This is a genomic window from Alcanivorax sp. P2S70, from assembly GCF_000475295.1.
GTDB classification, from domain to species: Bacteria; Pseudomonadota; Gammaproteobacteria; order Pseudomonadales; family Alcanivoracaceae; genus Alcanivorax; species Alcanivorax profundi.
Window position 1 is genome coordinate 1 of sequence record NZ_AXBZ01000014.1, and the last position, 56136, is coordinate 56136.

The following is a 56136-nucleotide window of genomic DNA, read 5'->3' on the forward strand; positions in this document are numbered from 1 at the left end:
TGCCGGATTTCCAGGCTCAGCTGCTGGATAGCACCGTGGCCGGGCACTGGCTCACACGTGGAAGTCGCAGTCTGATGGAGGCGAGCGCCACCCTCAAGGCATCGGCGTTGCGCGAGTGGCTGGGTTTTCCCTGGTTAGCCCCGGTCAGTGGAAAGGTGCCGGTGGAGCTGGCAATACAGGTTCCCTGGCAGGGTAGTGCCTTTTCGTTGAAGGCGTCCTCCAGCATGAAAGGGGTGAGGGTGGATGCACCTGCGCCGCTTGGTAAACAGACGGAACAACGTGTCCCTTTCACTGTATCGATAGAGCCTCGGGGCCAGGCCCAGCAATTGACGCTGGGTTATGGCGATGAAATCCGTGGCCGTTTCCGGTTGGGAGGCGAACTTGCAGGTGACGTCTTGTTGGGCGGGGGGCATCTGCAGGTGCCAGCCATGGGGATAAACGTTCGTGGCGCCCTGCATAAAGCCTCAGTCAGTCCCTGGCTGGATTTCATTGGTGATCAAATGGCCCCTGCGTTCAAGTCACAGGAGCAGGGGGCGGGTTCGTCAACCGCGGGGTTACTGAACAGCATCAAGGTGCAAATCGGTGAGCTGGACCTGTTCGGCGTTGCGGTCCCCGGTGCAGCTCTTTCAGTGTTGCCCAGGGATTCGGGCTGGGATCTCGCCCTGAGTAGTGAGGCAGTGGCAGGCTCAATGCATATTCCTGATGGTTTCTCAATAAGGGGGGAGCGGCCCATGTCGTTGTCTGTCTCCCGCGTCAATCTGACACTGCCTGAAAGTGCAGGCCTGGAAGAAGGTGCTCCATTCTCTCCCTATCAGTTGCCAACACTGGATGCGAGATTAAATAACCTGACGATCAACGGTGAAGATTTTGGTCAGTGGCGCGGTAATGTCCGACCAATTTCCCAAGGCGTAAGAATTTCGGACCTGGATGGTCAGTGGCGCTTTACCCGCGTTGAGGGTTCCCTCGACTGGACGGCGCAGGGTGACAGTGACGGAGCGGCGCAATACACCCGATTCAATGGTGTTCTCAGCTCCGACAAGCTGGGACGATCCCTGAGAGCCTGGGGTCTGCCGGAGATGATCGAGTCTGAGGATGCCCGGGCCAAAGGGGTGCTGGGCTGGAATGACTGGCCGTTGAACCCTGATTATTTGGCAATGGATGGTCAAACGCGCATTGATATTGGTGAGTGCCGTATTCCGCAGACGGACGCCAAAACATCGTTTCTCCGGGTGCTGGGGATTTTGAACATTGGCACGATTCAACGCCGTTTGCGGCTGGATTTTTCTGATTTGTACAAGAAGGGTTTGAGCTGCGACAGCATCAGTGGGGATTTCCGCATTGAGGGGCCGTCTGTCTCCACAACCAATCTGGCGATCAAGTCACCGTCCGCGATCATTGAAGTTCAGGGTAACGTGGATCTTGAAAAGGAAACCCTTAATCATCAAATGGAAGTGACGCTGCCGCTGTCCAGTAACCTTTATGCGGGGTGTCTTGCGGGGCCTGCGGCCTGTGCCGGCATTTTTGTGGTCGAACGTATTTGGGGGGACGAACTGGATCGAACGGCTACCATGGAATATGCCGTGACCGGCACCTGGTCTGAGCCCAAAGTGGAAGAAACCGAAGGAATGTTCGAATGACGCAGCTAATTTCTGTTGCGGCCATCCAGATGACCAGCGGCCAGCAACTGTCCGGTAATCTTGAGGCGGCTTCCGCGCTGCTGGAGCAGGCCGCGAACGGCGGTGCGCAGCTGGCGGTGCTGCCTGAAAATTTTGCTGTCTACGGCGGCGATTATCGTGCCACTGCCGGGCAGTTTGAGCAGTTGAAGGGCTGGCTCTGTGAGCAGGCCAAGCGTTTCAATATGGCCATTATTGGTGGCAGTGTTCCGGCGATGCGGCGCCCTGACGGCAGTGTCGTGGCGGCACCGAGAGTGCGCACACGGGCACTGGCAGTCTCTGCCGAGGGGCAGTGTCTGGCCGCTTATGACAAGCTGCATCTGTTTGATGCTCAGGTTAATGATGCGCAGGGTCGTTACTGCGAATCCGATGTCTTTGAGCCCGGCACCGAGGTGGTTACCGTGCCGCTTGCCGGACTGACCGTGGGATTGGCGATCTGCTACGACCTGCGTTTCCCTTCCCTGGCACAGCGGCTGGCCCATGCCGGGGCGGACTTGATTGTCTATCCTTCCGCATTTACTGCTGTGACCGGGGCTGCGCACTGGTCGCTGTTGTTGCGGGCGACGGCGGTACAGACTGGGTGCTATGTGCTGGGCGCAAACCAGTGCGGCGAACACGGGCCCCGGCGTGGCAGCTACGGCCACTCCATGCTGGTCAACCCCTGGGGCGAGGTGGTCGCGAGCCTGGAGAATGTGCCCGCTGCCCTTGTGGCAGGTCTTGACCTTGCTACCATGAATGAACTTCGCCAGCGTATGCCGGTGCAAACGCATCAACGATTTCACATAGAAGGTCCTTATGAACGATAGCCTGTCCATTGCCGAGTCCATCCTGCTGGCCCCTGCCGATTTGCAGACCGGTCAGCTGGAAGCCCTGCTGAACGGCAAGCTGACGGGGCAGGCGGATTATGCGGATATCTATTTCCAGCACAGTCGCCACGAGGCCTGGGTATTGGAAGACGGTATTGTTCGTGATGCCAGTTTTAATACTGAGCGGGGCGCAGGGGTACGTATCGTTCAGGGCGACAAGACCGGCTTTGCCTACAGTGATGACATCACCCTGCAGGCGTTGCAGCAGGCCAGTGGTGCCGCCCGGGCGATTACCCGTCAGGGGCAAGACCGCAGCGTGCAGCTCAGCCGCCGAGGGGCCCCTTTACGCTATGCGGCACTGGATCCGTTGCTGGCCTGGCCGGCAGAAGAAAAAGTGGCGCTACTACAGCGTCTGGACGCGTTAGCACGATCCCTGGACCCGGCGATTGTCGAGGTCACCGCCAGTCTGAGCGCGGTGCAGGATGTGATCATGGTGGTGGCCAGTGATGGCACCCTGGCGGCCGATGTCCGTCCCTTGATCCGCTGTAATGTCAGTGTGATTGCCGAGCGCAACGGACGTCGTGAGCGAGGCAGCGCAGGGGGAGGCGGGCGTGTCAGTTACGACTGGCTGCTACAGGAAAACCGCTTTGAGACCTGGGCCAGGGAAGCGGTCCGCGGGGCTTTGTTGAATCTTGAAGCCCAGCCGGGGCCGGCGGGCACCATGCCTGTGGTGCTGGGCCCTGGCTGGCCCGGGGTCTTGCTGCATGAAGCGGTTGGGCACGGGTTGGAGGGGGACTTTAACCGCAAGGGTACCTCCATGTTTGCCAAAAAAATGGGGCAGCAGGTGGCATCACCGCTGTGTACCGTGGTGGATGACGGCACCATGCTGGATCGTCGTGGCTCCCTGACGGTGGACGATGAAGGAACCCCCTCCGCCTGCAATACCCTGATTGAAAACGGCAAACTGGTCGGTTACATGCAAGACAAGACCAATGCACGGCTGATGGGGGTGTCACCAACCGGGAATGGGCGCCGGGAATCCTATGCCCACTTGCCCATGCCACGCATGACCAACACCTACATGCTGCCGGGAGAAACTCACCCGGAAGAAATCGTAGCGAGCCTGGATCGGGGCATCTATGCCGTCAATTTCGGCGGTGGGCAAGTGGATATTACCTCTGGTCGTTTCGTGTTTTCGACTACCGAGGCGTACCTGGTAGAAAAAGGCAAGATTGTGTGTCCGGTCAAGGGAGCCACCTTGATCGGCAGTGGTGCGGAAGTCATGGGGCGCATTTCCATGGTCGGTAACGACCTGGCCCTGGATTCCGGCATTGGGGTATGTGGCAAGGATGGCCAGTCTGTCCCGGTGGGTGTAGGTCAGCCTACGCTGCGGGTGGACGCCCTGACGGTGGGAGGAACCGCCTGATGTCTCAGGTGATTGATATTCTGTCGCGTATGCGCCTGTTTACCGGCCTCAGCGAAGAGGAATTACGGCTTCTGGAAAAACTGGTATTCGTCAACCGCGTACCGGTTGGCGAAACGGTCTGCCGGGAGGGTGACCGCAGTGATTTTGTCTGCTTTGTGGTACGGGGTTGCCTGGATATCGTTAAGCAGAATGTGGAAGGTGGCGAAGTAGTGATCGCCCATCTGCGCCCCGGTGATTCCATGGGTGAAATGGCGCTGGTGGATCATGAGCCTCGTTCGGCCACGGTCAGGGCTGCCGAAGACGCCACGCTGATTGTGCTCACCCGAAAGGGCCTGGATCAACTCCGGCGCCGCAGCCCCAACGCCGTTAGCTTGGTGATGGAGAACATTGCCAAGCTACTCTGTGTCCACCTGCGCCGGACGTCCTCCCAGTTGGCCCAGTTCAAATTACCGGTTGGTTGAACCGGTCTTTACAGGAACCCTTATGCGAAACCTTGGCGTAGTCGTACTGGCCCTGGGGCTGGCGGCTTGCGACCCCGGGCCTATGCCTGCCGATGTGAAGCTGCCCGATGGGGCGGTGTATGACGGTGAAATTCAAGATAATCTTTTCCACGGATACGGCGAACTGCGCTGGCCTGATGGCCGCCGTTACGAGGGGGAGTTCCGCGCTGGCTTGATGACCGGTCAAGGTCGACTTGAGTTACAGGATGGCTGTGTCATGGAGGGCGCTTTTGTCGAAGGGGTGCTGCATGGTGAGGGAAGCCTGATTTGCGGTGATGAGCATTTTCAGGGCACCTTCCGGGAAGGAGAGCTTGTTGCCGGGGTGATGACCTTTGGGGAAGAGGACTCCTATCAGGGCGAGTTTCAGGACTTCCTGCCCCATGGTGACGGGCTGTGGGTAACCGAGGAAGGGGAGCAATACGAGGGGCGCTACTCTGAGGGTGAGATTACCGAGGGTACCTTTCGTAACGAGGAAGGTTATCAGTATAGCGGCCCATTTCTTGACTTTGATTTTCACGGGCAAGGTGAGTTGACCCGCCCGGATGGCGTCATCATTCGTGCCGGGTTTGAGTACGGACAAGCCGAAGGTCCGGGTGTCAGGGTGATTCCGGGTGAGGCTGGTGCCCAGCCGACGCTGGAGAATGGGTACTTCGTGCGGGGCAAATATTACCTTAGTGAGAAGGCATATCGGCAACGCCGGCAGCAACAGGCAGCAGGTATGGAGGCTCGTCTGTATACCGAATCCAGTCGCTTGCAGTCAGCCTTGTCTTCATTGGCGCCACAGCGTCCCGGTGTCCGGGATGTTTACTTCCTGGCGGTGGGGGGGGACGGTACGGAAGGAGTCTTCCAGCGAGAAGTCGGTTGGGTCTCTTCCCGGCTCAGTTCTGTGCTCGACCTGAAGCGCCGGCAGATTCTGCTGGTAAATGGAGGCAGCGATGAATTGCCTTTGGCGACACGGACCAGTGTGCGGGAAAGTCTTAACGCCCTGGATGCGTTGATGGATCCAGCGGAAGACTTGCTGTTAATCCATTTTGTCAGTCACGGGGCCGTAAATGGTGATCTGGTTCTTGATACCCATAACCTTCGGCTTAACAACCTGGCAGTCGATGACGCAAAGAACTGGTTGAACAGTTTGGCGGTTAAACACCAGTGGGTGGTTGTTTCAGCCTGTTATTCCGGGCACTGGGTGGACGCGTTGGCGGCGCCTGAGAGAGTCGTGTTCTCGTCTGCAGCAACAGACCGTACGTCTTTTGGGTGCGGTGATGATTCTGAGCGCACCTGGTTTAGCAAGGCGCTGTATGGAGAGGGAATGAGTGCCGGCGTGAATGATCCGGATGCCTGGTTCTCGGCGGCGCAGGCGAAAGTATCGCGGATGGAAGAAGAGCAGGGGTTTGACGAGCATGAGCGCTCATTACCCCAGAAGGCGGTTGGTCACAGCTTCCTGGGCTGGTGGCAAAGTCTCGAAACGCCAGCATTGCACAAGCCCTGACGGTGCGCCCGGCAGGTGCTGGAGGGCACTTCTGCACGGGCGGCTGTAGGGCTCGGTTCAAAACAGGGGCACGGTTTTGTCCAGCTGATTCAGGTAATTCATCAGCTTGCGGCGTTCGCGTTTGAACTTCTCTTTTTCTCCCGGGCTGGCATTGGCCGGGTCGGCGAGGCGAGCCTTGAGCGCATTGCGGGTCAGGTTGCGCATTTGCTGGCGATCCCCATGGGGAAAGAAGTCCAGAATTTGCTGCACGGTGGCATCTGCTTCACGGGGTTGTTCGCAGCCAACGATCTGCTCTACCCAATTGGTGAGCCGTTGCTGGCGGAACGGATCCTGAAGCGCCTCCAGTGCTTGTACAATCTGTTCGCTGTTGGATTCCCGGACCAGACGACCGATGTACAGCGAATGTCGGCGGCGGGCTTCGTTGCTGGTGATGCGGCGGGCTTCTTCAAGACCTTTTTTGAGGCCGTCGCTCAGGGGCAGGCGATCCAGTTCGGTCTGCTTGAGCGCCATCAGCGACTGCCCGAGCTCCTGCAGGGCCAGGTCATCCCGTTTCTGCTCGGATTTGCTGGTGTACGGGTCGTCGTTATACTCGGTCATCTGACTTCACTTGAATTAATGGGTAAGGGAAGCGCTATTTTATGTCTGATTCCTCCGCAACGACAGCGGCACTCGACATGGCACAACTTCAGCAGGCGCAGGATACCGCTGCCTGGGTGCTGGAAGAGGGAAAACGGCTGGGGCTGGACGGGGTTGAGGTGAATGTCAGCCTCAGTCAGGGCTTTTCGGTCAACGTGCGGCAGGGCGAGGTGGAAACGGTCGAGTTTCACCGCGACAGAGGCGTTTCTGTCACCGTGTTCCAGGGGTTGTGCAAGGGACATGCGAGCAGCTCGGACGACAATCGCGACAGCCTGCGTGACACCCTGAAAGCGGCCTCTGCCATTGCGCGCTACACCGAAGCTGACAAGCATGCGGGGCTGGCGCCGGCGGACCAACTGGCCCGTGATATTCCTGAACTGGACCTGTATCACCCATGGGAGATGGACACTGGCAGAGCGATCGACGAAGCCATGGCGTGCGAAAAGGTGGCCCGTGACGATAGCCGTATCGTCAATTCGGAAGGTGCCTCCATTAACAGCGGTGCCAGCCTGCGCGTGTTCGCAACCTCGGAAGGTTTCCTGCACGGCTATCGCGGCACCCACCACAGCCGCGTATGCAGCGTGGTCGCGGAAGACGATGACGGAATGCAACGGGATTACTGGTACGACGGTGGGCGTATTGGCGAGAAGCTGGCGGATGCTGAAACCGTAGGACAGATGTCCCGGGAGCGGGCACTGTCACGCCTGGGGGCGGTGATTCCGGAAACCGGTGAATTGCCTGTCATTTTTGCCCCGGAAGTGGCATCGGGCTTGCTTGGCCATCTGGTGTCCGGAATCAGTGGTGGCGCCATTTATCGTCGCAGCTCTTTTTTGCAAGACAGCCTTGGCAAGGCGGTGCTGCCTGCGGGCTTTACCCTCAGTGAACACCCGCACCTGCCTGCAGGCAATGCGTCGTCGCCCTTCGATGGTGACGGTTTGCCTACCGGCGAGCAGGCCTTTGTGGAAGACGGCATCCTGACCTCCTTTGCCTTGAGTCTGTATGCCAGTCGACGTCTTGGCATGTCTCCGACCGGCAATGGCGGTGGTGTTCGCAACTTGCGCGTCACCGATACTGGAGAGTCTCTGGAAGCGTTGATGGCCCGAGTGCCCAAAGGGATCTTGATCACCGAGGTCATGGGGCAAGGGGTGAATATGGTGACGGGGGATTACTCTCGCGGTGCCAGTGGCTTCCTGTTCGAGAATGGGCGGATTACTTCACCGGTACAGGAATTCACCATTGCCGGTCATCTGGCGGAGATGCTACGTGGCATCCAGGGTAGCGGCACCGATGTGGATTATCGCGGCAACATCGCCTGTGGTTCTCTGCTGCTGTCGCCCATGAAAATTGCAGGACGATAATAACTTTCCATTGGAGGGAAAAAGCATGTCAGAAATGAATCCTTATCAACAACCGACCAGCGATGTGGCGGTACCGCCACAGGCTGCAGAGCTGGTTATCGGTACGGCCCAAAAAGTGTCTATGGGCGATGCCATGAGCTGGTTTGGCCAGGGTAAGGCGATGCTGGCGGGCAACTGGGGGGTAATGATTGGCGCATTGGTGGTGCTCATGCTGCTGAATGTGGCTGTGCAGTTCGTCCCCTTTATCGGTGGGTTGGCGGCCATGTTTTTGATGACGCTGCTGTATGCCGGGCTGGTTAAAATGTTCTACCGGCTGGATAACGAAGGCAGTGTGGAGTTTGCTGACCTTTTTGCCGGATTCTCAGAAAAAACCGGTCCATTGGTGATCCTGGCGTTGTTGCAGTTGGCGGTCTACGTGGGCATTTTCATCGTAGCGATGGTGCTGCTGTTTTTGAGCATCGGTTTTGATGTGAGCATGCTTAATGCCATGGAGGCAGGAAGAGTACCGGATGTGGGTATTGGCGGGGGCGCCATCGCATTGGCAGGTCTGATCATGTTCTTGTTTCTGATGGCGTCTGGCTGTCTTTTCTACTTCAGTATCCCGCTGGTCTTCCTTGGCAATATGGGCCCGGGTGAAGCGCTGGGGCTTAGTTTTAAAGCCTGCCTGACGAATCTGCTCCCGCTGATTCTCTATGGCATTGTGGCGACGGTGTTGGTGATGGTGGCAACGATTCCGCTTTTTCTTGGGTTGCTGCTTGCTGGCCCGTTGTTGGCGGGTGCGTATTACGCATCATTCAAACAGGTATTTACGGAATAATTCGTGCCACGCCAACACAAAAGCCGAAAGGAGCCCCTTTCGGCTTTTGTGTTTGAGCGGCTAGCTGCGCTTGACAGGAAGGCAATACCTAAAATAGTTCTCGTGATTTAGAAGAACGGAAACGCCTTCCAGAGTGGATGAAAGACTCGGGAGGCTCCGTTCACACCAACAAATTGGCATACAGCACGGTAGCCAGGCCCAGGAAGGCCATGAAGCCAACAATATCGGTGATAGTGGTGAGGACTACAGATCCGGCCAGGGCCGGGTCGATACCCATTTTTTTCATGATCATGGGCAGCAGTGCACCGGCACAGGCGGCCATGATCAGGTTGATCACCATGGCCACGCTGATCACGATGCCGATGCTTACGTCACTGAACCACAACCCGGCGGTAATGCCAATCACGGTAGCCCACAACAACCCATTGATGGCGCCAACAGATAGCTCCTTGAATAGCAGATAGCGGGTGTTGTTGGACTGAATCTGTCCCAGTGCCATGGCGCGAATCACCAGCGTCAGCGTCTGGCTGCCGGCGATGCCGCCCATACTGGCGACGATCGGCATCAGGATAGCGAGGGCCACCACCTTTTCCAGCGTCGCCTCGAACAGGCCGATCACGGCAGAGGCAGCCAACGCGGTCAGCAGGTTGATACCCAGCCACAGCGCTCTGCGGCGGGCGGTTTGCCAAACCGAGCCGAACGTATCCTCGTCATCGTCCAGACCCGCCATACTCATTAAGGAGTGGTCGGCTTCTTCCATGATTACGTCTACTACGTCATCAATGGTGATACGGCCTACCAGCATGCCTTCGTCGTCGATGACAGGGGCTGTCACCAAGTCGTGGCGCTCAAAGATCTTGGCGACGTCATGGGCAGGCAGGGTGGCCGGGATCGACTGAATATCGGTGATCATGGCTTCGCGCACAGTAGTGCCCGGATCGCTGATCAGCACCTTGGTGAGAGGCAACAGCCCAATGAACTGGTTTTTCCGGTTGACTACGGCCAGGTTATCAGTGGTGCGAGGGATATCGCCTCGCAAACGTAGATAGCGCTGAACCACTTCAAAAGTGATCTCCGGTCTCACGGTGATCACATCGGTGTTCATCAGGCCCCCGGCGGTATCCACCGGGTAGCTCATCACGTGCTCCAGCCGCTCGCGGTTTTGTTCGTCGAGGCTGGCCATCACCTGACTGGTGACATGATCAGGTAGTTCTTGCAGTAAATCAGCGAGGTCGTCGGTATCCAGTTCTTCAACCAGCGACACCAGCTCATCGGTGCTGAGGTTGCGCAATAGCTCAACCCGGACCTCTTCGCCCAGATACTGCAGGACTTCGGTTTCCTGTTCCTTGCTGAGCAGCTGCCAGAGAATTTCCCGCTCTCGTGGAGGGGAAGACTCAATCAAGTGGGCGGCTTCAGCGCCGGGCAGGTTGTTGATCAGCTGCCGGACCTGCGTATAGGTCCCGCTGGCCAGTGCGCGGTTGATGGCTTTGAGATGTTGCTGGCTGCGGCTGCTGTCGGCGGGCATGGAAATCAGTTAACAGTTAACAGTGAAGAGTTAACAGCGAAAACAAAGCGTGCTGCTGCTTGGCTGGGATGACCACACAGTAACAGTCCTTCAGAGTCTGTGGTACTTGATTTTTCAACTGTTCACTATTCACGGTTAACTGTTTTTCACTCTCCTTCGTCGAACATCCTTGCAAACAGGTCTTCCAGTTCTGCCATGGCTGCGTCTTCGTCATCGCCTTCGACTTGGAAGGTGACCTGGCTGCCTTTGGCGGCGCCGAGCATAAGAAGCCCCATAATGCTTTTTGCATCAATGCGGTTGCCCTTGTGAAGGACGTGGATAGCACTGTCATAGCGTGAGGCCACGCTGACCACCTTGGCAGCAGCGCGGGCGTGCAGGCCAAGTTTGTTGATCACATCCAGGGACTGTTCGATCATTCAGCTGGATCCCAGTTCGCGGTGCCGAACCTGCAAGGTGATACCTTGCTCGCGTAGACGAGCAGCCAGCTGCTCGGTTATGTAGACGGAACGGTGCTGGCCACCTGTACAACCGATCGCGACTGTGACGTAACTCCGATCGCTGTGGGCAAAGGCGGTCAGCCATCTCTGTACAAAAGTGGCGATGTCATCCAGCAGGTCGTGGCTGATATCGTGCTTTTGCAAAAAATCGATTACCCCCTGGTCGCGTCCGGTAAGAGGGCGCAGATCCGGATGCCAATGTGGATTGGGAAGAATGCGCACGTCGAAGACAAAATCAGCATCTGTGGGAAGACCATTCTTGAAACCGAAGGATTCGATTTGCAGCGAGAGGGCGTTGCGCCGCTGAGCGACACGTTCACGGATCAGGTTCCTGAGGCTGTGCACTTCGTGATTACTGCTGTCGATAACCAGATCAGCCCGTTGGCGAATATTGGCCAGAAGGTCTTTCTCGTGAGCGATGGCATCTTCCAGTGAGCGTTGGTCAGTCGCCAGAGGATGGCGCCGCCGGGTGGCACTGAATCGCTTCAGCAGGGTGTTGTCATCAGCATCAAGGTAGATGATTTCGCTGGTGATTTGTTGCTGTTTCAGCGCGTCAAGAATGTTGTCGAAGGCCAGCAATTGGCCTGGAAGGTTGCGTGCGTCTATGCCAACAGCGACATGACCGATGGCAGTTTCGCCCTCGCTAAGTTGTTGGGCCAGGGTCGGTAGCATGCCGACAGGAAGATTGTCGACACAGTAATAACCCTGATCCTCCAGCGCCTGGATGGCTGTGGATTTGCCAGACCCGGATCGTCCGCTAATGATGGTCAGTTTCATGATCGGGATGCACGCAGAGAATTTGTATTATGGCCTGGTTTTCGAGAGTTCACTCGTTACGAAGCCAACCGCAATTCAGCTTCGGATTCCACGGCAGTCAGGAACAGCTTGTGATCGTCTGAACTGACCCGCAATTCGTTCCGGTAGCTGTCGTCATTGAAAAGGCTGGCAAGGTGGCTCAGCGTTTTCAGGTGTTGCTCAGGGTTTTCCTGGGGAACGAGCAACACAAACACCAAGTCAACGGGGCGTCCGTCAACGGCATCAAAATCGATGGGGGTGTCCAGCTTCAGTAATAGTCCGATGGCTTGTTCGCAATTGCCAAGCCGGCAGTGGGGGATGGCGATGCCTTCCCCGATGCCGGTGGAGCCCAGCTTTTCCCGGGCTACCAGCGCATCGAAGACCTCCTGCTCCTTGAGGCCGTCACAGCCGGCCGCAGCCAGCTGTGCCACCTGATCCAGCAGCTGTTTCTTGCTGCTGGCCTGCACCCCGTTGTGGGTGCGTGCTTCGGTTAGAAGTTCGCGAACTCGCATAATGGTCGTTTCGGGTTAGTGGCCGTGTTTGTGATTAACGGCCTTTTCCTTGTGTTTGAGAATCTGGCGATCGAGCTTGTCGGTCAACTTGTCGATGGCCGCATACATATCATCGGCTTCAGCGGTGGCGAACAGATCTGCCCCGGAGATGTGGATAGTAGATTCTGCCTTGTGGGTCTTGGGCTCCGGGGAAAGAATCACCTGAACACTGGTGATCTGGTCGAAATGGCGCTCCAGGCGGGAGAACTTGTCGCCTACGTAGGTGCGCAAAGCATCGGTAACTTCCAGGTGATGACCGCTGATATTTATTTGCATGGCTGGCTCCTTTACCTGCTTGTGGGCCGTCCCAGGCACCTACACCAAACGCTTGCGGGCGCTGGAAGACGGTATTCTCATCGCCTCACGATACTTGGCGACGGTCCGGCGCGCCACGTTGATTCCCTGCTCGTTCAGCAAGCTGGCTAGCTTGTTGTCGCTGAGTGGCTTGCGAGGGTTCTCTGCGGCGACCAGCTTCTTAATAATGGCACGAATAGCGGTGGAGGAACACTCACCACCACCATCTGTTCCCACGTGACTCGAAAAGAAATATTTCAGCTCAAAGACGCCGCGGGGTGTGGTCATGTATTTCTGATTGGTGACCCGACTGATGGTTGATTCATGCATCTCGACGGCATCGGCGATATCGGCCAGTACCAGTGGCTTCATGGCCTCTTCACCATAATCGAAGAAATCCTGCTGGACCTCGACAATCCGCGTGGCGACTTTCAACAGGGTGTCATGGCGGCTTTGCAGGCTCTTGATGAACCATTTGGCTTCCTGAACGCAGTTTTTCAGGTATTGGCCATCTTCACCGCTGGTTTTACGGGCAATGGCGGCATATTGCTGCTGTAGATTGACCTTGGGCAGGATGTCGTCATTCAGGCTGACCTGCCAGCGCCCGTGGTGCTGGCGGACGATGACATCCGGCACCGCATAATCGACTTGGCTCTCTCCAATTTGCTCGCCTGGCGCCGGGTCAAGGGTGCGGATCAGCGAGAGGGCATCAAGCAGTTCCTGTTCGGAGAGCTGTAGAACCTTGCGAAGCGCGGCATAGTCGTGCTTTTCCAATAGTTCAAGGTGGTCCAGAAGCGCCAGCGCAAAAGGCAGGAAAGGCGTGTCGGATTCCAGCTGGCGCAGTTGTACACCGAGGCAGTCTGCCAGGTTAATGCTGGCGACGCCGACCGGATCGAATTGCTGCAGGCGATGCTGAACGGCCAGTACCTCGTCGGCTTCGATGTGGGCATCCTCTGGCAGCCCTTCCTGGACATTCATCATGGTGACGATGTCGTCGATGCTCACGGTCATGTAGCCGCGATCGTCCAGAGATTCAATGATGGTGATGGCGATGAGTCGGTCCACATCGCTCATGGGGGTCAGGTTGAGCTGCCAGTGCAGGTGGTCATGCAGATTGCCGGACACGGTGTGCCGTTGCTGCCAGTCATCGGCGTCATCAGGGATTGACGCGGTGGCACTGCTCTGGCCGGAGTAGACGTCATCCCACTCAGTGTCGACACCGGGTTCGCCGTCGACAAATTCTTCCAGGGCGTCATCACGCTCTGCGTCCATCTCCTGACGATCTTCGTCATGCTCAGGCAGGGCGTCGTCGCCAAAGTCGTCGGCCAGTTCCAGCAGCGGGTTGCTTTCAACCGCTTGCTGGATCTCCTGCCGGAGATCCAGCGTGGACAGCTGCAGCAGGCGAATCGCCTGCTGCAACTGAGGTGTCATGGTCAGCTGTTGGCCGATTTGTAGTTGTAGTGTGGGCTTCATACTGCTCGGATTGGTGTGATCCCCAAAAACCCGAGAATAACAGCTTCAAACTTGTTCTAGCAATAATTGTGCCAGTGGTTCTTGTGTGGTAGGAGTCTGAAGCGTTAACAGTGAACGGTGAACCGTTGATGTTGCGCGGGCGGGTTTGCTGATTTTTTCGGGCTTTGATGGCCGCGGCCGGGGTCCTGGTTCGGCTTCTGGCGTTCGGAAACCCCGGGACTATTCCGCGCCGTTGTTCACTGTTAACTGCTCACTCGCCCTGGCTGTTACAGCCTAAAGTCTGCCCCCAGATACACATCCCGCACCTGCTGGTTCGAGAGGATGGTGTCGGCGTCACCGGATGCGATGATGTGGCCAGCGCTGACAATGTAGGCGGTGTCGCAAATGTCGAGGGTCTCACGCACGTTGTGGTCGGTGATGAGTACGCCAATACCACGTTCTTTCAGGTGCCGGATGATGCCCTTGATGTCGTTCACGGAGATCGGGTCGACGCCGGCGAAGGGTTCGTCCAGGAGGATGAAGTCCGGGTCGGTGGCCAGACCGCGGGCGATTTCGGCACGGCGACGTTCACCGCCTGACAGGCTCATGCCCAGCGAATCGCGAATATGCGTAATGTGGAATTCCTTGAGCAGGTTTTCCATCCGTTCGTGGCGCTCCTGTTTGCTTAGCTCTTTGCGGGTTTCAAGAATGGCCATGATGTTTTCCGCGACCGTCAAGCGACGGAAGATGCTCGCTTCCTGGGGCAGGTAGCCGATACCGCGTTTGGCGCGGCCGTGCATGGGGAGGTGGGTGATGTCTCCGTCATTGATCTCGATGCGCCCTGCGTCGGCTTCTACGAGGCCGACAATCATGTAAAAGCAGGTGGTCTTGCCTGCTCCGTTGGGGCCCAGCAAACCAACGATCTGTCCGGCTTCCACGTCCAGGGATACGTCCTCGATGACCCGGCGGCCCTTGTAGCTTTTGGCCAGGTGATGAGCGCGCAAATGTGTCATTGAGATTCAGTCTCCGTTGCGGGGGCATCGGCCTCGTCATTCTGGTCCGGCTGGTTTCCCGGTACTTGGTTTTCTGCGGGTATCACCAGTCGTACGCGCTGGTCGCCTTTACTGCTGGCATCCACACGTTTTGAATCAAGGCTGTATTCGACCTTGGCGCCTTCGAAGGTGTTGCCCTGGTGTTCAATAAAGGCGTTGCCAGTCAACACCAGGCGGCGACCCTTTATGTCGTAGACCAGATTGTTGGCATGGGCGGACAGGGTTTTGCCTTCTGAGAGACGCACAGGGTTACCGCTGGCCTCGACCCGCACCAGCTCACCATTGCGGGTAAACAGGCGCATCTCTTCTGCCAGCATCTTGCGTTGTCCTTGCAATAGTTCTACGTCGCCGCGGTACAGTCCTGTGCCGGCGTCCTGTTCAAAGCGCCCGCTATCGGCGGTGACAGAAATGGGCTCTTCTGCCGGAGCTGCCAGAACCAGTGAGGCAGCGTGTAAAAACAGGCTGCCCATAACCAGGCTACGAAGCCGGGGCATCGAATTCACTCTTTACTCCTTGCTCAAGGGACAGGATGCCCTTGTCCAGGTCCGCTTCCAGGGCTCCGGCCCGGGTCTGGCCGTTCTCGAAGCGCAGGTCCACATCGCCTGGCGAGGTGGCTATATTCTGTTCGCTGTTGAAGCGGAGTTGCTGTGTGTCCAGTTCGATCTTCTGCTGCGGATTGCGAGCCTGTACATCGCCATCAAAAATGATGAGGTTGCCATTATTTTGCACTGTGCCGCTGGCGCTGGTGATCGTCCAGCTGCCTTTCTCGTTGCTCATTTTCAGTGCCGGGCTGTTCATCTCGGTAAGCGGGTTGTGATCGTACTGCACCAGATCGTCAGCTGTCAGGTGATACTGCAGCGTGCCATCCTTTTCGCTAAAAGCCCTGGCGGTTACGCCTGTGGCCAGAATGGCTGGCGCAGTCTCCACAGCCAGGTCTTGCCCGGGAAGCGAGTCGTCCCATTCATGCAGCGTCATCAGCATCACCAGTCCAAGCAGAAGGATGCCGGTGGCGCTAAGTAGCCCCTGACGTTTCATTGGCTATCTCGCTGCTGCAGGATGGCATCACAGATTTCGCGTACAGCGCCTTCGCCGCCGCGGCGCTGGGTGTGATGTTGTGCGGCCTGAAGCGCGCAAGGGTGGGCGTTGGCAGGGGCAAAACCGAGTCGGGCCCATTCCAGAGCGCTGACATCCGGTTCGTCGTCTCCGGCGTAACCGGTTTCAGAGGAGTCAATGCCCAGCTCTTTTGCCAGGGCTTGCAGCGCAACGCCCTTGTCTTCCCTTCCCTGGATAACATGCTCAATACCCAGGTCGGCGGCCCGTTTTGCTACCATTGGGCTGTTGCGGCCGGTGATGATGGCCAGGGTGACGCCGCTGGCGGCCAGTTTCTTGAGGCCATGTCCATCCAGCGTATTGAAGACTTTCAGTGCTTCACCTTCTGGCGTGAAATAGATCCGGCCGTCGGTCATGACGCCATCGACGTCAAAGGCCATAAGACGCAGGTTTTGTGCGTCAATGGAAGAAATCTGCATTACACCACCCCTGCTCGAAGCAGATCCTGCATGTTAAAGGCCCCCAGGGGTCTGCGCTGATCATCGCAGACAACCAGGCCGTTGATCTTGCGGCTTTCCATGATCTGCAGTGCTTCAGCGGCGAGATGGCCGGGTTCAATTGTGATCGGGTCGGTAATCATCACCTCGGCAATCGTGGCGCTACGAATGTCGATGTCCCTGTCCAGCATTCGGCGCAGGTCGCCGTCGGTAAAAATGCCGGCGAGGCGCCCGTCCGGATCAGTGATGGCCGTCATGCCAAGCCCCTTGCGAGTCATTTCCAGCAAGGCTTCAGTCAGTGCGGTAGTGGAGTCAACTTCAGGGAGGTCTTCACCGGAATGCATGATGTCGTCCACTTTGAGTAATAGTCTGCGGCCCAGGCTCCCACCGGGATGACTGAGTGCAAAATCCTCTGCGGTGAAGCCGCGCGCCTCAAGCAAGGCAATGGCCAGGGCATCTCCCATGGCCAGTGCGGCGGTAGTCGAGGAGGTGGGCGCCAGATTATGCGGGCAGGCCTCTTCGGCTACTGCGACAGTAAGATGTACATCAGACAGTTGCGCCAGAGCCGACTGGGGTCTGCCCGTCATGCCAATTAATTGTGTGCCCTTGCGTTTGATGACAGGCAGGATGGCCAGAACCTCGGCAGTTTCGCCAGAATTGGACAAGGCCAGAACCACATCGTCCTGGGTGATCATGCCCAGATCGCCGTGGGAGGCTTCACCGGGGTGAACAAAGAAAGCCGGGGTGCCAGTGCTGGCCAGGGTGGCCGCCAGTTTGCTGCCCACGTGGCCACTTTTCCCCATGCCCGTCACGATGACCCTGCCGCGGGCTTCAAGCATCAGGTCGCAGGCGCGAACAAAGTTGTTGTCGAGGCTGTCCCTCAGGGCATCGACGGCGCGGGCTTCGATATTCAGTACCCGCTGGCCGACAGCAATGTGGTCGTGGCTCATGCAATCTCCTTGGTTGCGGCGATTATACATGCTGCAACGAGTTGATCGGAAATCTGTTTCTTTTGGAACTGCTGGGTGAGTTTCGACTCCAAACAAGCATGGAGGGTTCTGGACAGCGCGGCCGGAACACCGTAAAACCGCCCGACTGTCACAGGGAGTTTACTATGCAATTGCGTCACTATTACCGAACAGGTCTGGCACTGGTCTTGATGATGTTGGCGGTGCTGGGGCGTGCCGAAGCGGATCCTCGCCAAGTAGTAGAGGAGGCTGTCGAGCGCATGACGTCCCGCATTGAGGCTGAGCGTGCCCAGCTGGAGGCCAATCCGGACAAGGCTCGGCAGCTGGTTCGCGAAGAGCTGGCGGATCTGGTGGATTTCAAGCGTATCACCCGGATGGTGATGGGGGATTACTTTGGGCCTTCCTCCAAGGAGCAGAAATACCGGTTCCTGGACGTGTTCAAGAACAGCCTGATCAATACCTATGCCTCAGGCATTACGTTGTATGACGGCCAGCAGATTACAACCCTGCCCATGGAAGAGGGTGATCGTCGTGGCGATTACGCAAGGGTACGTATGGAAATCCGGACCAACTCGGGCAAGACCGTACCGATCTACTACACTTTGTTTCTGCGCGATGGCCAATGGAGGGTGATCAATGTGTACGTGAATGGCCTGGATTTGGCGGATACCTTCAAGAGCCAGTTCACCCAGGGCATGCAGCAGTACAATGATATCGACAAGGTGATCGATAACTGGTCGGCGGATGCCAATATCGACACCGGCCTGAAAGACAAGCCCAAGAGCTGACTCCGGCCGTGCCGTGGCAAGCTCGCCGCGGCTCGCGTATTATTGCGCCTTTGACAGGAGCGGGTTTCATCCCGCTCCTGTGCCGTTTGGGGCCATTGCGCCCGGGAAAAGGAGCAATCATGAATCCGGAAGAGGTAAAAGCGCTGGTGGAAGCCGGTTTCGACGGTGCCGATGTGGCCGTGGAAGGTGGCGGTGACCGTTTCCAGATTCGCGTGGTGTCCGATGCCTTCGAGGGTCTGATGCCGGTGAAGAAGCAGCAGCTGGTGTACGCCACCATTAATGCGCAAATCCAGAGTAATACCATCCACGCGGTGCAGATCATCACCTTTACCCCTGCCGAGTGGGAAAAAGCCCAGAAGATGGGGCTGGCCTGAGTCAGCCCATGGGCCCTTCAAGACACGTCTAGAGACCGTTCATGGATAAATTGATCATCACTGGCGGCCGCCGCCTTGACGGCGAGATCCGGATTTCCGGCGCCAAGAATGCCGCCCTGCCGATTCTGGCTGCCACCCTGCTGGCCGATGAGCCGGTCACCGTGGGCAACCTGCCTCACTTGCAGGATGTCACCACCCTGATCGAGTTGCTCGGTCGTATGGGGGTCGAAGTGGTGATCGATGACCGCATGCACGTGGAGGTGAATGCCAGCACCATCAAGGAACTGGTGGCACCCTATGAGCTGGTGAAAACCATGCGGGCCTCGATTCTGGTGCTGGGGCCGATGGTGGCGCATTTCGGCAAGGCCACGGTGTCCCTGCCCGGGGGCTGTGCCATTGGCTCCCGTCCGGTGGATATTCACCTCAGCGGTCTGGAGGCCATGGGGGCCGAGATCGAGGTGACCAATGGCTATGTTCACGCCAGCGTGGACGGTCGCCTGCAGGGTGCGAGAATTGTCATGGATACCGTGACAGTGACGGGCACCGAAAACCTGATGATGGCCGCCGCGCTGGCGGAAGGCACCACCTATCTGGAAAACGCGGCTCGCGAACCGGAAGTGGTGGATCTGGCCAATTTCATCAACGCCATGGGTGGCAAAATCTCCGGTGCCGGTACCGATACCATTACCATTGAAGGGGTAGAGCGCCTCGGCGGTTGCCACCACCAGGTGGTGGCGGACCGAATCGAAACCGGGACCTACCTGATTGCAGCGGCCATCACGGGCGGACGTATCAAGACCAAGGATACGGTGCCCGGAATTCTGGACGCGGTGCTACAAAAGCTGAAAGAGGCGGGCGCCACCATTACCACTGGTGACGACTGGATCGAGCTGGATATGGAAGGGCGCCGCCCCAAGGCGGTGTCCCTGCGCACCGCACCGTACCCGGCGATGCCCACTGACATGCAGGCCCAGTTCATGGCCCTGAACCTGATTGCCGAGGGAACCGGTACCATTGTCGAGACGGTGTTTGAAAACCGCTTCATGCACGTGCAGGAAATGAACCGCATGGGCGCCGACATCGAAGTACAAGGCAATACCGCCATCTGCCGGGGTGTCGAGCAGCTCACGGGCGCACCGGTGATGGCCACTGACCTGCGAGCATCGGCATCGCTGGTGATTGCGGCGCTGGCGGCAGAAGGGGAAACCATCGTAGATCGCATCTACCACATTGATCGTGGCTACGAGTGTATTGAAGAGAAACTGCAATCGCTGGGCGCGGTGATTCGCCGTGTGCCCCGATAACGGAAGCCTCATGACCAAACCGTTGACCATTGCCCTTTCCAAGGGCCGCATTCTCAAGGAAACCCTGCCGCTGTTGAAGGCGGCAGGCATTGAGCTGCTGGAAGATCCCTCTGCGTCACGCAAACTGATCTTCGACACCACCCGTGATGACGTGAAGATCATCATTATCCGCGCCACCGACGTACCGCCCTATGTGCAGCACGGTGCCGCCGATATCGGCGTGGCTGGTAAAGATGTCCTGATGGAGCATGGCGCGGACGGTGTGTTCGAGCCGCTGGATCTGAATATCGCGCGTTGCAAGTTGATGGTCGCCGCCCTCAACGATGCCCCGGAAGTGGGGAGCCGCCTGCGTGTCGCCACCAAGTTCGTCAATGTGGCCAAGGCGTATTTTGCCGAGCAGGGCAAGCAGGCCGAAGTGATCAAACTGTACGGCGCCATGGAACTGGCGCCATTGGTGGGGCTGGCTGACCGTATCGTGGATATCGTTGATACGGGGAATACCCTGCGAGCCAACGGTCTGGAACCTACCGAGCTGATTGCGCATATCTCTACCCGGGTGATCGTCAACCGCGCGAGCATGAAGACCCGGCATGCGGATATCCAGGCGATCCTGGACAAGCTGGAAGCGGCAGTCGCCTCGCGCAAAGAGTAGTCGCGCAAAGACGAAAAGCGTTTATTACCGCAGAGGCCACAGGGCAAAACCCTTTTTGCATCGAGTGGGCGAAAGGTTCTGCTGATCCAGCTGATAGAAAATTCCCGGTTTTTCCCTCAGTGAATTCTGTGTCCTCTGTGGTAAAACTGGACTTTGATTTTGACTCTTACGGTACCCAAACATGGAAACCACCTGGCTCAACACTCAAGACGCTGACTTCGATGCCCAGCTGACGGCCCTGACCGCCTGGTCCGAGGAGCGCGATGCGGAAGTGGCCGAGCGGGTTCAGGGCATCCTGCGGGATGTGGCCAAACGCGGTGATGCTGCGTTGGTGGAGTACACCGCCCGGTTTGATCGTCGCGAGGTCAGTGCCGCCGCAGATCTGGTGGTGGGTGAGGACCAGCTGCAGGCCGCCCTGGCGCGGATTCCGACAGAACAGCGTGAGGCGCTGGAAGCGGCAGCGGCACGGGTGCGCAGCTATCACGAAAAGCAGAAACAGGATTCCTGGTCTTACCGTGAGGCCGATGGCACCTTGCTTGGCCAGCAGGTGACGCCGCTGGACCGTGCAGGGATCTATGTGCCCGGTGGCAAGGCGGCCTATCCCAGCTCGGTGTTGATGAACGCCTTGCCCGCCAAGGTGGCGGGCGTGAATGAGATTATCATGGTATCTCCGGCACCGGGGGGCGAGCTCAACGATATGGTGCTGGCGGCGGCGGCCATCGCCGGGGTAGACCGGTTTATTTCGGTGGGGGGCGCCCAGGCGGTGGCGGCACTGGCCTACGGCACGGACACCGTGCCGGCGGTGGACAAGATTGTCGGCCCCGGCAATATCTACGTGGCGGAAGCCAAGCGCCAGGTGTTCGGCAAGGTAGGCATCGACATGATCGCCGGCCCGTCGGAAATTCTGGTGGTGTGTGACGGCAAAACCGATCCGGACTGGATTGCCATGGACCTGTTTTCCCAGGCGGAACACGATGAGGAGGCTCAGGCGATCCTTTTGTGCCCGGACGCGGATTACCTCAAGCAGGTCGCTGACGCTATGGAAACACTGGCCCAGACGCTGGAGCGTGAGGCCATCATCCGGACCTCCATGAAAAACCGGGGGGCGCTGATTCAGGTGAAAGATCTGGATGAGGCCATCGACATTGCCAATGTGATTGCCTCCGAACACCTGGAGCTATCCATCGATGACGCGGAAGCGTGGGCGAAAAAAATCCGCCACGCGGGAGCCATTTTCCTGGGGCGTCATACCCCTGAGGCCCTGGGTGACTACTGCGCCGGGCCCAATCACGTGTTGCCGACCAGTGCGACGGCACGCTTTTCTTCACCGCTGGGGGTGTACGATTTCCAGAAGCGCAGCTCCCTGATCGGCTGCTCCCCGGAGGGGGCCAGCGCCCTGGCCGGCATCGCCTCGCCCCTGGCGCGCGGCGAAAGCCTCACTGCCCATGCCCGCAGCGCAGAATTCAGAATCAACAAGGCGTCAGACGTCTGACGTCCAACGTCGGACGGAAAAACTATGAGCAAATACTGGAGTGACTTTGTTCATCAGCTGGAGCCCTACGTGCCGGGTGAGCAGCCGACGATGAGCAAGCTGGTCAAACTGAATACCAATGAGCACCCGCTGGGCCCGTCACCCCGGGTGATCGAGGCCATTCGGGAGCAGGCGGATGCGCGTCTGCGGTTGTATCCGGATCCGGATAGCGGGCAGCTGAAGGAAGCCATCGCCGGGTACTACGCGGATAAGGGTTACGGCATTACCCGTGATCAGGTTTTTGTCGGCAATGGTTCCGATGAGGTATTGGCGCACCTGTTTCTGGGGTTCTTCAAGCAGGACAAGCCGCTGCTGTTCCCGGACATCACCTACAGCTTCTACAAGGTGTATTGCGGGTTATACCAGATCGAGTATGACGCGGTGCCCTTGAACGAGGCGCTGGCCATTTCGGTGGACGACTATCTCAAGCCCAATGGCGGGATTATCTTCCCGAATCCCAATGCGCCGACCGGACAGTTGTTGCCTCTGCGCGATATTGAACGCCTGTTGCAAGCCAATACGGAATCACTGGTGGTGGTGGACGAAGCCTACATCGATTTCGGGGGTGACACGGCCATTGCGCTGGTCAACCGCTACCCGAATTTGCTGGTGACCCAGACGTTGTCCAAATCCCGTTCTCTGGCCGGTCTGCGTATCGGTCTGGCGGTGGGCGATGCGGCCCTGATCGACGGGCTGAACCGGATCAAGGACAGTTTCAATTCCTACCCCATGGACCGGCTGGCCATTGCCGCTGGCAAGGCGGCATTTGACGACCGGGAGTGGTTCGAAAAAGGCTGCGATCTGGTGATCCAGCAACGGGAGTGGCTGGATGAGGCGTTGAGCCAGCGCGGTTTTGAGGGGCTGCCCTCTGCGGCCAATTTCCTGTTCACCCGTCACCCGAAACACAGTGGCGAAAGCCTGGCCAGGGGGCTGCGGGAGCAGGGCGTAATCGTGCGTCATTTTGGCAAGCCCGAACGCATCGCCGACTACCTGCGCATTACCGTCGGCACCCCGGAGCAAAATCAGGCCTTGATTGAAGCGCTGGATACGCTGCTGTAGGACGGTAAGCCTGAAGGCCTGAGAGCCCCCTTGCGGGCAAAGAGACGCATCAGGTCACGCCTTGCTCCGCAAGGCGTTATCCAGAGGTTAATCGGTCTCGGCAGGGGGGCGTGTTCCGATCACCACCTCGACAGCCAGGGGCTGGCGATTGCGGACCACATTCAACGTGACCTCGGCATTGGGCTTCATCCCGGCGATGCGATTCATGGCCTCATAGCCATCCTTCATGGGCTGGTCGTTAATGCCGACCAGGACGTCCCCGGGCTGCAGTCCCCCTTTGTGGGCGGGGCTGTCCACGACGACCTCTGCAATCAGCCCTCCGCGCACTTCCTCCAGACCAAAGGTGTCGGCCAGCGAGGGGGTGATGTCCTGTACCGTGACGCCCAGATAGCCGCGAATAACCCGGCCGTGTTCGATCAGGTCGCTCATCACTTCCTTGGCGATTGAGGCGGGAGTGGCAAAGCCAATCCCCTGCCAGGAGCCGTCAGCGGAGAGGATGGCGGTGTTGATGCCAATCAGATGGCCGTTGGTATCAATCAGCGCGCCCCCGGAATTCCCCCGGTTAATGGCTGCATCGGTCTGGATAAAATTCTCGAAGGTCGCAATGCCCAGATGGCTGCGACCGGTGGCACTGACAATACCCATGGACACCGTCTGTCCGACACCCAGCGGGTTGCCGATGGCGAGTACCACGTCGCCTACCTGAACCGGGCCGTTACCGTTGAGCTCCACCTCTGGCAGGTTTTCCAGGGCGATGTGCAAGAGTGCCAGGTCAGTTTCCGGGTCCGCCCCGACGACTCGTGCCGGTGCGTCACGACCATCGCGCAGTGCTACCAGGATTTCGTCCGCATCGCGGATCACGTGATGGCTGGTGAGAACATAGCCGGCATCGTCCACAATGACCCCGGAACCCAGGCTGCTCAGCGCGCGTTCCCGGCGGGGTTGCTCCATGAACCGATTGAAGAGAGGTGATTCGGCATCGTCGTCGCTGGTCACGACCTGACTGGTGAAGATGTTAACCACCGCGGGAGCGGCATGGGTGACGGCGCCGGCATAGCTGGCAACACCGGTGTCGTGGCGTGCGGGCTGGGCGCTCGGGCCCCATTCATACCACCACAGCACAGCCAGACCGACGGCAAGCCCGGCAAAGATAGGTCCGGCAAAAAAACGAAAGACTCTGACCACCGACAGTGCCCCCATGGTGTGCGTATTCCGGCGCGATTCGGCTTGGCTGCGGCCCCGTTTGGCGGGTGACAAGACAAGTGCAGGCCCGGATAGGTAAACTGCGCGCATAGTAGGGCCTGTGGAGTGGAAATTCTACCGCCGTTCGGGGGATAGAGGGGGCTCCAGGGTCAGGAATGTTGATCTTTTCCGGTAGGTGTCATGCTCAAGCGCGATTACATGTTGTCCATGCTCGACCAGGAACTGGCCGCGGACCGCTTTCAGGATTACTGCCCCAACGGGCTTCAGGTGGAAGGGCGCGAGCAGATACGGCGAGTGGTCAGTGGCGTGACGGCCTGCCAGGCCCTGATTGATGCCGCTATTGTCGAGGATGCGGATGCGATCCTGGTCCATCATGGCTATTTCTGGAAAGGGGAAGATCAGCGAGTCCGCGGCATGAAAAAACAGCGCTTGCAGACCTTGCTGCGCCACGATATCAACCTGTTTGCCTATCACTTGCCGCTGGATGCCCATCCCACCCTTGGCAACAATGCGCAACTGGCCCGCCGGTTGGGGCTGATCACCGAGGGCGGACTGGACGATTCGCCGCTTCCGGTCGGTAACATCGGTCGCCTGGATAGCCCCATGTCTGCCGAAGAGTTCAGTGCCCATGCCGAAGCGGTGTTGGGGCGTACCCCTCTGCATGTGGGGGATCCCGGCGACGAGATTGAGACCATTGGCTGGTGCACGGGCGGTGCCCAGGGATTTATTGAAAAGGCGCAACTCAAGGGCGTGGATGCCTACCTGAGTGGCGAGATTTCCGAGCCTACCACCCATTTCGCCCGCGAGACCGGCATTCACTATTTTGCCTGTGGTCATCATGCCACAGAGCGTTATGGGGTCATGGCGCTGGGGCAATGGCTCAGCGACAATTACGGCATTGAGCACACCTTTATCGACATCGATAACCCGGCCTGAACCGGGAGCAGTACGAGGGTTTCCTTTCCAACATGAAGATCACCGTTATCTACAACCCGGCGGCCGGGGGTGGCCGGGAGGCACTGCTTTGCCGTTTTGTGGCCGAGCTGGAGCAACTGGGAGCAAGGGTGCGCTTGTATCACACCACCGGGCCCAATGACGCGACGCGCTACCTGAATGAGCTCGAGGATCAGGGCGATTGTGTCGTGGCAGTGGGCGGTGACGGCACCACCAATGAAGTGCTCAATGGCCTGGCGCCCGGGGTTGCGCTCGGCGTGTTCGCCACCGGGACCGCCAACGTGCTGGCCAGGGAGCTTGGCCTGCCGAAAAAGCCGGAAGCCGCAGCGCGGGTGGTGGTCTGTGGAAAAAGTGTGTCAGTGACACCGGCTCGTCTGAATGGCCGCCGTTTTATCATGATGTGTGGCATTGGTTATGACGCCTGGGTAGTAGACGGGGTCAATCTCGGTATCAAGGAGCGTTTTGGCAAGCTGGCATATGTGTTGGCCATGCTTGGACAGATTCGTCGTTATGGTGAACGGCAATACCGGGTCACTGTGGACGGTCGTCCGCTGGATTGTTTCTCGGCGATCGTGACCAATGGTCGCCATTATGGCGGCAGCTTTGTGCTCAGTCGGGAAGCGAACATTCTGCGTCCACAGGTACAGGTGCTGCTGTTCCAGAAACCGGGAGTACGGTTCTTGCTGCGTTGCCTGAGCGCCCTGTTACTGGGCCGAATGGAGCGGGTGGACGGGGTCGCCTCGCTACGGGCAGAAAAAGTCCATATCCAGTGTGAGCAGGCTGCAGAGCCGGTGCAGGCGGATGGGGATCCCGCGGGGCATCTTCCCGCCGAGATTGTTGTCGATGACGCGCCTGTGCCGATGCGGGTGCCGGAGACATTTCTTCCGTAGGTTGGCGCGGATTGCCGGCCCCAAAGCAGGGTTGCCCGCAATCCGTTTTCGCGTCGGAACTACTTGTCCTTGCGGGGGCTGTCTTCGTTGTTGTCGTCCATGCCCTCGGCATAATCTCGAGGGGGTTCAACAATGGCGTCAGGGGTAGGGTTGTCTACATCAACAGGCTCGAAGGGGCCTTCCGGTTTGCGTCGCAGCCCGAAGTCCTCGGCCAGCGTTCCCTGGGCGCTGGGGGCGTAGTCCAGTGGGGGGTTGATCGGGTCGGAATTGTCACGGTTCGGGGCAGAATCCAGGGATTTGGCCGCTGCGCGTTTGCGCCCTCCCTCGGAACACAGTGCCTGGGCGCCTTTGGAAAGATGCTCATGGACAGTGCGGTAGGCCTGGGTCATATCGTTGACCAGTTCTGCGGTATGCAGGAAGTGGTCATCCACTTGCGAGCGGTAGTGCTCCAGTGCCTGACGGGCCTCGTCACGGTCACGAATCAGTTGCCCGGCCTGACGGCGGGCCGGTAACAGCCAGAACAGCAAGCCTGCTCCAACAATGACGCCGGCAGCAAAGCTCAATACCCCGGTTGTCAGCATATCCATGGCATACTCCTGTACACTGTCGTCAGTCTTTGACGACAACTGCGGACTATTGCAGCACAGTGCCGCGAGGTCGCCAAGGGGACAACTCGTAACAATTCATCGATGGAGGTGGCACATGGCTGAACGGCTACAGCTGGCAGGGCCGAGTGGGCAACTGGAAGCTGTTTTCGAACAGGGCAGCGATGCGCCACCTTTTGTTGCCATTGTCTGCCATCCTCATCCCTTGTTTGGTGGCACCATGGACAACAAGGTGGTGACCACATTGACGCGGCTGGTCCGGGACAAGGGGGGCGCGGTAGTGCGCTTCAACTTTCGCGGGGTGGGCGACAGTCAGGGTGCTTACAGCGATGGCATCGGTGAAACCGAAGACTTGCTGGCGATTCACAGCTGGTTACGCGAACAGTTCCCTCAGGCCCCCCTGTGGCTGGCGGGCTTTTCGTTTGGCAGTTTTGTCGCCTGTCGGGGGGCTGAAATCCTCAATGCCAATGGCATGCCCGTCAGTACCTTGCTGCTAGTGGCGCCGCCAGTTCACCATTATCCGTTCAGCGATATCGAGACCACCGGTTGTCCCGTGACGGTAGTACAGGGTGACGACGATGAGGTGGTGCCGGCGGAGCAAGTGTTCCGCTGGGCCGAGCAAACACCGTTGACCCCGGATCTGATTCGTTTCCCTGATTGCGGCCACTTCTTCCACCGTCGGTTGGTGGAACTGAAGGAAGCTGCGGCCAGTCACCTGCCAGTATCCGGTTAACGACACGCCGGCTGCCGCTTGTCAGCGCCGGGCCCCGGCGCTACATTGGCCCGCTCCACCTGCTGCCACAATGACTATGACTCCTCTTGAGCAATATCAGGCCGACCTTCAGCGCCAGGATTTCTTCCAGGATGCCGCCCAGTTGCGGGCCGTGGAAGCGCTGGATGATCTGTATCATCGCTTGCTGGCAGAGCCCTCCGGAGGAGGCTTGTTTGGGCGCTTTCGCAAGCCTCGTCCACAGATGGGGCTGTATATGTGGGGGGGCGTTGGGCGCGGCAAAACCTACCTGATGGATGTGTTCTTCGAGTCGTTACCCTTTGATCAGAAGCGCCGCATGCACTTTCACCGGTTCATGCAGAAGGTGCACCGTGAAATGCGGGAACGGCAGGGCGAGAAGAATCCGTTGATCAGCATTGCCCGGAAGTTCGCCAGCCAGGCTCGGGTGCTGTGTTTTGATGAGTTCTTTGTCACCGACATCACGGATGCGATGATTCTGGCCGGTTTAATGGAAGAACTGTTCGCCAATGGCGTCACTCTGGTCGCGACCTCCAATATTGAGCCCGATGGCCTTTATCGTGACGGCCTTCAGCGAGCGCGTTTCTTGCCTGCCATTGCCCTGCTCAAACAGCATACCCTGGTGATGAATGTGGATGGCGGTACCGATTACCGGTTAAGGCTGCTGGAGCAGGCGGAGCTGTATCACTGTCCGTTGGGTGAAACGGCTGAGGCCTATCTGCACGAGCGTTTTCATACCCTGGAGCCCGATCACTCGCGTCACCGTGATGCAGGCAATGTGTTGATTGAGGGGCGCAAGATTCCGACGGTGGTCTGTGCCGATGATGTGGTCTGGTTTGAGTTCAAGGCGCTGTGCGATGGGCCTCGAAGCCAGACTGACTACATCGAAATCGCCCGGGAATTTCACACTGTTCTGGTAGCCAATGTGGAACAGATGGGAGCGGGCAAGGATGACATGGCACGTCGCTTCATCAACATGGTCGACGAGTTCTACGACCGGGCAGTCAAACTGGTGATGACGGCAGAAACCCCCATTGAGGATATTTATGCCGGAGGGCGGTTGGATTTCGAGTTCGAACGTACCCGTTCCCGTCTTCAGGAAATGCAGTCGTCGGAATATCTCGGGCGTGAACACCGGGCTTGAAGCTTGGGACTTCCTCACGATCTTTTCACCACTATTGGCCGTATGTCTCAGGGCGAAAAGGCATTGATCTATTCGGTCATTGCCCAATGGCAGGGTCAGTGAACATCATGGGGGTATTCTGTGCCCCGGCCATTTCCGGTTTCGGGGCGGCTTCCCCAACACGAGACCGGAGAGATTCATGATCCCCCGTACGCTGTTCAATTCCGACCACGAAACCTTCCGCGATACCGTTCGCAAGTTCCTCGAAGCTGAAGCCGTTCCCAACAATGAAGAGTGGGAAAAGCAAGGCGTTGTGCCCCGTGAAATCTGGCTCAAAGCGGGTGAGCAGGGCTTCCTGTGCCCGATGGTAAAAGAGCAGTACGGTGGTATCGAAGCGGACTTCCTGTACAGCGTGGTCATCAACGAAGAGATTTCCCGTCTCGGCCTGACCGGTATCGGCTGGGGGCTTCACACCGAGATCGTGGCGCCTTATATCCAGAACAACGGTAGCGAATTCCTGAAAGAAAAGTACCTGCCGAAGATGGTTACCGGTGAGTGCATTGGCGCCATCGCCATGACCGAGCCGGGTGCGGGCTCCGACCTGCAGGGCGTGAAGACCACCGCGGTGAAGCAGGGCGATCACTACGTCCTGAACGGCTCCAAGACCTTTATCACCAACGGACAGAACGCGGACATCGTGATCGTGGTGGCCAAGACTGATCCCAGCAAGGGCGCGAAAGGTATCAGCCTGTTCGTGGTTGATTGCGATTCAGAAGGCTTCGAGAAGGGCACCAACCTGAAGAAAGTGGGCATGAAGGCCCAGGATACTTCCGAGCTGTTCTTCCAGGACGTGAAAGTGCCTGCCGAAAACCTGCTCGGTGAAGAAGGCATGGGCTTCATCTACCTGATGAAAGAACTGCCACAGGAGCGTCTGGGTATCTCCATTGGTGGCCTGGCCATGGCGGAATCAGCTCTGGAGCAGACCATCCAGTATGTGAAAGAGCGTAAGGCGTTTGGAAAATCCATTGCGGACTTCCAGAACACCCAGTTCAAAATTGCCGAGATGCACACGAAACTGGAAGTGGCTCGTTCCTATGTGGATCGCTGTCTTGAACTCCACCTCAAGAAAGAGCTGGATATTCCTACTGCTGCTGCCGGCAAATACTACATTACGGATCTTCAGTGCGAAGTGATTGATGAGTGTCTGCAGCTGCACGGTGGTTACGGTTACATGTGGGAATACCCGATTGCCCGCATGTTCGCTGACTCCCGCGTCCAGCGCATCTATGGCGGTACCAACGAGATCATGAAGACCATTATCGCCAAGGCAGTATTGGCGGACTGATTCCAGTGTCCTCCTGCACAAGTAAAAGGCTGCTTCGGCAGCCTTTTTTGTGTTGCCGGTCCGGGTTTTCAATGGCTTCTTGAGGGGGGACGGCTCCCTGACCATAACGGCGGATCTTTTACAAAAAAGCCCTGTTTAAGACAAAAAGATGGGCATACGCTCGAGGTTGCTGTATCCGCTCAGTATTGTGTATAAGAAATGAGCGTTCCAGGAATGACCTTGCGTTCAGGAAGTTACTTTCAGGAAGAGGGAGAGCAACAATGAAAAAAACGGGCGTTCTCATCGTCGGATCCACCATCGGGCTGCTGTCAGGTCAGCTAATGGCCAGCGGTTTTGCCGTGTCCTATCAATCTGTTTCAGCCATGGGTACCGCTTACGCAGGTGCGGGAGTGCTGAGCGAAAATGCTTCCAATCAATGGTATAACCCGGCGACGCTAGCCGGACTTCGTGCTACCGAAATTTCTATCCCGCTGCATCAGGTGTGGGTCGATACTGCCTTCAAATCCGACTCCGACGGTATGTCTCTGTTTGGTCCCCAGGTAGGACAGGGGAGTGGCGACTTTGACGATGTGGAGCCCTTCGTGGGCAGTGCGTTTCTGGCGGTGCCAATTAGCGAGACGATGACTTTTGGTTTGAGTATTGTTTCCCCGTTCGGTACCAAAATTGAGTATGAGAGTGGTTGGGGTAATGCCTATCTCACGCCTCCGCCGCCTGCCGGGCTGGGTACGGTCACCGCTGGCGACTTTTATGCCACGGAATCGGATCTGCAGACGGTAAATATCAATCCTTCCCTGGGGATCCAGCTGACAGACAATCTGGATGTTGGCATCGGTATCAATTACCAGACGCTTGATGCGGATATTCGCAATGCGGCGACCCGTCTCGAGGGTGATGATGATGCCATCGGCTGGAATCTTGGCCTGACCTACAGTCCTGATGATAACAACCATTTTGGTGTGGCTTACCGCTCCGAGATGAGCTACGAAGTCGAGGGTGATATCTCCTTTAGCGATGCGGGAGCACTTTTGTCCGCCTTGGGGGGGAACCCTGTTGCTCCCGGGAGTTATTCAGGCTCGGCCGATATTGATCTTCCTGCCTCTTTGCAGCTCTCATATGCTGGTGACTTGTCAGATCGGACACAGTTGTTGTTGGGCGTTGAATGGACGGAGTGGAGTTCTCTGGATGCGTTGGTGGTGGAAAGCCCTGATTTGGCATTCAACCCTACTGAAGAGTTCGACTGGGAAAACACGGCTCGCTATTCCCTGGGCCTGAATCACGCACTTGCCAGTGGCACCGTGTTGCGATTCGGGGTGGCAAAGGAAGATTCTACACAGGGCAAAGATAATCGTTCTGCGATCTCGCCAGACTCTGACCGGATCTGGGTGACCCTGGGGGCTGGGTTCAATCCGACCGATAATATGACTATCGACGTTGGCTATGCCCATATCTTTGTTGATGATGCGGATATCAGTCGTTCTGACAAGGGGGCCCAACTCAAGGGTACCTATGAGCTGGATGCTGATGTGATTGGTGCCCAGATGAGCTACCGGTTCTAATCTCAGGCGGTGTTTCCGTGATATAAAAGGCGAATCCGGTAACGGGTTCGCCTTTTTTGATCGCGCAAGGAGAAGAACATGATGAGGGTACGCAGTCTGGCGGGAGTCTTGGTGGCGCTGCTATCGATGAATGCGGTGGCTGAAATTCCCAACAGCTATCGTACTGAGCGTTGGGAAGGCGGTTTTCGTCTTTTGGGTTTGCAAGGCCAGACGCTCAATGGCGATCGAGGTTCGGAAGTTCGTATTGATGATGATATCGGCTTTGGCTTTGATTTTGCCTATAACCTGGATGAACACGTGCAATTCGGGTTTGCTCTTGAATGGGTGGATACGGACTTTCGCACCAGTAATGAGATTGATCCTGCAGGCCGGTTTGAGGGTAGTGGTGAGCTGGAGATGACTACCATGGCCTTGAATGGAACCTATCATTTCTTCCGCAAGGCGCTTACGCCCTATGTGCAAGGGGCCATTGGTGCGACGTACCTGGATACCAATGTGCCTACCGGGCCGTCGGTGCCGGTGTGCTGGTGGGATCCATGGTGGGGCTACTACTGCGGCTATGACACTCCGACGCTTTCGGACACGGTCTTCAGCTACGAAGTGGGAGCAGGTATTCGTCTTGATGTGAGTGATCGATTCTTCATGCGTGGCGGCTACAGTCAGCAGTGGCTTGATGTCGACAGGGGGGTCGATACCCTGGATCAGGGGCTGTGGCGCTTTGGAATTGGCTGGTTTTTCCAGTAGGCACAGTAGGGCGGCGTAAGCCGCCTTTTTTGTGACTTTGAGGAATGCGGTGAGGAGGTTAGTTAGTCCCAGAGCTGCGCGGCCACAGCCTTTGCCATGGCTCGATAACCGCGCGGACCAGGATGGTAGCCGTCTTCTGCCAATAGTGACGGGGGTTCCAGCTCAGGGTAATGGATATGCTGCAGGTATCCTGGGGGTTGCCCGGCTAGCTGTTTCTGTTTTTCGTCCAGCTGACGGGCGCGCCAGCCCAGTAGTTGCCGAAGTGGGCTTGGCAAGGCAGTGAAGCGGTGCATGGGCGGCACGGCAAGAAGGTATTGTCTGGCGGCCGGGCTGTGTCGCTTGAGGGCATGGCTTAGCGTCAGGAGCTGATGATAATACGCTTGGCGGCGGGTCAGGCCGGTGGTGTCGTTGACGCCCAGACTGATAAAAATGTGATCCACCGGCGCGATACTAAGGTCGTTGGCGATCTCCATGAGCGCTCCAGCGCGCGCGCCGTTGACTCCCGCGGTATGCCATTGCACCGACACGCCCCTGCTCTGATAGAGCTGACGCGCCAGTTGGCTCGCCAATCCCTGACGCTGGTGCTCCACGCCGACCCCGGCAGCAGTCGATTCGCCTATCACCAAAAGCCGTTGTGAGGGGGGCCCGTGCCCCCACTGACCATGGCGGGCCCCGTCGGCCTCAGGCAGGCGCAGGGTGGTGCGGCGAGTGTGCAGGGCCTGTGCCATCAGTACAGGGCTTAGCAGGCCGGTGCACAGCCAGAAGGGCAGATGCATCGGGTTAGCCCGCGAACACTTTCTTGGCCAGCGGCAGGCTTTTGGCTCCGCCGACGGCGACGGTTGTGAGCAGGCCGCCAATCATGGCGCCAACCACCCCGCAGGTCATGATGTCCTGGCCGGTCAGGTAGAGGCCGGGGATGCGGGTTTTCGGTTTTAGCCAGTCCTGCTCAAACCGCTGGGGTGTGTGGTCAAGACCGTAGATTTCGCCGCTGGGATAGCGGCAGAAATAATCCGTTGATAACGGCGTCGAGAGCTCGTAGTAGTCTACCTTGCCTCGCAGATGCGGCATTTTTTCGTAGAGTTTCTCCAGCAAGCGCTGGGCGTATTCTTCCTTGAGCGCCTCGTAGTCGTCGCCACGTTTGCCCCATGGCTTGTCGGCCCACTGCTGGTACCACTCGAAGGGCCCGGGGGCGACGATTTCGATGGTGGCGCGCCCGGGGTAACGTTCTGTGAAGCTGGGATCCTTGGCAGAGGGGAACGAAATATAGGTCAGTGGAATATCGTGGTTATCCGGGTCGGCCAGAAACTGCGCAACCTGTTGCTTGTGATCGGTGCCGGGGTAAATCCAGAAATTGGTCTTCGGTAGCTGCAGGTTCTCTGCGGTGTCCTGCAGGCCAATATACAGGCATACACTGGCCATTGAGCGCTGCACCTGGCCCAGCTTCATTTGATAGAAATCCTTGTGGGGGGCGCTCTCTGGCAGCAGGGGGCCAAAGGTATTGAATACCCCGGCGTTACTGATGATAGCGGGGGCATGGATCTCTGTGCCGTCAGCCATGCGCACCCCGACGGCTTTACTCTTTTCGATCAGGATTTCTTGTACATCGGCGTAGGTAAAGACTTCGCCGCCGCTTTGCTGGATCACCGGAATGATGGTTTTGGCCATTTCCGATGCGCCGCCGACAGGATAGTAACCACCATGCAGATAATGGCGGGCAATCAGGGCATGAATGATAAAGCTGGAATCGTTGGGAACCAGGCCGTTGTCTCCCCATTGACCGGTGAGCGCGGCAATCAGCTCTTCGTTGCGGGTCAGGGTCAGCAGCACGTCGCGGGTCGGCCGGTTCAGGAAGTCCGGTGCCTTGCGGCGGGCAAGGAAGCGGAAGGGACTGGCCAGAAGGTCGGGCATGACTTTGGCGAGGGTGACGCCGGGCATGGCAGCAGAGACCTGTGACAGATAGCCAAGATAAGTGTCGATGGCGCGTTCTTCATCCGGGAACTGTTTCTTTAGCTCGTCGGCAAAGGCTTTCGGGCCTGCAACCAGATCAATCTGGCGCTCCCCGATAAACAGTCGATCGTAGACCGGGTCCATCGGTGCCCATTGCAGCTGGTTGTCGGTGACCAGATCAAACAGGCGACGGCCCATGGTCTTTGTGCTGCCCATATCGCCAATGTAATGCACCCCCACATCCCATTCGTAGCCATTGCGGTCGTAACTGTGGGTGAATCCCCCTGCGGTGTAGTGCTGCTCCAGGACCAGCACTTTTTTGCCAAGCTTGCTGAGGCAGGCGGCGGCGGTCAGGCCACCAATGCCGGAACCGATGACGATGGCGTCATAGCCGCTCTCCAGTCGGTTGGCGCGATAGCGTCGTCCGACGCGTAGGGTGCTGGGTTGTGGGCTGCTCATGGGGAATCCTCGTTATTATCGGTAGCGCGGTTGGTGTCGGCGATGGCCCCTTCCAGCAACAGGCTGGTGATGCCTTCGGCAAGATGGGGTTCGGCATCGGCGTTCGGCAGATGGCCGTCAATAGTCAGCTGGGACAGACCATGGACCAGTGACCAGGCGGTGGCGGTCATTAGTGCCAGCGGCATGGGTTTCAGATAGCCGCTGTGGCGCGCCCGTTCTACGGTGTCCTCCAAAACCTGGAAGGCTGCCTTGCCGGCGTCGTCCAGTCGTGGGTGGACTCCGCGGGGCAGCACCTGCCCGCCGAACATTAGCCGGTACAGGTTGGGCTCGTCCTGGGCAAAGCGAACATAGGCGAGGCCAATGCCAATCAGTGCTTGCCGTGGCGGGGTGTGCTTCACCTGCAGCAGGCGTTGGCGTAATGCTTCGAAGCCACTGATCGCCAGTTCCGCCAACAGGCTTTCCCGGTCGGCAAAATGGCGATATAGCGCCGGAGCGCTGACGCCAATCTGCTTGGCCAGGGCCCGCAGGCTGATGGCGCTGTCACCGTGCTCGCGTACCACGGCAAGCGCCTGGTCATGGACCTGCTGCTGGAGATCGCCGTGGTGGTAAGCGGTGCGTGCCATAGATGTCCATCGCTATAAGTTAACGGTGTTAACATTGGCATGAGCGACATGCTGGCGTCAAGAGTCCGGGTTCAGCTGTTGCGAGCTGGTGGCAGCGATGGCGCAAGATCAAGCCTCGCCGCTGCTGGCTGGCAGGGGTGCCGGAACCGTGGAGGTGATGGTTATACCGCGAATCGACAATGGCGGCCGGGCGATCACTGATCACTCCCGAGGGAGGAGGGTCAGAGGGAGACGGGTCTTTGGGATCAGGGTGTTTTTGAATTTCAAAGGCTCCCTCTCCCAGCCTCTCTCCCGCAAGTGGGAGGGAGGCTATTTTGGAGGGGGTTTAAGGGGGCAGCATGACGCCCGACGGGTTCCGTTATCACGGTGCGGGGTAGGGGAAACGGTTATGAATCGCTTCCAGGGCTTTCTCCAGTTCCTTGTCCCAAGGCAGGTCTACACTGTTGAGGTTCTCTTCCAGCTGCGCAAGATCGGTGGCGCCAATAATGTTGCTGGTGACAAACGGCCGGGTGGTAACGAACTGCAGCGCCAGCTGGGTCAGGCTGACGCCGCGCTCTTGTGCCAGGGTGTAATAGGCTTCCGTTGCCGCGGTCGCTTGCGGGTTGGTGTAGCGGGAGAAATGCTTGAACAGGGTCAGTCGCGCCTTTTCCGGCCACTGGTCGTTGCGGTATTTGCCGGTCAGCATGCCAAACGCCAGCGGCGAATAGGCCAGCAGGCCCACGTCTTCACGATGGCTCACTTCGGCAAGGCCGACTTCATAGCTGCGATTAAGCAGGGAATAAGGATTCTGGATGCTGACCGGGCGCGGCAGGCCGATTTTTTCCGCTTCGTGGATAAAGGTCATCAGTCCCCAGGGGGTCTCGTTGGACAGGCCCCAGTGACGAATCTTGCCTGCATCTATCAACGCCTTGAGGCCGGCAACCGTTTCACTAATGGCAATGCCCTCTTCGCCATCACGGTGCTTGTAGCCCAGCCGGCCAAAAAAGTTGGTAGTGCGTTCCGGCCAGTGCAATTGGTAGAGATCAATGACGTCGGTTTGCAGGCGCTTGAGGCTGCCCTCCACGGCTTCCTGCAGGCTGGCAGCGGTAAAGCGCGGGCCGCCACGGATATGTTTGACATAGTCGCCGGGCCCCGCGGCCTTGGTTGCAAGGATGACCTTGTTGCGCTGGCCAGTTTTGGCAAACCACTCGCCGATGATGGTTTCGGTGCGAAAAGACGTTTCCGGGCTGGCTGGGACGGCATACATTTCGGCGGTATCAAAAAAGTTGATCCCGTGGTCCAGCGCCATATCCATCTGGGCGTGGCCTTCTTCGGCCGTGTTCTGGCTGCCCCAGGTCATGGTGCCCAGGCAGAGGCTGCTAACGTTCAGATCGGTGCGACCCAGACGGCGGTATTCCATGGTTGGCTCCTGTTTTACTGCGGCGACAATATAAGGGATGATGGCGCCCAATCTGACCACGGGGTCCGACTGCCCACAAGGGCGAATCCGGACCTGCTGGTTGCTGAGTGCGTCAATGCCAACAAATCCCTCTCAATGGCTTGTGTTCTGTGGGGGGCTTGGGTAGAATTCGCGCTCTCTTGCCCGGCGGAACTGACGCCGGCGGGTGTTTGCTACCCGTAACATATTGATTTTAGGGCAGAATTCCATGAAGACCTACAGCGCAAAACCGGAAAGCGTAAAGCGCGACTGGTATGTGGTAGACGCCTCCGGCAAAACGCTGGGTCGGTTGGCGACCGAACTCGCAAACCGTCTGCGCGGTAAACACAAGCCGGAGTACACTCCACACGTCGATACCGGTGATTACATCGTCGTAATCAATGCCGATAAAGTGGCCGTTACCGGTAACAAGGCGAACGACAAAATGTATTACCGTCACACCGGTTACCCGGGTGGCCTGAAAGAAGCCAACTTTGCGACTCTGCAGGCCGAAAAGCCTGAGATGATCATTGAGAAGGCGGTTAAAGGTATGCTGCCGCGTAACCCGCTGGGTCGCGCCATGTACCGCAAACTGAAAGTCTATGCTGGCACTGAGCACCCTCATACTGCTCAACAGCCGCAGCAGCTGGAAATCTAAGGGGTTTTAGACGATGGCAACTGTAGAAACCAACTACGGCACCGGTCGCCGCAAGACCTCTTCCGCGCGCGTTTTCCTGCGCCCGGGTAGCGGCAACATCACCATCAATGGCCGTCCCCTGGATGTCTACTTTGGTCGTAAGACCAATCAGATGGTTGTTCGCCAGGCTCTCGAGCTGGTGGAAGCTACTGACAAGTTTGACGTGCTGGTTACCGTTAGCGGTGGTGGCAACAACGGTCAGGCTGGCGCCATCCGTCACGGCATTACCCGTGCGCTGATGGAATATGACGGTGAGCTGCGTGGTCAGCTGCGTCGTGCCGGTTACGTGACGCGTGATGCCCGTGAAGTGGAGCGTAAAAAGGTTGGTCTGCGTAAGGCGCGTCGTCGTCCGCAGTTCTCCAAGCGTTAATACTTCCGGTCAGCCGGTTCACAAAAAAGCCCAGCAACGCTGGGCTTTTTTGTGTCTAAATCAGTCATTTAGGTCTTTCCGGTCAGGAATAACCGGTTGTCAGGTGTGGGCTTTTTCTTTACCATTTCCGCCGCCTTACTCCGCCCGTAGCACGAGGATGGACCTCGGGTCGCGGACAAACCCCGAGCGTGGGATCTAAGGGGAGAATAACTCAATGAGCAACGACGGCGTAAATAGCAGCCGCCGCACGTTTTTGATCGGCCTGACCTCGGCAATTGGTGCTGCGGGTGCGGTCGGTGTGGCTGTTCCATTCGTAAAATCCTGGCAACCCAGTGCCAAAGCCAAGAATGCCGGTGCGCCGGTAAAGATTGACATCAGCAAACTGGAATCCGGGCAGCGTGTAGTCGAGGAATGGCGAGGGCAGCCCATTTGGGTGGTTCGTCGTACCCAGGACATGCTGGATACCCTGCCTCAGCTGGATGAAAAGCTGCGCGACCCTGCGTCCGAAGCGGATCAGCAGCCGGAATACGCCAAGAATGAGTGGCGCTCCATCAAAAAAGAGTATCTTGTGCTGGTAGGTACCTGTACTCACCTGGGGTGCTCCCCTCTGTTTGAAGAGCAGCCCACCGTAGAACTGGAGCACGGCGGTTTCTTCTGTCCTTGTCATGGTTCCAAGTTCGATCTGGCAGGGCGTGTGTACAAGAGTGTGCCTGCACCGACCAACCTGGTCGTGCCGCCGCATTCGTACCTGAGTGAAGGCGTCGTCATCGTCGGCTCTGAAGAAGGGGAGACCAAGGCATGATGGGAATGGTGAATCGCGTTGTCGATTGGGTAGATGCCCGTCTGCCCGTGGTTGACGCCTACAAGCGTCACATGTCCGAATATTATGCGCCGAAGAACTTCAACTTCTGGTACTACTTCGGTGTGCTTTCTCTGGTGGTGCTGATCAACCAGCTCCTCACCGGTATCTGGCTGACCATGTTCTTCTCTCCCAACGAAGGCTTCGCCTCCGTTGAATACATCATGCGTGATGTGGAGTGGGGCTGGCTGATCCGCTACATGCATGCGGTTGGTGCATCGGCATTCTTTGCTGTGGTCTATATCCACATGTTCCGTGGTCTGATGTATGGCTCCTACAAGCCGCCGCGGGAACTGGTGTGGATCTTCGGTATGCTGATCTATCTGGCACTCATGGCAGAAGGTTTCCTGGGTTATGTGTTGCCCTGGGGTAACATGTCCTACTGGGGTGCACAGGTAATCATCTCCCTGGCGGGTGCGATTCCATTTGATCTGCTGCCCTTTATCTCTGCGGCAGAGGCCAAGGAAATCGGCGAAGGACTGACTACCTGGGTTCGTGGCGACTACTTGTTGTCTACTGCGACCGTGAACAAGTTCTTTGCGTTGCACGTTGTGGCGATTCCGATCGTGCTGTTGGCACTGGTGGTATTGCACATCCTGGCGCTGCACGAAGTGGGTTCCAACAACCCTGACGGCGTTGAAATCAAGCAGAACAAAGATGAAAACGGTGTTCCGGTTGACGGTATCCCGTTCCATCCTTACTACACCGTGAAAGATCTGCCGGGTGTGATCGTCTTCCTGATGATCTTCTCTGTGGTGATCTTCTTCTTCCCCGACGGTGGTGGTTACCTGTTGGAGAAGCCGAACTTCGAGCCGGCCAACCCGCTGAAAACCCCTGACCACATTGCCCCGGTTTGGTATTACGGTCCGTACTACGCCATGCTGCGTGCCACAACCATCGACATCATCATGTCTTCCAAGGCATGGGGTCTGGTGGCCATGGGTGGTGCAATCGTGATCCTGTTCGTGATCCCGTGGCTGGATCGCCACCCGGTCAAGTCCATTCGTTATCGTGGTATCTGGAGCAAGATCTTCATGACGATCTTCGTTGTGGACTTCCTGGTCCTGGGCTTCCTGGGTACCCAGCCTGCGACCCCGACCAAGACCATGATTGCGCAGTTCGGCACAGTTTATTACTTCAGCTACTTCCTGCTGATCATGCCGTTCGTGCATAAATTCGAGAAATCCAAGCCGGTTCCGGAACGGGTAACGGGGGGACACTGATGAAGAAACTAGCGGTAATTCTTTTCAGCTGCCTGCCGTTGGTCGCGTTCGCGGCTGGCGGTGGCAAAAGTGAGCACGAAGTGCCGGCACCGGTAAACCTGCAGGACAAAGTCAGCCTGCAGAATGGTGCCAAGTTGTTCGTGAACTATTGCATGGGTTGTCATGGCCTTCAGTATCAGCGCTACAGCCGTCTGGCTGAGGACCTGGAAATCTCTGAAGAGCTGGTTATGGAGAATCTGAATTTCACCAGCGACAAGTTTGGTGATCAGATGCACACTGCCATGCCGGCGGGTGAGGCGAAGAAATGGTTTGGTACGGCTCCGCCGGACCTGACCATGGTGACTCGCTTCCGCTCTTCGGACTGGGTGTATTCCTACCTGATCAACTTCTATGAAGATGAGTCCCGTCCGTTCGGTTACAACAACCGTATCTTCGAAAACGTCGGCATGCCGCACGTAATGGCCGGGCTGGAGCAGGAGCTGGGTGAAGATGAGTTCAAGGAAGCCATGGGTGATATCACCAACTTCCTGACTTACACTGCCGAGCCGATTCGTCCCTTGCGTGAGCGTCTGGGTGTGTATGTGCTGGTATTCCTGGGGATTCTGTTTATCCCGGCTTACCTGCTCAAGAAGGAATACTGGAAAGACGTCCACTAAGCTTGCGGCTGGCCCGGTTTAACGCTGACGCCAGCACTCGCAGCTTCTGTGGTACAATGTCCAGCGATGAACAGGGTACCCGCGAAAGCGGTTACCCTGTTTCTGTTATAGATGATTAGTGGAGATGACTCGACAATGGGTGTGGTGACCAAGCGTTCTTCAATGACTTTCTTCTCTTCCCCGGAAGATCATTACAGCCACCGCGTACGTATTGTGCTGGCGGAAAAAGGGGTCACGGTGGACATTGTTGATGTGGACAGCAACAACAAGCCGGAAGATCTGGCGTCACTGAATCCGTACAACGAAGTGCCCACGTTGGTAGACCGTGAGCTGACCCTGTATCAGTCCACTGTCATCATGGAGTATCTGGACGAGCGTTTCCCGCACCCCCCGCTGCTGCCGGTCTACCCGGTAGCCCGTGCCCAGAGCCGCCTGCTGATTCACCGTATCGAGCGTGACTGGTGTGGGCATGTGGATGCTATCCTGGCCGGTGAAGAGAAAGAGGCCAGCCTGAACAAGCGCCGCAAAGAGCTGCGTGAGGCCATCCTGGCTTGCGCGCCGATCTTCAGCGAGTTGCCGTATTTCATGAGCGAAGAGTTCACTCTGGTGGACTGTGTGGTGGGCCCGATCCTGTGGCGGTTGCCGGCGCTGGGTATTGAGCTTCCTGCCAAGCAGGCCAAGCCGTTGCTGGATTACGCCGAGCGCCTGTTTGATCGTGATGCCTTCCAGGCCAGCCTGACCGACGCTGAACGCGAACTGCGCAATCCGCTCTGATGAGTGACATGACCTCCAATCGCCCGTATCTGATACGGGCGATTCACGAGTGGATCTGTGACAACGGTCTGACGACGCATCTGGCCGTTAATGCTGTTTTCCCCGGCGTGGAAGTGCCGCAGGACTTTGTTCAGGACGGTCAGATTGTTCTGAATATCGCTCCTCGTGCCGTGACACATTTCGTGGCAGACAACGACGAAATCGCTTTCTCGGCCCGCTTTGGCGGCGTGCCCATGTCAATTCGGGTGCCGATTAATGCCGTAGTTGCGGTGTTTGCCCGCGAGAACGGGCAGGGGATGGCATTTGATCCCGTTGACCCTCCAGAGCCACCCAGCACCCCGCCCGAGCCGGCCAAGAAGAAAGATGAGGCAAAGGCAAACAAGGTCAATCACCTCAAGGTGGTCAAATAAAAAAACCGGCGATAGCCGGTTTTTTTTATTGCTCGCTGGGCTGAGCGCGTTGTCTGGACCCTGGCGTCTTAGTCGATATACTCGATGATCTTGACGATTTTTTGTACGCCGTAGACTTTTTGCACCTGCGATACCACTGCCTCGGCTTCGTCGCGGGTCAGTAGTCCCATTAGATAAACCACGCCGTTTTCTGTCACCACCTTGGTGCGCCAACCTGGTGCGTCGCCATTCACGAAAAGGCGGCTTTTGACCTTGCTGGTGAGCCAGGTGTCATTGGTGCGTGCGAGGAAGGAATTGTTGCCGATTACCTGGAGCTCGTTGTGCACATGGCGAACATGGCGTACCTGGTCGGCGATATTGCCGGCCTGGGCTTTCAGGTCTTCGCTGGCGACCTGTCCTGCCAGCAGTACATTACCGTTGAAGCTGACCACAACAATGCGTGATTGATCCAGTTCCTCACTGGCTCGCGCCAGATTAACGGAAACCTTGCGTTCGATGTTGCCGTCTTCTACGAAGGCGCCAAAGGTGCGTGAGCCGTGATCCTGATCGGTAGGTTGATCGGACATGCCTTTGGACATGCTGGTACAGCCGGACAGTGCTATCAGCAGGAAAGCGCTGGTCAGCAGGGCGGGAATCAGATGGCGCATGAAGCTTACTGACCTCCGAACAATTGCTGGTCGATATGATCGCAAAGGGCATGGATGACAAGCAGATGCACTTCCTGAATGCGCGCGGTGGAGTTGGCGGGCACGCGAATCTCGATGTCGTCAGGGCTGTAGAGATTCACCATTTCACCGCCTTCTTTGCCGGTCATGGCCACCACTCGCATATCGCGATCGTGGGCCGCCTGAATTGCCTGCATCACATTGGCGGAATTTCCGCTGGTTGAGATGGCCAGCAGAATATCGCCGCCATTGCCCAGGGCACGCACCTGCTTGGAGAAAATCTCGTTGTAGCTGTAATCGTTGGCGATGGAGGTCAGCGTTGATGAGTCAGTGGTCAGGGCCACCGCAGGCAGTGCGGGCCGTTCCATTTCAAAGCGGTTTAGCAGCTCGGAGGAAAAATGCTGGGCATCACCGGCGGAACCGCCATTGCCACAAGTCAGAATCTTGCCGCCATTCAGCAGGCATTCCACCATGGCCTGCCCGGCAGCCTCAATAACCGCTGGCAGGACTTCGCCGGCCTTGGCTTTGGTTTCGATGCTTTCGGCAAACAATTGCCGGATACGGTCCACGCTCATAACCAACCTCGTAACAGTCTTGTCCGCTACAGCTTATTCGCTGTAGAAGGCATTTTGTATCCATTGATAACAGACAGAATCGTTATTGTCCGGTTCCATACCCAGAACATCAAAGCGGCAGGCGCGATGATGATGTGCGGGGTGGCTGCCCAGAAAGTGTCTGGCGGCCAGTATCAAGCGTTTCTGCTTGTGATGATCCACCGAGGCAAGGGCGCCGCCATGGGTGTGATGCTTGCGCCAGCGCACTTCCACGAATACCAGGTCGTCATTGTCCTGCATTATCAGGTCGATCTCACCCTGGCGGCAGCGATAATTACGTTGCACCAGCAACAGTCCTTGCTGTTGCAGCCACTGTGCTGCTGCATTTTCGGCCTGTTGGCCGCGACTGGCATTACCGCGAAGTCGTAGCACTGCCGGGTCTGCTGCTGAGGGTGGCCGGGGCGCTGACCTGGGGTAAGGCCCGGGCTTCGCCACGAGAAAAGATCGCCCAGTTCAGCTCTCTGACAATGCGCTGTTGTTGCATGCGCAAGCGCCCGGTGACGCCAGGCATCTCGCTGGAGGGCAGAGCATTCAGGAGGTAGAGGCGACCCTGTAGGCGATAGGCGTCGATACCCATGGCAAAAAGGCGTTCGTAGCGTCCATGGCCTTCTGGCCATTGCTCATCTGTGAGTTGATGCAAAGCGCTGTTTTCATCGCCGAGAAGCCAGGGGATTTCAACAAAACGAATACCGTTGAGGTCTTGGTCGCGACGGGGATTCGACATGCCGCTGTAAATCAGCGAGGTGGCATACACCGGCAGATCTTTCGCATAATGAAAATTGAGAGCTGGCTTGACCTGGCGGCCCTGATCCGGATTGGCAATCAGGAACAGGAAGTCCAGATCCTGGCGTCGGCGCGGGCGCTCATCCACTTTCAGATTGGTGAAACGGCTGACGGCCTTGCCTCGCTGTTCACTCTGTGCCACGAGTAACAGCTCTTCGACCGTGTCACCAATGGCGGGGCCTTCCTGATATTCAGACCAGGCGGTAACTGTGCCCCCCAGTGCCTGCCATTCATTGGCAAATGCCTGGGCAACACGCTGGCCCCAATCTCCCTTGGGGTAAAGGATTCCGGCCTGGGTATCACCTTGCTGGAAGCCTTGCAGGGCAATCTGCCGTGCTTCATCCTCCGGCGCCAACCCGAATTGGAAAAAGTTATCCGGGAGCGGCTGTTCTTCGTCCACGTAGTTCAGTGCCAGTGTGGTGACGGGCAATGTGCCCTGGCTTGCGATGGTGGCGGCTTTTTCCTTGGCTAAAGGACCGAGAATAAAATCGGCACCTTCGGCGATGGCTTGCTGATAGACAGCAAGAATGTCGTCGCCGGATGAATCGTAAAAGCGCAGGGTGGGTGTCAGGTTATCCTGCTTGTGCTGGTAATAGGCGGTCATGATGCCCTGTTTCAGCGTGGCTCCCACGGTTTCCAGTGGTCCGCTTGCGGGTAGCAGAATGGCAACCTGGCTGGGGCGTTGGCTGGCGGCTTTTTCAAGAGCTTCGAGCATGACTGGCACGTCGTTCACTGCCGGATGGGTGCGCCACTGTGCGCTCCACTGGTTAAGGCGAGTGACTTGCGCATCCAGGTCGGCAATGGGATCACGGTAAAGCTGCGCCAGCGTCAGCCAGCCAAGCAGGTCGCCGCTACTTTTATCGATGGCGCCGGCCAGGTCAGTGGCGGGTAGCTGCATCAGCAGCTGCCAGATCATGTTGTGGTTGTATTCCTGATCCTTGTCGCTCAATAGCGGGTGTGCGGCGACTCGCTGTTGAAGACTATCGAGAAGCTGGCCGCTCATGGCCAGGGCGTCGGCGCGAAGCAGATCCAGTTGAGCTTGCTGATCGGCGGGGTATTGAAGAATGTTGTCTTGTTCTTGGGTCAGTAGCGCCAGGGTTTCCCGGGGGTTTTGAAGGGCCAGGGTGGCCCGACCGTGAAGCAGTGTCAGCTGAAATCGTTGCTGTTGATTGAGTGCTTGCGGGTTTAATTCTGCCAGCAGTTGTTTGGCATCTTCTGCGCGCTCTTGTTGCAGGTATTCGCCTGCCCATGTCAGGGTGTTGGTAATGCGATTCTCAGCAGCCATCAGGCTCAACTGGGTGCGAGCCGCGGAAAGCGATTCCGGTGCCGGGGCTATGTCGGCGGCCGCTGGTTTTGCCGGCAGTTCGGCGGCGGGGCGTCGAGGCTCTACCGGAGAGGTATTACAGCCGGCGAGGGTTGCAGCAACAACCAATGCTACGAAAGGCTTTCTGATCATATTGAGAGTCGTATTACCAGAATGGAGCGGCTATTGTAGGCGCTTCGTACCGGGGTCACCAGCGACCCAGCTCCAGGAAGCGCGACAATTATGAACTCTGTCCTTTATGTGGTGAGTACACCCATCGGTCATCTTGACGATATTAGCCGCCGCGCCATTTCTGTGCTGGAAAGTGTGGATTGGGTAGCGGCAGAGGATACGCGGCATAGCCAGCGTTTGCTGGAACAGTTGGGTATCCGAAACCGCCTGATCAGCTGTCATGACCACAATGAGGGTCAGCGCAGTGCCGAGCTTGTTGAGCGAATGCAAAATGGTGAAAAAGGTGCGTTGATCAGTGATGCGGGAACGCCGCTGGTCAGTGATCCCGGCTACCGGCTGGTGCGTGCTTGCCAGGACGCGGGTATTGCAGTGGTGCCGGTGCCGGGGGCGTCTGCGCTGTTGGCAGCGTTGGCGGCGGCAGGGCAGCCGTCAGATCGCTTTGTGTTTGAAGGCTTTGTGCCTTCCAAGGGGGCTCCGCGGCAGCAGGCGATCGAGCGGTTGGCGGCCGCCACGGTGACCAGCATCATCTATGAGGCGCCCCACCGTGTATTGAGTTTTTTGCAAGCCCTGTCTGGCGTTGTGGAACCTGACCGTGAAATTACCCTGTGCCGCGAGCTCACCAAACAATTCGAGACGATTCGTCGAGGACCGGTTTGCGAACTTTGCGAATGGGTCAGCCAGGACAGCAACCAGCAACGCGGAGAGCTGGTGCTGGTGCTCTCTCCCGCAGCGGATACGGCGGGCTGGAGTGACAGGGACCAGGCGCTGGCCAAGCTGCTGCTTGCCGAACTCCCGGCCTCCCGCGCCGCCAAGATCCTCGCGGCCCACACGGGGCTCAAACGGCAGGCGGTGTATGCGCTGCTGCAATCAGTTGATAGTTGATAATTGACAGCTAAAACCTCCAAAAACAAAAACGACTTATGGGGTCGGGTCATGTTTTTTCTTCCCGCTGTCAACTCTCCTCTGTCAACTGTCAACTGCTTCATCTAAACTCGCTTGCGGATCGGTCAGACAGTCGCTGGCAGCGCCTTTCTAGGAAGGGGGTGCTGGAGGAAAGTCCGGGCTCCGAAGGGCAGGGTGCCAGGTAACGCCTGGGGGCCACACTGGTGACGGTGTGGCTACGGCTAGTGCCACAGAGAAGATACCGCCTGTTCCACCTTGGGTGATCAGGTAAGGGTGAAAAGGTGCGGTAAGAGCGCACCGCGCCGCTGGTAACAGTGGTGGCAGGGTAAACCCCACCCGGAGCAAGACCAAATAGGGATCCTATGGCGTGGCCCGCGCTGGATCCGGGTAGGTTGCTAGAGGCTGGTGGCGACGCCAGCCCCAGATGAATGACTGTCCACGACAGAACCCGGCTTATCGACCGATCCACCTTTTTTGAAGAGCCCGATACGTGAAAGCGTATCGGGCTCTTTGCTATGGACTCTCGCCTGTTTGACCTGGGTCAGGGCGCTTTGTTGGCGCCTTGCTATGGTGCCTCTCTTTGCGAAAAGACCGGAGGAGCGGCGCATGGCTCAGGTAGATATCCTGTTTAAAGAGGGGGAGCACGAGGTGCTGCGATTTGCCGATCTCGTGGTGGGGGAGGGGGTCCAGGCCAATCAGTTTTGTATTCGCCGCCACGAGCGTGCTGCGCTTATTGATCCCGGGGGGGATCTGACTTACACCCCGTTGAATATCGCCTTGAGCCGACTGATCAAGCTCGAGGGGTTGGAGTATATTCTCGCCTCCCATCAGGACCCGGATATTATCGCCTCGCTTCCCCGCTGGTTGATGCATACCCGGTGTCAGGTGGTGGTGAGCCGGCTGTGGTCGCGATTTTTGCCTCATCTGGCGTCCAGTTATGTCACCGGTCAAATGGGCGAAGCGCTGCAGTCGCGAATCCTCGGGATTGCAGACAGAGGCAAGGTGCTGCCGTTCGGCGACAGCGAGCTATGGGTGCTGCCCGCGCATTTTCTTCATTCAGTGGGTAATTTCAGCTTTTATGACCCGATCAGTCGAATTCTGTTTTCCGGCGATATCGGAGCCTCTCTGGGGGGAGAAGAAGGTGAGGTAACCGATTTTTCGGATCACATCCACAGTATGGCTGGCTTCCATCGTCGCTACATGGCAAGCAATCGTGCCTGCCGGCTGTGGGTTTCCATGGTGCGAAAGCTCGGGCCTGCCAAGATTGTGCCGCAGCATGGGGGCTATTTTGCGGGTGCGCAGGTTGGTCGATTTCTGGATTGGCTGGCAGAGCTGGATTGCGGAGTGGATCTGCTGGCGGAAGATGACTATCGCTTGCCGGCAGAGAGTGCTCTTGATTTGAGGGTGGTTTGAGTGGGCGAGAGTCCTGCCGGGCTCTACCTTGGCGGTCCTTTAGTCTTTTATGGAATTTAAATCGTTGTTAGTGATAACTAATTTGTCTAACACTTAAAGTGCTTTCTCACTTGCGCGCCCCAGCGCTCTGATTCGTCTCGAAACTCCTTCCATTCGTCACTTCCCATTTCGCCATTGAAGGCTGACTTGTTCGTCTAACAGGCTGATTTGTCTGGAAATTCTTTTACGTTTGCCGTCTGTCTCTCGCTTGACTTGGGGTTTGCAGAAGCCCTAGAGTGTCGCAATGTGGTGAAAAGTGGGAAAAAGTGGGAAATTTCGATTGGCGGGTGTCATGAAGTGGGGCGAAAGCGCCGATGCCCGGGAAGGAACCGCATAACCAAGAGACCGAGGACAGCCAGTGTTTACTGGGAGCACATCACTCAATCTGGATGCCAAGGGGCGGCTTACCATGCCGACCCGCTACCGTGCTTCGTTGAACGAAGCCTGCGGCGGCCAGCTTGTGCTTACTCGTCATCCCTATGACGAATGTCTGGCGCTCTACCCACGAGACGAATTCATGGAAACCGCTCGCAAGCTGTCAGCCCAGCGTGACTCCAGTCCGCAGGTGCGCCAGCTCAAGCGACGTTTCCTGGGGCAGGCGGTGGAAATTGATATGGACAGCAATGGCCGCCTGCTGGTGCCGCCGGAGTTGCGCACCGCCATCGGCCTGGAAAAGCAGGCCATGCTGATTGGCCAAATGCATCGTTTTGAGATCTGGAAAGCGGAAAGCTGGTTGGAAGAGGACAGCACGCTGGATCCGGAAGCCCTTCCGGAAAGTGTGCAGGAGCTGTCCTTCTGATGACCGACACAGGGACGCAGTACGAACACCAGCCGGTGATGCTGGAAGAGGTGCTGGAAATGTGGTTCAGCCGCAGCGATGGAGCTTATGTAGACGGCACCTTCGGACGAGGTGGGCACAGCCGCGCGCTGCTGGCCAAGCTGGGCCCGAAGGGGCGGCTGGTGGGTATCGATCGTGATCCCCAGGCCATTGCGGTCGGTGACGCGCTGGCGGCTGAAGACAGCCGTTTCCAGATTGTCGCCAATCGCTTCGACTGTTTGCCGCAGGCGGTGGCAGCGTTGGGCCGTCCGATTGATGGTCTGTTGTTGGACCTGGGTGTGTCGTCGCCGCAGCTGGATGATGCCGCCCGGGGGTTCAGTTTCCTGCGCGATGGTCCTCTGGATATGCGCATGGATCCCACCAGTGGTGAAAGTGTCGCGCAATGGCTGGCACGGGCAGAAGAAAAGGCGATTGCCGATGTGTTGTATCGCTACGGTGAAGAGCGCAAATCGCGGCGCATCGCACGACGTATTTGTGAGGTGCGCGGCGAGCAGCCTATCACTCGCACCTTGCAGCTGGCGGAGTTGATTGAGTCGGTGCTGGGGCGCGGCGAGCCCGGCAAGCATCCGGCGACACGCAGCTTTCAGGCATTAAGGATACATATAAACGGGGAACTGGATGCGCTGAACAAAGTGCTCGAACAGTCCCTCGAGACGCTCGCCATCGGCGGGCGTCTCGCCATTATTAGCTTCCATTCTCTGGAAGACAGGATCGTGAAATTGTTTATTCGCGATCATTCCGGTCGGGCCCCCAGGGGGCGCGGCGGTTTGCCGTTGGGTGAGGAAATGCCCCAGCGGTTGGAGCCAGTAGGCAAGGCCATGCGCGCCAGCAAGGGCGAGCTGAAAGTGAATGTTCGCTCGCGTAGTGCGGTATTGCGGGTGGCGGAGAAGGTGGCGTGACAGCCCCCTGGGTTATTCGCTTTCTGGTTGTGGCGGTGGCGGTATCCGCGTTGGCGGTGAGCTACAGCGTCCACGAAGCGCGCCGTCTGACCGACGAAAGCCAGAAATTGCAGCAACAGCAGACCCGTCTTGAGAGTCAGTGGAGTCAGTTGTTGTTGGAGCACAGCACCTGGGGCAGCTATGCCCGGGTTGAGCGCCTGGCCAGAGAAGAGCTGGGCATGAAGTTACCGAAGACCGATGAGAGAGTGTTGATACGGCCATGAAAAAACAGGCCCGCAAGACACGGCAACCTAACCACCGGATGCGCTGGCGCTTTGTGCTGGGGTTCTGGATGGTCTGTGCCTGTCTTTTGCTGGCCCGGGCCGTCGACCTGCAAGTTGTTCAGCATGATTTCCTGGCGCATCAGGGTGACATCCGCAACCTGCGGGTTGAGCCGTTGGCGGCGCACCGTGGTGTGATCCGTGATCGCGCCGGGCGCCCGTTGGCCGTGAGTACTCCGGTGGTGACCCTGTGGGCCAACCCCCGGGAGGCGCTGGAGAACCCGGAGCAGTGGTCGCGCCTTGCAGGTAACAGTGTGGTCACCCAGAAGGACTTCGCCCGCAAAGTGCGCCGGCACGAGAGCCGCGAGTTCGTTTATCTGGAACGCGGCTTGGCACCTGAAGCAGCCAAACAGGTACTGGACCTGAATATCCCCGGGATCCACTCGCTGACGGAATATCGCCGTTACTATCCTGCCGGTGAAGTCAGCAGTCATGTGGTGGGGTTCACCAACATCGATGACGAAGGCCAGGAAGGGACGGAGTTGGCCATGGATGACCACCTGTCCGGTCACAGTGGCCGCAAGAAGGTGGTCCGCGACCTGCTGGGGCGTGTCATCCAGGATATCGAGGTGCTGGAGCCGGCAGAGCCCGGTGAAGATATCACCCTGAGTATCGATTTGCGCCTGCAGTACCTGGCCTATCGCGAATTGCTGGGCGCCGTGCAAAAACACAAGGCCCGTGGCGGCAGTGCGGTGGTGGTGGATGTGCGCACCGGTGAAGTGCTCGCCATGGTCAACCAGCCAGCCTACAACCCCAACAACCGTGGCAACCTGGATACGGCAGCACTACGTAATCGGGCGGTAACCGACTTGTTCGAGCCGGGTTCAACCATGAAGCCGTTTACGGTAGCCGCCGCCCTGGAAATGGGCATGGTGACGCCTTCCACTACGATCAACACCCATCCGGGTACCCTGCGCGTGGGGTCCAAGACGATTCGTGATCATCGGGATTACGGGGTCATCGATATCACTACCGTGCTGACCAAGAGCTCCAATGTGGGTACCAGCAAGCTGGCGTTGGCCATGGATCAGCAAGCCTTGCCGGATTATCTGGAGCGCTTCGGTTTTGGGCGCGCGACCGGGATCTCCTTTCCCGGAGAAAGTGACGGCTTGTTGCCGCTGCGCAGTCAGTGGCGGGATGTGGAGCGCGCGGCGCTGTCCTACGGCTATGGCCTGAGCGTGTCAGCAGTTCAGTTGGCCCAGGCTTATGCCGTGTTGGCAAATGATGGGGTGAAAGTGCCGCTGACCCTGAAGAAGGTTGACGGCATTCCCCAGGGCGAACAGGTGCTGGGCAAGACCACAGCCCGTCAGCTGGTGCAGATGCTGGAAACCGTGGTAAGCCGTGTGGGGACCGCGCGTCGTGCGCAGGTGCCCGGATATCAGGTGGCTGGCAAGACCGGCACTGTGCACAAGGTCGTCGCGGGCGGTTATGCCGACGATAATTACATTGGCTTGTTTGCCGGGCTGGCACCCGCCACGGACCCGCGCATTGTTACGGTGGTAGTGATCGACGACCCCCGCGGTGAAGATTATTACGGGGGGCTGGTGGCGGCGCCCGCTTTCTCCAACATCATGAGTGGGGTTCTGCGTACCCTGCATGTTCCACCAGACAAGCCCGAAGGCCTGCTGGCTGGCGGTCCTGATCCGGAGGACCGTTCATGATGAGTCTGCAGCAGCTGCTTCCTGACTACACTCTGCCTGCCGATGCGGCAGGCGTTGTCGTTTCCGGGCTGCAACTCGACAGCCGTCGGGTGGGTTCCGGTGATGCCTTCATTGCCGTGCCGGGTGTGGCCAGCGATGGTCGCCGTTATATCGCCGAGGCGATTCGCGCCGGTGCCGCTGCGGTGCTGGCACAAGGCGATACCTTTACGTTGTCATTCGAGCAGCAGGTGCCCTGTGTGCAGGTGCCAGGGCTGGCTGACAAGGTGGGCGATGTGGCAGCGCGCTGGTACGGTGAGCCGGCCAAAGGGCTGTCAATTACCGGGGTGACCGGCACCAATGGCAAAACCAGTATCACCTGGTTTCTGCGTGATGCCTTGAATGCACTGGGCCATCGTTGCGCCCTGGTTGGCACGCTTGGCGTTGGGCTCAAGGGAAAAGAGCAGCAGACCGGTCACACCACCCCGGATCCTGTGACCCTGCAGGCCGCACTGGCCAGCGCCCGTGACGCGGGTGCTGATACGGTGGCCATGGAAGTCTCTTCCCATGCTCTGGACCAGGGGCGGCTTGGCAACACTCCGGTCATGACGGCGGTGTTCAGTAATCTCAGCCGTGACCATCTGGATTACCACGGCGACATGGAAGCCTATCTGGCAGCCAAATCGGTGCTGTTCACCCGTGACGGGGTGAAGTTGGCAGTGATCAATTGCGATGATCATGCTGCGGGCTCGCTGGTGGGTTGCCTGGCCGATGGCGTTCGCTGCGTGACCTTCGGTGCCCAGCAGGGCGCTACTGTGCGTTGCGACGACGTGACCTATAACGACAGCGGTATGCAGGCCACTCTAATGGTGGGAGGCGAAAGTGTCTCGATTGCGCTGCCGCTGTTTGGCCCATTCAATCTCAGCAATGTGATGGCGGTGGCGGGCATCCTGCATGGGCAGGGTGTCGAGGCTGCCGCACTGGGCGGGGCCTTGTCGGCAATTACCCCGGTGCCAGGACGTATGGAACCTGTGACCGCCGATGAGGGTCCGACCGTCATCGTGGATTATGCGCACACTCCTGATGGCCTGGAAAAAGCCCTGCAGGCATGCCGCGCCCATTTCGATGGCAAGCTGCATTGCATTGTGGGCTGCGGTGGCGATCGGGATAGCGGCAAACGTCCGCAAATGGCGTCGGTGGCGGAGCGCCTGGCCGATGCGGTGATGCTTACCAGCGACAATCCACGCAGTGAAGACCCTCAAACCATCATTGATCAGATGCGCGCAGGACTGCGTGCCCCCGACAGCGTGAAAGAGAATACCCACCGGGCAGCGGCCATTGCGCAAGTGGTGTCAGCAGCCTCTGCACAGGACGTGATTCTGGTGGCCGGCAAGGGCCATGAGGATTATCAGGAAATTAACGGCGTGCGACATCCTTCCGATGATCGCCTGCTGGCCCGTGATGCGCTGGCCGCTTACCGCAAACCGGGGGGTGTGCAGTGATGCGACTTTCCCAGGTAGCACAGTGGACAGGTGGCCGGTTGCAGGGTGAAGACCTGACCGTGCCCGCGGTCGTCACGGATACTCGCAACATGACCCCGGGCAGCTTGTTCGTTGCCCTCAAGGGCGATCGCTTTGATGCCCATGATTTCCTGACGCAAGCGCAGGCAAACGGTGCCAGTGCGGCGCTGGTCGATCGTGAGCAGGAGGTCTTTGCTTCTGCGGTGCAGGTCGCTGATACCCGTCAGGGGCTGGGTCGGCTTGCCAGCGGTTATGCCGATCAATTTACCGCCGAGCGTCTGGCGGTGACCGGCAATGCCGGGAAAACCACGGTCAAGGAAATGGCCGCTGCCATGCTGGGTAGCGACACTCTGGCCACCGCGGGCAACTTTAATAATGACATTGGTGTGCCGTTGACCCTGTTACGGCTGCGGGCCGAGCACCGTTATGCAGTGATTGAGCTGGGAGCCAATGCTCCGGGGGAAATCGCCTGGACCAGTCAACTGACCAAACCGAAGGTGGTGCTGGTGACCAATGTGACCGGTGCCCATCTGGAAGGATTTGGCTCCATGCAGGGCATTGCCAATGCCAAGGCGGAAATTTTTGGCGGCTGTGTGCCGGGTGGTCGGGCCATCATCAACAACGATGATTCCTTCGCCGAGTTTTTTGCGGGCGAAGCCATCAAGGCCGGGCTCAATGTGATTCGCATTAGCACCCGTGGGGCGGCAGACCTGTATGCCGAACAAATTGTTCTGCATCAGGACCGGGCTGAATTTGTCCTGCAGCCGCTGGGTGAAACGGTCACTGTGCCACTGCCGGGGGCCCACCAGGTCAACAATGCCCTGATGGCATGTGCAGCGGTTCGTGCGCTGGGTGTTGAGCTGGCCGAAGTGCTGCCGCGGCTGGCTACGCTCAAACCGGTGCCAGGGCGTATGAACCTGCACCCGGTAGCGCAGGGCGTGTTGGTTGACGATACCTACAACGCCAATCCCGGTTCGGTGCGTGCGGCAATCGACTGGCTGGCCAGTCAACCGGCGCCACGGATGCTGGTGCTGGGTGCCATGGGCGAGCTGGGGCCGCAGGCCGACACTCTGGTCGCAGAGTTGGGGGCGTATGCCCGTGAAAAAGGATTGGACAGACTGGTCGTCATGCGCGGCGCGCAAGCGGCGGCCAGTGAATTTGGCGATCAGGCATTGATTGCCGATGAGCATCAACAGGCGGTGGACTGGAGTGCCCCGGTGCTGCAAGACGGCGGCACCGTGTTGGTGAAAGGTTCGCGCACGGCCGGCATGGAAGCGGTGGTGCAACAACTGACACTGGGCGCTGGCCCTCATACACAAACAAAGGGGACGCACTGATGTTGCTCTGGCTGGCTGAATACCTGGCGCAGTTCCATAACGGTTTTCTGGTGGTTCAGTACATCACCCTGCGCGGCATCCTGAGCGTGCTGACGGCGTTGTTCATCGCCTTCTGGGTAGGCCCGATCATGATCCGCAAGCTGCGTGAAAAGCAGGTCGGGCAGGCAATTCGTGAGGATGGCCCCAAGAGCCACTTGAGTAAGGCCGGCACCCCGACCATGGGGGGGGCGCTGATTCTGGTGGCCATTGTCATTTCCACGTTGCTGTGGGCGGATCTGAGCAACCGCTTTGTGTGGATCACCCTTGGGGTGCTGTTCATTTTTGGAGCCGTGGGTTGGGTAGATGACTGGCGCAAGGTGGTGGAAAAGAACCCGCGCGGTCTGCCCGCCCGGTGGAAGTATCTGTGGTTATCAGTGGGTTCGCTGGGGGCGGCGTTTGCGCTGTTCTTTACGGCCCAAAGCCCGGTGGAAACCCAGCTGATTGTGCCGTTCTTCAAGAACGTGGCCATCAACATGGGCTGGTTCTACATCGTGCTGACTTACTTTGTGATCAACGGCACCAGCAACGCGGTGAACCTTACCGACGGGCTGGATGGGCTGGCCATCATGCCTACCGTGCTGGTGGGTGGCGCGTTGGGCATCTTTGCCTATGCCGGTGGGCATACCGAATTTGCCACCTACCTGCAGATCCCCTACGTCGCCGGTGCCGGTGAGCTGGTGATTATCTCTGCGGCACTGTGTGGGGCCGGGCTGGGTTTTCTGTGGTTCAACGCCTACCCCGCTCAGGTGTTCATGGGCGATGTGGGGGCATTGGCACTGGGTGCCGTGCTGGGTGTGATGGCGGTGATCGTCCGCCAGGAAATTGTGCTCTTCATCATGGGCGGTGTGTTTGTGATGGAGACGGTCTCGGTGATGTTGCAGGTGGGCTCGTTCAAGCTTACCGGCCGGCGGATTTTCCGTATGGCGCCGATTCATCACCACTTTGAACTGAAAGGGTGGCCGGAGCCGAAGATTATTGTGCGGTTCTGGATCATCACCGTGATTCTTGTACTGGTGGGTCTGGCGACCCTGAAGATCCGATAGGGGCTTGAGTTAGGCATATGGCGAAAGAGGGTTTCGATCTGGTCATCGGCCTCGGCGTATCCGGGCGTTCCGTGATCCGTTATCTGACGGATCAGGGGATGCCTGTGCGTGCGCTGGATACCCGTGCCGAGCCGGCGGGTCTGGATGCCCTGCGAGCCGACTTCCCTGAGGTGAAAATTCACACCGGCGGCTTCAAGGCCGGCTGGATGAAAAAGGCCCGTCGGTTGATTGTCAGCCCCGGGGTGGCGGTCTCTACGCCCGCCATCGCCGAGCAGGTTGTGGCTGGCAAGGAAGTCATTGGTGATGTGGAGCTGTTTGCGCGCGCTGCCAGTGAGCCCGTCGTGGCGATTACCGGTTCCAATGCCAAGAGCACCGTGACGACGTTGCTGGGTCAGGTCGCGGATGCCTGTGGAATGAATCCCGGCATCGGCGGCAATCTGGGTGTGCCTGCACTGGATCTGTTGAGTGATCAGGCCAGGCTCTATGTGCTTGAGTTGTCCAGCTTCCAGCTGGAAACCACCTACAGCCTGAGCGCCGATGTGGCCACCATTCTTAACGTCTCTCAGGACCATCTGGACCGCTATGCCAGCTTTGCCGATTACCTGGCGGCCAAGCAGCGCATTTACGACGGGTGTCAGGTGGCGGTATGGAATCGGGATGATCCGGCAACCCGTCCGCCTGCGACGGTGCCGAGACAAGTGACCTTTGGTGCACACCCGGAAGCCGATTACCGCCTCGATAGTGAGAGCGGACAGTTGCTGTGCCGTGGTGAGCCATTGTTGGAATTGTCGGAGCTGGCGCTCACCGGCCATCACAATGCCATGAATATCCTCGCGGTGTTGGCCATCAGCGATGCGCTGGCGCTGAACCGTGACAAGGCATTGGCCACGGTAA

Annotated in this window: 59 protein-coding genes and 1 other RNA gene (1 of these 60 only partly in view); 38 read left to right on the forward strand and 22 right to left on the reverse strand. The window is 58.1% G+C overall.

The genetic code is table 11. From position 1 onward, the window contains the following. From Q672_RS23625 to Q672_RS23645, 5 genes are all read left to right on the forward strand, one after another. A partial coding sequence (locus Q672_RS23625) for a YhdP family phospholipid transporter (protein ID WP_022984928.1) occupies positions 1-1637 on the forward strand: 1637 nt, incomplete at its 5' end. Then, positions 1634-2479 (forward strand): carbon-nitrogen hydrolase family protein, encoded by an 846-nt coding sequence (locus tag Q672_RS23630; protein ID WP_022984929.1) that lies wholly within the window; start codon positions 1634-1636, stop codon positions 2477-2479. The genes Q672_RS23625 and Q672_RS23630, both read left to right, overlap by 4 nt. Next, positions 2469-3905, forward strand: a complete 1437-nt coding sequence (tldD, locus tag Q672_RS23635; RefSeq protein WP_022984930.1) for a metalloprotease TldD — start codon at positions 2469-2471, stop codon at positions 3903-3905. The genes Q672_RS23630 and tldD overlap by 11 nt, the downstream gene beginning before the upstream one ends. Then, positions 3905-4366: a Crp/Fnr family transcriptional regulator gene (locus Q672_RS23640; RefSeq protein WP_022984931.1), complete on the forward strand. Its 462-nt coding sequence runs from the start codon at positions 3905-3907 to the stop codon at positions 4364-4366. Before tldD ends, Q672_RS23640 begins: the two co-directional genes overlap by 1 nt. Positions 4367-4388: 22 nt before the next feature. Beyond that, a complete protein-coding gene (locus Q672_RS23645) occupies positions 4389-5894 on the forward strand; it encodes a C13 family peptidase (protein WP_022984932.1) in 1506 nt (501 codons plus the stop codon). A gap of 57 nt (positions 5895-5951) precedes the next feature. Here the strand turns inward: Q672_RS23645 and yjgA are convergent, their stop codons facing one another. Then, the gene (gene yjgA, locus Q672_RS23650) at positions 5952-6491 is read right to left on the reverse strand and encodes a ribosome biogenesis factor YjgA (RefSeq protein WP_022984933.1); all 540 of its coding nucleotides are present in this window, start codon (positions 6489-6491) and stop codon (positions 5952-5954) included. A gap of 41 nt (positions 6492-6532) precedes the next feature. Here yjgA and pmbA point away from each other — a divergent pair, with 41 nt between their 5' ends. Both pmbA and Q672_RS23660 read left to right on the forward strand, forming a co-directional pair. Further along, the gene (gene pmbA / locus Q672_RS23655) at positions 6533-7888 is read left to right on the forward strand and encodes a metalloprotease PmbA (RefSeq protein ID WP_031226247.1); all 1356 of its coding nucleotides are present in this window, start codon (positions 6533-6535) and stop codon (positions 7886-7888) included. Between the two features lie 25 nt (positions 7889-7913). Continuing rightward, the gene (locus Q672_RS23660; protein WP_022984935.1) at positions 7914-8705 is read left to right on the forward strand and encodes a BPSS1780 family membrane protein; all 792 of its coding nucleotides are present in this window, start codon (positions 7914-7916) and stop codon (positions 8703-8705) included. A 160-nt stretch (positions 8706-8865) separates the two neighbouring features. On the opposite strand, the gene mgtE is transcribed toward Q672_RS23660, so the two are convergent. The 11 genes from mgtE to Q672_RS23715 form a co-directional block, all read right to left on the reverse strand. After that, complete coding sequence (gene mgtE / locus Q672_RS23665) at positions 8866-10230, reverse strand: magnesium transporter (protein WP_022984936.1); 1365 nt, start codon at positions 10228-10230, stop codon at positions 8866-8868. A gap of 146 nt (positions 10231-10376) precedes the next feature. Beyond that, entirely contained in the window at positions 10377-10646 is a 270-nt protein-coding gene (locus tag Q672_RS23670; RefSeq protein WP_022984937.1) for an HPr family phosphocarrier protein, read from the reverse strand. Beyond that, positions 10647-11504 carry an RNase adapter RapZ gene (gene rapZ / locus Q672_RS23675; RefSeq protein ID WP_022984938.1) on the reverse strand — a complete coding sequence of 286 codons (858 nt, stop codon included), beginning with the start codon at positions 11502-11504 and terminating at the stop codon, positions 10647-10649. It abuts the gene before it with no gap. 56 nt (positions 11505-11560) lie between these two features. Beyond that, positions 11561-12034 (reverse strand): PTS IIA-like nitrogen regulatory protein PtsN, encoded by a 474-nt coding sequence (gene ptsN / locus Q672_RS23680; RefSeq protein ID WP_022984939.1) that lies wholly within the window; start codon positions 12032-12034, stop codon positions 11561-11563. Positions 12035-12049: 15 nt separating this feature from the next. Beyond that, the gene (gene hpf, locus Q672_RS23685; protein WP_022984940.1) at positions 12050-12349 is read right to left on the reverse strand and encodes a ribosome hibernation-promoting factor, HPF/YfiA family; all 300 of its coding nucleotides are present in this window, start codon (positions 12347-12349) and stop codon (positions 12050-12052) included. Positions 12350-12388: 39 nt separating this feature from the next. Next, positions 12389-13840: an RNA polymerase factor sigma-54 gene (locus Q672_RS23690; protein WP_022984941.1), complete on the reverse strand. Its 1452-nt coding sequence runs from the start codon at positions 13838-13840 to the stop codon at positions 12389-12391. Between the two features lie 266 nt (positions 13841-14106). Beyond that, positions 14107-14832, reverse strand: a complete 726-nt coding sequence (lptB, locus tag Q672_RS23695) for an LPS export ABC transporter ATP-binding protein (RefSeq protein ID WP_022984942.1) — start codon at positions 14830-14832, stop codon at positions 14107-14109. Beyond that, positions 14829-15365, reverse strand: a complete 537-nt coding sequence (lptA, locus tag Q672_RS23700) for a lipopolysaccharide transport periplasmic protein LptA (protein WP_022984943.1) — start codon at positions 15363-15365, stop codon at positions 14829-14831. The genes lptB and lptA overlap by 4 nt, the downstream gene beginning before the upstream one ends. Then, positions 15349-15906, reverse strand: a complete 558-nt coding sequence (gene lptC, locus Q672_RS23705; RefSeq protein WP_022984944.1) for an LPS export ABC transporter periplasmic protein LptC — start codon at positions 15904-15906, stop codon at positions 15349-15351. Before lptC ends, lptA begins: the two co-directional genes overlap by 17 nt. Then, positions 15903-16400, reverse strand: a complete 498-nt coding sequence (locus Q672_RS23710) for a KdsC family phosphatase (RefSeq protein ID WP_022984945.1) — start codon at positions 16398-16400, stop codon at positions 15903-15905. The genes lptC and Q672_RS23710 overlap by 4 nt, the downstream gene beginning before the upstream one ends. Further along, positions 16400-17368, reverse strand: coding sequence for a KpsF/GutQ family sugar-phosphate isomerase (locus Q672_RS23715; protein ID WP_022984946.1), 969 nt, complete (start codon positions 17366-17368; stop codon positions 16400-16402). Before Q672_RS23715 ends, Q672_RS23710 begins: the two co-directional genes overlap by 1 nt. A gap of 164 nt (positions 17369-17532) precedes the next feature. Here Q672_RS23715 and Q672_RS23720 point away from each other — a divergent pair, with 164 nt between their 5' ends. From Q672_RS23720 to hisC, 6 genes are all read left to right on the forward strand, one after another. Continuing rightward, positions 17533-18174 (forward strand): MlaC/ttg2D family ABC transporter substrate-binding protein, encoded by a 642-nt coding sequence (locus tag Q672_RS23720; RefSeq protein ID WP_022984947.1) that lies wholly within the window; start codon positions 17533-17535, stop codon positions 18172-18174. 119 nt (positions 18175-18293) lie between these two features. After that, positions 18294-18548 carry a BolA family protein gene (locus Q672_RS23725; RefSeq protein ID WP_022984948.1) on the forward strand — a complete coding sequence of 85 codons (255 nt, stop codon included), beginning with the start codon at positions 18294-18296 and terminating at the stop codon, positions 18546-18548. A gap of 41 nt (positions 18549-18589) precedes the next feature. Further along, complete coding sequence (gene murA, locus Q672_RS23730) at positions 18590-19852, forward strand: UDP-N-acetylglucosamine 1-carboxyvinyltransferase (RefSeq protein ID WP_022984949.1); 1263 nt, start codon at positions 18590-18592, stop codon at positions 19850-19852. Positions 19853-19862: 10 nt separating this feature from the next. Beyond that, positions 19863-20504 carry an ATP phosphoribosyltransferase gene (gene hisG, locus Q672_RS23735; protein ID WP_022984950.1) on the forward strand — a complete coding sequence of 214 codons (642 nt, stop codon included), beginning with the start codon at positions 19863-19865 and terminating at the stop codon, positions 20502-20504. 181 nt (positions 20505-20685) lie between these two features. Then, a complete protein-coding gene (gene hisD / locus Q672_RS23740; RefSeq protein WP_022984951.1) occupies positions 20686-21996 on the forward strand; it encodes a histidinol dehydrogenase in 1311 nt (436 codons plus the stop codon). A gap of 24 nt (positions 21997-22020) precedes the next feature. Continuing rightward, positions 22021-23094: a histidinol-phosphate transaminase gene (gene hisC, locus Q672_RS23745; protein ID WP_022984952.1), complete on the forward strand. Its 1074-nt coding sequence runs from the start codon at positions 22021-22023 to the stop codon at positions 23092-23094. Between the two features lie 87 nt (positions 23095-23181). Here the strand turns inward: hisC and Q672_RS23750 are convergent, their stop codons facing one another. Beyond that, positions 23182-24294, reverse strand: coding sequence for a trypsin-like peptidase domain-containing protein (locus Q672_RS23750; protein WP_022984953.1), 1113 nt, complete (start codon positions 24292-24294; stop codon positions 23182-23184). Between the two features lie 183 nt (positions 24295-24477). Here Q672_RS23750 and Q672_RS23755 point away from each other — a divergent pair, with 183 nt between their 5' ends. Further along, positions 24478-25233, forward strand: coding sequence for a Nif3-like dinuclear metal center hexameric protein (locus tag Q672_RS23755; protein ID WP_022984954.1), 756 nt, complete (start codon positions 24478-24480; stop codon positions 25231-25233). Positions 25234-25265: 32 nt separating this feature from the next. After that, entirely contained in the window at positions 25266-26141 is an 876-nt protein-coding gene (locus Q672_RS23760; RefSeq protein ID WP_022984955.1) for a diacylglycerol/lipid kinase family protein, read from the forward strand. 59 nt (positions 26142-26200) lie between these two features. On the opposite strand, the gene Q672_RS23765 is transcribed toward Q672_RS23760, so the two are convergent. Then, positions 26201-26728 (reverse strand): YhcB family protein, encoded by a 528-nt coding sequence (locus tag Q672_RS23765; protein WP_022984956.1) that lies wholly within the window; start codon positions 26726-26728, stop codon positions 26201-26203. On the opposite strand from Q672_RS23765, the gene Q672_RS23770 reads away from it, so the two are divergent. The 5 genes from Q672_RS23770 (at position 26727) to Q672_RS23790 (ending at position 32262) form a co-directional block, all read left to right on the forward strand. Further along, positions 26727-27479, forward strand: coding sequence for an alpha/beta hydrolase (locus tag Q672_RS23770; protein ID WP_152521820.1), 753 nt, complete (start codon positions 26727-26729; stop codon positions 27477-27479). The genes Q672_RS23765 and Q672_RS23770 overlap by 2 nt on opposite strands. 76 nt (positions 27480-27555) lie before the next feature. Next, the gene (zapE, locus tag Q672_RS23775) at positions 27556-28638 is read left to right on the forward strand and encodes a cell division protein ZapE (RefSeq protein WP_022984958.1); all 1083 of its coding nucleotides are present in this window, start codon (positions 27556-27558) and stop codon (positions 28636-28638) included. A gap of 178 nt (positions 28639-28816) precedes the next feature. Beyond that, positions 28817-29962: an acyl-CoA dehydrogenase family protein gene (locus Q672_RS23780; protein WP_022984959.1), complete on the forward strand. Its 1146-nt coding sequence runs from the start codon at positions 28817-28819 to the stop codon at positions 29960-29962. 260 nt (positions 29963-30222) lie between these two features. Then, positions 30223-31518, forward strand: a complete 1296-nt coding sequence (locus Q672_RS23785) for an OmpP1/FadL family transporter (RefSeq protein ID WP_022984960.1) — start codon at positions 30223-30225, stop codon at positions 31516-31518. A gap of 78 nt (positions 31519-31596) precedes the next feature. Next, positions 31597-32262, forward strand: coding sequence for an outer membrane protein (locus Q672_RS23790; RefSeq protein WP_022984961.1), 666 nt, complete (start codon positions 31597-31599; stop codon positions 32260-32262). A 62-nt stretch (positions 32263-32324) separates the two neighbouring features. Here the strand turns inward: Q672_RS23790 and Q672_RS23795 are convergent, their stop codons facing one another. The 4 genes from Q672_RS23795 to Q672_RS23810 all read right to left on the reverse strand — a co-directional run bounded on the left by Q672_RS23795 (position 32325) and on the right by Q672_RS23810 (position 36690). Continuing rightward, on the reverse strand, positions 32325-33038 hold the full coding sequence (locus Q672_RS23795; RefSeq protein ID WP_022984962.1) for an SGNH/GDSL hydrolase family protein: 714 nt from the start codon (positions 33036-33038) through the stop codon (positions 32325-32327). 4 nt (positions 33039-33042) lie between these two features. Then, positions 33043-34668, reverse strand: coding sequence for a phytoene desaturase family protein (locus tag Q672_RS23800; protein WP_022984963.1), 1626 nt, complete (start codon positions 34666-34668; stop codon positions 33043-33045). Next, positions 34665-35291 (reverse strand): TetR/AcrR family transcriptional regulator, encoded by a 627-nt coding sequence (locus tag Q672_RS23805; protein WP_022984964.1) that lies wholly within the window; start codon positions 35289-35291, stop codon positions 34665-34667. Before Q672_RS23805 ends, Q672_RS23800 begins: the two co-directional genes overlap by 4 nt. A gap of 361 nt (positions 35292-35652) precedes the next feature. Further along, a complete protein-coding gene (locus Q672_RS23810) occupies positions 35653-36690 on the reverse strand; it encodes an aldo/keto reductase (RefSeq protein WP_022984965.1) in 1038 nt (345 codons plus the stop codon). 247 nt (positions 36691-36937) lie between these two features. On the opposite strand from Q672_RS23810, the gene rplM reads away from it, so the two are divergent. From rplM to Q672_RS23845, 7 genes are all read left to right on the forward strand, one after another. Then, on the forward strand, positions 36938-37366 hold the full coding sequence (rplM, locus tag Q672_RS23815) for a 50S ribosomal protein L13 (RefSeq protein ID WP_022984966.1): 429 nt from the start codon (positions 36938-36940) through the stop codon (positions 37364-37366). A 13-nt stretch (positions 37367-37379) separates the two neighbouring features. Then, positions 37380-37775 (forward strand): 30S ribosomal protein S9, encoded by a 396-nt coding sequence (rpsI, locus tag Q672_RS23820; RefSeq protein WP_022984967.1) that lies wholly within the window; start codon positions 37380-37382, stop codon positions 37773-37775. A gap of 214 nt (positions 37776-37989) precedes the next feature. Further along, positions 37990-38577: a ubiquinol-cytochrome c reductase iron-sulfur subunit gene (gene petA, locus Q672_RS23825; protein ID WP_022984968.1), complete on the forward strand. Its 588-nt coding sequence runs from the start codon at positions 37990-37992 to the stop codon at positions 38575-38577. Continuing rightward, positions 38574-39857, forward strand: a complete 1284-nt coding sequence (locus tag Q672_RS23830) for a cytochrome b (RefSeq protein ID WP_022984969.1) — start codon at positions 38574-38576, stop codon at positions 39855-39857. The genes petA and Q672_RS23830 overlap by 4 nt, the downstream gene beginning before the upstream one ends. Further along, a complete protein-coding gene (locus tag Q672_RS23835; protein WP_022984970.1) occupies positions 39857-40513 on the forward strand; it encodes a cytochrome c1 in 657 nt (218 codons plus the stop codon). Before Q672_RS23830 ends, Q672_RS23835 begins: the two co-directional genes overlap by 1 nt. Before the next feature lie 135 nt (positions 40514-40648). Next, positions 40649-41287 (forward strand): stringent starvation protein SspA, encoded by a 639-nt coding sequence (gene sspA / locus Q672_RS23840; RefSeq protein WP_022984971.1) that lies wholly within the window; start codon positions 40649-40651, stop codon positions 41285-41287. After that, complete coding sequence (locus Q672_RS23845; RefSeq protein ID WP_199699464.1) at positions 41287-41697, forward strand: ClpXP protease specificity-enhancing factor; 411 nt, start codon at positions 41287-41289, stop codon at positions 41695-41697. The genes sspA and Q672_RS23845 overlap by 1 nt, the downstream gene beginning before the upstream one ends. A 68-nt stretch (positions 41698-41765) precedes the next feature. On the opposite strand, the gene Q672_RS23850 is transcribed toward Q672_RS23845, so the two are convergent. From Q672_RS23850 to Q672_RS23865, 4 genes are read right to left on the reverse strand one after another with little or no spacing between them, the layout of a single operon-like run. After that, entirely contained in the window at positions 41766-42344 is a 579-nt protein-coding gene (locus Q672_RS23850) for a BON domain-containing protein (protein WP_022984973.1), read from the reverse strand. 5 nt (positions 42345-42349) lie between these two features. Then, entirely contained in the window at positions 42350-42937 is a 588-nt protein-coding gene (locus Q672_RS23855) for a phosphoheptose isomerase (protein WP_022984974.1), read from the reverse strand. Between the two features lie 33 nt (positions 42938-42970). Then, positions 42971-43348: a YraN family protein gene (locus tag Q672_RS23860; protein ID WP_022984975.1), complete on the reverse strand. Its 378-nt coding sequence runs from the start codon at positions 43346-43348 to the stop codon at positions 42971-42973. After that, complete coding sequence (locus Q672_RS23865) at positions 43329-45215, reverse strand: penicillin-binding protein activator (protein ID WP_031226256.1); 1887 nt, start codon at positions 45213-45215, stop codon at positions 43329-43331. The genes Q672_RS23860 and Q672_RS23865 overlap by 20 nt, the downstream gene beginning before the upstream one ends. A gap of 90 nt (positions 45216-45305) precedes the next feature. On the opposite strand from Q672_RS23865, the gene rsmI reads away from it, so the two are divergent. From rsmI to murD, 11 genes are all read left to right on the forward strand, one after another. Next, positions 45306-46136: a 16S rRNA (cytidine(1402)-2'-O)-methyltransferase gene (gene rsmI, locus Q672_RS23870; RefSeq protein WP_022984977.1), complete on the forward strand. Its 831-nt coding sequence runs from the start codon at positions 45306-45308 to the stop codon at positions 46134-46136. A gap of 117 nt (positions 46137-46253) precedes the next feature. Further along, positions 46254-46629, forward strand: an RNA gene (gene rnpB / locus Q672_RS33795) — RNase P RNA component class A. Between the two features lie 134 nt (positions 46630-46763). Next, positions 46764-47570: an MBL fold metallo-hydrolase gene (locus Q672_RS23875; protein WP_022984978.1), complete on the forward strand. Its 807-nt coding sequence runs from the start codon at positions 46764-46766 to the stop codon at positions 47568-47570. A 397-nt stretch (positions 47571-47967) separates the two neighbouring features. After that, entirely contained in the window at positions 47968-48408 is a 441-nt protein-coding gene (gene mraZ, locus Q672_RS23880; RefSeq protein WP_022984979.1) for a division/cell wall cluster transcriptional repressor MraZ, read from the forward strand. After that, positions 48408-49346, forward strand: coding sequence for a 16S rRNA (cytosine(1402)-N(4))-methyltransferase RsmH (gene rsmH / locus Q672_RS23885; RefSeq protein ID WP_022984980.1), 939 nt, complete (start codon positions 48408-48410; stop codon positions 49344-49346). The genes mraZ and rsmH overlap by 1 nt, the downstream gene beginning before the upstream one ends. Next, positions 49343-49609 (forward strand): cell division protein FtsL, encoded by a 267-nt coding sequence (gene ftsL / locus Q672_RS23890; RefSeq protein WP_022984981.1) that lies wholly within the window; start codon positions 49343-49345, stop codon positions 49607-49609. Before rsmH ends, ftsL begins: the two co-directional genes overlap by 4 nt. Then, positions 49606-51327: a peptidoglycan D,D-transpeptidase FtsI family protein gene (locus tag Q672_RS23895; RefSeq protein WP_022984982.1), complete on the forward strand. Its 1722-nt coding sequence runs from the start codon at positions 49606-49608 to the stop codon at positions 51325-51327. The genes ftsL and Q672_RS23895 overlap by 4 nt, the downstream gene beginning before the upstream one ends. Then, on the forward strand, positions 51324-52805 hold the full coding sequence (locus Q672_RS23900) for a UDP-N-acetylmuramoyl-L-alanyl-D-glutamate--2,6-diaminopimelate ligase (RefSeq protein WP_022984983.1): 1482 nt from the start codon (positions 51324-51326) through the stop codon (positions 52803-52805). The genes Q672_RS23895 and Q672_RS23900 overlap by 4 nt, the downstream gene beginning before the upstream one ends. Then, on the forward strand, positions 52805-54160 hold the full coding sequence (locus Q672_RS23905; RefSeq protein WP_052017492.1) for a UDP-N-acetylmuramoyl-tripeptide--D-alanyl-D-alanine ligase: 1356 nt from the start codon (positions 52805-52807) through the stop codon (positions 54158-54160). Before Q672_RS23900 ends, Q672_RS23905 begins: the two co-directional genes overlap by 1 nt. After that, positions 54160-55242, forward strand: coding sequence for a phospho-N-acetylmuramoyl-pentapeptide-transferase (mraY, locus tag Q672_RS23910; protein WP_022984985.1), 1083 nt, complete (start codon positions 54160-54162; stop codon positions 55240-55242). The genes Q672_RS23905 and mraY overlap by 1 nt, the downstream gene beginning before the upstream one ends. Before the next feature lie 17 nt (positions 55243-55259). Then, positions 55260-56136: the 5' portion of a UDP-N-acetylmuramoyl-L-alanine--D-glutamate ligase gene (murD, locus tag Q672_RS23915; protein WP_022984986.1), read on the forward strand. It continues 449 nt past the right edge of the window; 877 of the gene's 1326 nt are visible here — the first part of the coding sequence; its start codon is at positions 55260-55262; its stop codon lies beyond the right edge, outside the window.

Coding starts and splice junctions, on each gene's coding strand:
- Q672_RS23630 (WP_022984929.1), top strand. CDS start 1,634: ATGACGCAGCTAATTTCTGTTGCGGCCATCCAGATGACCAGCGGCCAG.
- tldD (WP_022984930.1), top strand. CDS start 2,469: ATGAACGATAGCCTGTCCATTGCCGAGTCCATCCTGCTGGCCCCTGCC.
- Q672_RS23640 (WP_022984931.1), top strand. CDS start 3,905: ATGTCTCAGGTGATTGATATTCTGTCGCGTATGCGCCTGTTTACCGGC.
- Q672_RS23645 (WP_022984932.1), top strand. CDS start 4,389: ATGCGAAACCTTGGCGTAGTCGTACTGGCCCTGGGGCTGGCGGCTTGC.
- yjgA (WP_022984933.1), bottom strand. CDS start 6,491: ATGACCGAGTATAACGACGACCCGTACACCAGCAAATCCGAGCAGAAA.
- pmbA (WP_031226247.1), top strand. CDS start 6,533: ATGTCTGATTCCTCCGCAACGACAGCGGCACTCGACATGGCACAACTT.
- Q672_RS23660 (WP_022984935.1), top strand. CDS start 7,914: ATGTCAGAAATGAATCCTTATCAACAACCGACCAGCGATGTGGCGGTA.
- mgtE (WP_022984936.1), bottom strand. CDS start 10,230: ATGCCCGCCGACAGCAGCCGCAGCCAGCAACATCTCAAAGCCATCAAC.
- Q672_RS23670 (WP_022984937.1), bottom strand. CDS start 10,646: ATGATCGAACAGTCCCTGGATGTGATCAACAAACTTGGCCTGCACGCC.
- rapZ (WP_022984938.1), bottom strand. CDS start 11,504: ATGAAACTGACCATCATTAGCGGACGATCCGGGTCTGGCAAATCCACA.
- ptsN (WP_022984939.1), bottom strand. CDS start 12,034: ATGCGAGTTCGCGAACTTCTAACCGAAGCACGCACCCACAACGGGGTG.
- hpf (WP_022984940.1), bottom strand. CDS start 12,349: ATGCAAATAAATATCAGCGGTCATCACCTGGAAGTTACCGATGCTTTG.
- Q672_RS23690 (WP_022984941.1), bottom strand. CDS start 13,840: ATGAAGCCCACACTACAACTACAAATCGGCCAACAGCTGACCATGACA.
- lptB (WP_022984942.1), bottom strand. CDS start 14,832: ATGACACATTTGCGCGCTCATCACCTGGCCAAAAGCTACAAGGGCCGC.
- lptA (WP_022984943.1), bottom strand. CDS start 15,365: ATGCCCCGGCTTCGTAGCCTGGTTATGGGCAGCCTGTTTTTACACGCT.
- lptC (WP_022984944.1), bottom strand. CDS start 15,906: ATGAAACGTCAGGGGCTACTTAGCGCCACCGGCATCCTTCTGCTTGGA.
- Q672_RS23710 (WP_022984945.1), bottom strand. CDS start 16,400: ATGCAGATTTCTTCCATTGACGCACAAAACCTGCGTCTTATGGCCTTT.
- Q672_RS23715 (WP_022984946.1), bottom strand. CDS start 17,368: ATGAGCCACGACCACATTGCTGTCGGCCAGCGGGTACTGAATATCGAA.
- Q672_RS23720 (WP_022984947.1), top strand. CDS start 17,533: ATGCAATTGCGTCACTATTACCGAACAGGTCTGGCACTGGTCTTGATG.
- Q672_RS23725 (WP_022984948.1), top strand. CDS start 18,294: ATGAATCCGGAAGAGGTAAAAGCGCTGGTGGAAGCCGGTTTCGACGGT.
- murA (WP_022984949.1), top strand. CDS start 18,590: ATGGATAAATTGATCATCACTGGCGGCCGCCGCCTTGACGGCGAGATC.
- hisG (WP_022984950.1), top strand. CDS start 19,863: ATGACCAAACCGTTGACCATTGCCCTTTCCAAGGGCCGCATTCTCAAG.
- hisD (WP_022984951.1), top strand. CDS start 20,686: ATGGAAACCACCTGGCTCAACACTCAAGACGCTGACTTCGATGCCCAG.
- hisC (WP_022984952.1), top strand. CDS start 22,021: ATGAGCAAATACTGGAGTGACTTTGTTCATCAGCTGGAGCCCTACGTG.
- Q672_RS23750 (WP_022984953.1), bottom strand. CDS start 24,294: ATGGGGGCACTGTCGGTGGTCAGAGTCTTTCGTTTTTTTGCCGGACCT.
- Q672_RS23755 (WP_022984954.1), top strand. CDS start 24,478: ATGCTCAAGCGCGATTACATGTTGTCCATGCTCGACCAGGAACTGGCC.
- Q672_RS23760 (WP_022984955.1), top strand. CDS start 25,266: ATGAAGATCACCGTTATCTACAACCCGGCGGCCGGGGGTGGCCGGGAG.
- Q672_RS23770 (WP_152521820.1), top strand. CDS start 26,727: ATGGCATACTCCTGTACACTGTCGTCAGTCTTTGACGACAACTGCGGA.
- Q672_RS23765 (WP_022984956.1), bottom strand. CDS start 26,728: ATGGATATGCTGACAACCGGGGTATTGAGCTTTGCTGCCGGCGTCATT.
- zapE (WP_022984958.1), top strand. CDS start 27,556: ATGACTCCTCTTGAGCAATATCAGGCCGACCTTCAGCGCCAGGATTTC.
- Q672_RS23780 (WP_022984959.1), top strand. CDS start 28,817: ATGATCCCCCGTACGCTGTTCAATTCCGACCACGAAACCTTCCGCGAT.
- Q672_RS23785 (WP_022984960.1), top strand. CDS start 30,223: ATGAAAAAAACGGGCGTTCTCATCGTCGGATCCACCATCGGGCTGCTG.
- Q672_RS23790 (WP_022984961.1), top strand. CDS start 31,597: ATGATGAGGGTACGCAGTCTGGCGGGAGTCTTGGTGGCGCTGCTATCG.
- Q672_RS23795 (WP_022984962.1), bottom strand. CDS start 33,038: ATGCATCTGCCCTTCTGGCTGTGCACCGGCCTGCTAAGCCCTGTACTG.
- Q672_RS23800 (WP_022984963.1), bottom strand. CDS start 34,668: ATGAGCAGCCCACAACCCAGCACCCTACGCGTCGGACGACGCTATCGC.
- Q672_RS23805 (WP_022984964.1), bottom strand. CDS start 35,291: ATGGCACGCACCGCTTACCACCACGGCGATCTCCAGCAGCAGGTCCAT.
- Q672_RS23810 (WP_022984965.1), bottom strand. CDS start 36,690: ATGGAATACCGCCGTCTGGGTCGCACCGATCTGAACGTTAGCAGCCTC.
- rplM (WP_022984966.1), top strand. CDS start 36,938: ATGAAGACCTACAGCGCAAAACCGGAAAGCGTAAAGCGCGACTGGTAT.
- rpsI (WP_022984967.1), top strand. CDS start 37,380: ATGGCAACTGTAGAAACCAACTACGGCACCGGTCGCCGCAAGACCTCT.
- petA (WP_022984968.1), top strand. CDS start 37,990: ATGAGCAACGACGGCGTAAATAGCAGCCGCCGCACGTTTTTGATCGGC.
- Q672_RS23830 (WP_022984969.1), top strand. CDS start 38,574: ATGATGGGAATGGTGAATCGCGTTGTCGATTGGGTAGATGCCCGTCTG.
- Q672_RS23835 (WP_022984970.1), top strand. CDS start 39,857: ATGAAGAAACTAGCGGTAATTCTTTTCAGCTGCCTGCCGTTGGTCGCG.
- sspA (WP_022984971.1), top strand. CDS start 40,649: ATGGGTGTGGTGACCAAGCGTTCTTCAATGACTTTCTTCTCTTCCCCG.
- Q672_RS23845 (WP_199699464.1), top strand. CDS start 41,287: ATGAGTGACATGACCTCCAATCGCCCGTATCTGATACGGGCGATTCAC.
- Q672_RS23850 (WP_022984973.1), bottom strand. CDS start 42,344: ATGCGCCATCTGATTCCCGCCCTGCTGACCAGCGCTTTCCTGCTGATA.
- Q672_RS23855 (WP_022984974.1), bottom strand. CDS start 42,937: ATGAGCGTGGACCGTATCCGGCAATTGTTTGCCGAAAGCATCGAAACC.
- Q672_RS23865 (WP_031226256.1), bottom strand. CDS start 45,215: ATGATCAGAAAGCCTTTCGTAGCATTGGTTGTTGCTGCAACCCTCGCC.
- rsmI (WP_022984977.1), top strand. CDS start 45,306: ATGAACTCTGTCCTTTATGTGGTGAGTACACCCATCGGTCATCTTGAC.
- Q672_RS23875 (WP_022984978.1), top strand. CDS start 46,764: ATGGCTCAGGTAGATATCCTGTTTAAAGAGGGGGAGCACGAGGTGCTG.
- rsmH (WP_022984980.1), top strand. CDS start 48,408: ATGACCGACACAGGGACGCAGTACGAACACCAGCCGGTGATGCTGGAA.
- Q672_RS23895 (WP_022984982.1), top strand. CDS start 49,606: ATGAAAAAACAGGCCCGCAAGACACGGCAACCTAACCACCGGATGCGC.
- Q672_RS23900 (WP_022984983.1), top strand. CDS start 51,324: ATGATGAGTCTGCAGCAGCTGCTTCCTGACTACACTCTGCCTGCCGAT.
- Q672_RS23905 (WP_052017492.1), top strand. CDS start 52,805: ATGCGACTTTCCCAGGTAGCACAGTGGACAGGTGGCCGGTTGCAGGGT.
- mraY (WP_022984985.1), top strand. CDS start 54,160: ATGTTGCTCTGGCTGGCTGAATACCTGGCGCAGTTCCATAACGGTTTT.